Origin of the sequence: Streptomyces sp. NPDC047022 (assembly GCF_040644155.1) — a bacterium.
GTDB lineage: Bacteria > Actinomycetota > Actinomycetes > Streptomycetales > Streptomycetaceae > Streptomyces.
Genome location: NZ_JBEYVV010000037.1, coordinates 1 through 53000 on the forward strand (window position 1 = coordinate 1; position 53000 = coordinate 53000).

Annotated in this window: 57 protein-coding genes and 3 pseudogenes; 26 read left to right on the forward strand and 34 right to left on the reverse strand. The window is 70.3% G+C overall.

Annotated features, from left to right (window positions below; translation table 11 throughout):
• Positions 1 to 104: 104 nt before the first annotated feature.
• The 4 genes and pseudogenes from ABZ845_RS27470 to ABZ845_RS27485 all read right to left on the reverse strand — a co-directional run bounded on the left by ABZ845_RS27470 (position 105) and on the right by ABZ845_RS27485 (position 2407).
• On the reverse strand, positions 105 to 734 hold the full coding sequence (locus tag ABZ845_RS27470; RefSeq protein WP_360984568.1) for a hypothetical protein: 630 nt from the start codon (positions 732 to 734) through the stop codon (positions 105 to 107).
• Positions 735 to 1083: 349 nt separating this feature from the next.
• Positions 1084 to 1227 (reverse strand): hypothetical protein, encoded by a 144-nt coding sequence (locus ABZ845_RS27475; RefSeq protein ID WP_360984571.1) that lies wholly within the window; start codon positions 1225 to 1227, stop codon positions 1084 to 1086.
• A pseudogene (locus ABZ845_RS27480) lies at positions 1227 to 1466 on the reverse strand (hypothetical protein); the annotation flags it as partial. The pseudogene ABZ845_RS27480 and the gene ABZ845_RS27475, both read right to left, overlap by 1 nt.
• A gap of 179 nt (positions 1467 to 1645) precedes the next feature.
• On the reverse strand, positions 1646 to 2407 hold the full coding sequence (locus ABZ845_RS27485; protein WP_360984574.1) for a phosphoglyceromutase: 762 nt from the start codon (positions 2405 to 2407) through the stop codon (positions 1646 to 1648).
• A gap of 175 nt (positions 2408 to 2582) precedes the next feature.
• Here ABZ845_RS27485 and ABZ845_RS27490 point away from each other — a divergent pair, with 175 nt between their 5' ends.
• Positions 2583 to 3899 carry an MFS transporter gene (locus ABZ845_RS27490; RefSeq protein WP_360984739.1) on the forward strand — a complete coding sequence of 439 codons (1317 nt, stop codon included), beginning with the start codon at positions 2583 to 2585 and terminating at the stop codon, positions 3897 to 3899.
• Between the two features lie 42 nt (positions 3900 to 3941).
• Here ABZ845_RS27490 and ABZ845_RS27495 read toward each other — a convergent pair whose 3' ends face one another.
• Complete coding sequence (locus ABZ845_RS27495) at positions 3942 to 4430, reverse strand: cupin domain-containing protein (RefSeq protein WP_360984577.1); 489 nt, start codon at positions 4428 to 4430, stop codon at positions 3942 to 3944.
• A 152-nt stretch (positions 4431 to 4582) separates the two neighbouring features.
• Positions 4583 to 4954, reverse strand: a complete 372-nt coding sequence (locus ABZ845_RS27500; protein WP_360984580.1) for a DUF4267 domain-containing protein — start codon at positions 4952 to 4954, stop codon at positions 4583 to 4585.
• An 86-nt stretch (positions 4955 to 5040) separates the two neighbouring features.
• Between ABZ845_RS27500 and ABZ845_RS27505 the strand changes: the two are divergent.
• Positions 5041 to 5169, forward strand: a pseudogene (locus ABZ845_RS27505) (TetR family transcriptional regulator); the annotation flags it as partial.
• Positions 5170 to 5261: 92 nt separating this feature from the next.
• On the opposite strand, the gene ABZ845_RS27510 reads toward ABZ845_RS27505, so the two are convergent.
• Both ABZ845_RS27510 and mshA read right to left on the reverse strand, forming a co-directional pair.
• Complete coding sequence (locus ABZ845_RS27510) at positions 5262 to 5762, reverse strand: YbjN domain-containing protein (RefSeq protein ID WP_360984583.1); 501 nt, start codon at positions 5760 to 5762, stop codon at positions 5262 to 5264.
• 22 nt (positions 5763 to 5784) lie between these two features.
• Positions 5785 to 7125, reverse strand: a complete 1341-nt coding sequence (mshA, locus tag ABZ845_RS27515; protein WP_360984586.1) for a D-inositol-3-phosphate glycosyltransferase — start codon at positions 7123 to 7125, stop codon at positions 5785 to 5787.
• A gap of 269 nt (positions 7126 to 7394) precedes the next feature.
• Between mshA and ABZ845_RS27520 the strand changes: the two genes are divergently transcribed.
• The 3 genes from ABZ845_RS27520 (at position 7395) to ABZ845_RS27530 (ending at position 11297) form a co-directional block, all read left to right on the forward strand.
• Entirely contained in the window at positions 7395 to 8213 is an 819-nt protein-coding gene (locus tag ABZ845_RS27520) for a class I SAM-dependent methyltransferase (protein ID WP_360984589.1), read from the forward strand.
• A 321-nt stretch (positions 8214 to 8534) separates the two neighbouring features.
• A complete protein-coding gene (locus ABZ845_RS27525; RefSeq protein WP_360984592.1) occupies positions 8535 to 9617 on the forward strand; it encodes an NlpC/P60 family protein in 1083 nt (360 codons plus the stop codon).
• Positions 9618 to 9950: 333 nt separating this feature from the next.
• Positions 9951 to 11297 carry a SpoIIE family protein phosphatase gene (locus tag ABZ845_RS27530; RefSeq protein ID WP_360984594.1) on the forward strand — a complete coding sequence of 449 codons (1347 nt, stop codon included), beginning with the start codon at positions 9951 to 9953 and terminating at the stop codon, positions 11295 to 11297.
• Between the two features lie 137 nt (positions 11298 to 11434).
• Here the strand turns inward: ABZ845_RS27530 and ABZ845_RS27535 are convergent, their stop codons facing one another.
• The 5 genes from ABZ845_RS27535 to ABZ845_RS27555 form a co-directional block, all read right to left on the reverse strand.
• On the reverse strand, positions 11435 to 11779 hold the full coding sequence (locus tag ABZ845_RS27535) for a DUF2516 family protein (RefSeq protein WP_360984597.1): 345 nt from the start codon (positions 11777 to 11779) through the stop codon (positions 11435 to 11437).
• Positions 11780 to 11930: 151 nt separating this feature from the next.
• Positions 11931 to 12578 (reverse strand): hypothetical protein, encoded by a 648-nt coding sequence (locus ABZ845_RS27540; protein WP_360984599.1) that lies wholly within the window; start codon positions 12576 to 12578, stop codon positions 11931 to 11933.
• A gap of 140 nt (positions 12579 to 12718) precedes the next feature.
• Entirely contained in the window at positions 12719 to 13216 is a 498-nt protein-coding gene (locus ABZ845_RS27545) for a helix-turn-helix transcriptional regulator (protein ID WP_360984602.1), read from the reverse strand.
• Positions 13217 to 13623: 407 nt separating this feature from the next.
• Positions 13624 to 14274, reverse strand: coding sequence for a response regulator transcription factor (locus ABZ845_RS27550; protein ID WP_101401131.1), 651 nt, complete (start codon positions 14272 to 14274; stop codon positions 13624 to 13626).
• The gene (locus tag ABZ845_RS27555; RefSeq protein ID WP_360984606.1) at positions 14262 to 15548 is read right to left on the reverse strand and encodes a sensor histidine kinase; all 1287 of its coding nucleotides are present in this window, start codon (positions 15546 to 15548) and stop codon (positions 14262 to 14264) included. Before ABZ845_RS27555 ends, ABZ845_RS27550 begins: the two co-directional genes overlap by 13 nt.
• Before the next feature lie 85 nt (positions 15549 to 15633).
• Between ABZ845_RS27555 and ABZ845_RS27560 the strand changes: the two genes are divergently transcribed.
• The 3 genes and pseudogenes from ABZ845_RS27560 to ABZ845_RS27570 all read left to right on the forward strand — a co-directional run.
• Positions 15634 to 16122, forward strand: coding sequence for a hypothetical protein (locus ABZ845_RS27560; RefSeq protein ID WP_360984610.1), 489 nt, complete (start codon positions 15634 to 15636; stop codon positions 16120 to 16122).
• Between the two features lie 56 nt (positions 16123 to 16178).
• Positions 16179 to 16841: a methyltransferase domain-containing protein gene (locus ABZ845_RS27565; protein ID WP_360984613.1), complete on the forward strand. Its 663-nt coding sequence runs from the start codon at positions 16179 to 16181 to the stop codon at positions 16839 to 16841.
• Between the two features lie 43 nt (positions 16842 to 16884).
• Positions 16885 to 17091 (forward strand): annotated as a pseudogene (locus ABZ845_RS27570) (histidine phosphatase family protein); the annotation flags it as partial.
• 42 nt (positions 17092 to 17133) lie between these two features.
• Here ABZ845_RS27570 and ABZ845_RS27575 read toward each other — a convergent pair.
• Entirely contained in the window at positions 17134 to 17886 is a 753-nt protein-coding gene (locus ABZ845_RS27575) for a class I SAM-dependent methyltransferase (RefSeq protein ID WP_360984616.1), read from the reverse strand.
• 143 nt (positions 17887 to 18029) lie between these two features.
• On the opposite strand from ABZ845_RS27575, the gene ABZ845_RS27580 reads away from it, so the two are divergent.
• Positions 18030 to 19118, forward strand: a complete 1089-nt coding sequence (locus tag ABZ845_RS27580; RefSeq protein WP_360984619.1) for a MerR family transcriptional regulator — start codon at positions 18030 to 18032, stop codon at positions 19116 to 19118.
• A 51-nt stretch (positions 19119 to 19169) separates the two neighbouring features.
• Here the strand turns inward: ABZ845_RS27580 and ABZ845_RS27585 are convergent, their stop codons facing one another.
• Together ABZ845_RS27585 and ABZ845_RS27590 are read right to left on the reverse strand one after the other, a co-directional pair.
• The gene (locus ABZ845_RS27585; protein WP_360984622.1) at positions 19170 to 20141 is read right to left on the reverse strand and encodes an asparaginase; all 972 of its coding nucleotides are present in this window, start codon (positions 20139 to 20141) and stop codon (positions 19170 to 19172) included.
• 15 nt (positions 20142 to 20156) lie between these two features.
• A complete protein-coding gene (locus ABZ845_RS27590) occupies positions 20157 to 20756 on the reverse strand; it encodes an AmfC protein (RefSeq protein ID WP_360984624.1) in 600 nt (199 codons plus the stop codon).
• A gap of 228 nt (positions 20757 to 20984) precedes the next feature.
• Here ABZ845_RS27590 and dtd point away from each other — a divergent pair, with 228 nt between their 5' ends.
• Entirely contained in the window at positions 20985 to 21410 is a 426-nt protein-coding gene (gene dtd, locus ABZ845_RS27595) for a D-aminoacyl-tRNA deacylase (protein ID WP_360984742.1), read from the forward strand.
• A 21-nt stretch (positions 21411 to 21431) separates the two neighbouring features.
• Here the strand turns inward: dtd and ABZ845_RS27600 are convergent, their stop codons facing one another.
• The 5 genes from ABZ845_RS27600 to ABZ845_RS27620 form a co-directional block, all read right to left on the reverse strand.
• The gene (locus ABZ845_RS27600; RefSeq protein ID WP_360984627.1) at positions 21432 to 22397 is read right to left on the reverse strand and encodes a folate-binding protein; all 966 of its coding nucleotides are present in this window, start codon (positions 22395 to 22397) and stop codon (positions 21432 to 21434) included.
• A 10-nt stretch (positions 22398 to 22407) separates the two neighbouring features.
• Positions 22408 to 22845 carry a Fur family transcriptional regulator gene (locus ABZ845_RS27605; RefSeq protein WP_360984630.1) on the reverse strand — a complete coding sequence of 146 codons (438 nt, stop codon included), beginning with the start codon at positions 22843 to 22845 and terminating at the stop codon, positions 22408 to 22410.
• Between the two features lie 89 nt (positions 22846 to 22934).
• Positions 22935 to 23510 carry an FABP family protein gene (locus ABZ845_RS27610; RefSeq protein WP_360984633.1) on the reverse strand — a complete coding sequence of 192 codons (576 nt, stop codon included), beginning with the start codon at positions 23508 to 23510 and terminating at the stop codon, positions 22935 to 22937.
• Positions 23511 to 23760: 250 nt separating this feature from the next.
• Entirely contained in the window at positions 23761 to 24048 is a 288-nt protein-coding gene (locus ABZ845_RS27615) for a DUF397 domain-containing protein (RefSeq protein ID WP_360984636.1), read from the reverse strand.
• Positions 24030 to 24872: a helix-turn-helix transcriptional regulator gene (locus ABZ845_RS27620; protein WP_360984639.1), complete on the reverse strand. Its 843-nt coding sequence runs from the start codon at positions 24870 to 24872 to the stop codon at positions 24030 to 24032. Before ABZ845_RS27620 ends, ABZ845_RS27615 begins: the two co-directional genes overlap by 19 nt.
• A 166-nt stretch (positions 24873 to 25038) precedes the next feature.
• On the opposite strand from ABZ845_RS27620, the gene ABZ845_RS27625 reads away from it, so the two are divergent.
• Positions 25039 to 25641 carry a hypothetical protein gene (locus ABZ845_RS27625; protein ID WP_360984642.1) on the forward strand — a complete coding sequence of 201 codons (603 nt, stop codon included), beginning with the start codon at positions 25039 to 25041 and terminating at the stop codon, positions 25639 to 25641.
• Between the two features lie 26 nt (positions 25642 to 25667).
• Here the strand turns inward: ABZ845_RS27625 and ABZ845_RS27630 are convergent, their stop codons facing one another.
• The 3 genes from ABZ845_RS27630 to ABZ845_RS27640 form a co-directional block, all read right to left on the reverse strand.
• Positions 25668 to 26543, reverse strand: a complete 876-nt coding sequence (locus ABZ845_RS27630) for a hypothetical protein (RefSeq protein WP_360984645.1) — start codon at positions 26541 to 26543, stop codon at positions 25668 to 25670.
• Positions 26540 to 27358: a hypothetical protein gene (locus ABZ845_RS27635; protein WP_360984648.1), complete on the reverse strand. Its 819-nt coding sequence runs from the start codon at positions 27356 to 27358 to the stop codon at positions 26540 to 26542. The genes ABZ845_RS27630 and ABZ845_RS27635 overlap by 4 nt, the downstream gene beginning before the upstream one ends.
• A 74-nt stretch (positions 27359 to 27432) precedes the next feature.
• On the reverse strand, positions 27433 to 28215 hold the full coding sequence (locus ABZ845_RS27640; protein WP_360984651.1) for a hypothetical protein: 783 nt from the start codon (positions 28213 to 28215) through the stop codon (positions 27433 to 27435).
• Between the two features lie 124 nt (positions 28216 to 28339).
• Here ABZ845_RS27640 and ABZ845_RS27645 point away from each other — a divergent pair, with 124 nt between their 5' ends.
• Positions 28340 to 28702, forward strand: a complete 363-nt coding sequence (locus ABZ845_RS27645; RefSeq protein ID WP_360984654.1) for a DsrE family protein — start codon at positions 28340 to 28342, stop codon at positions 28700 to 28702.
• 93 nt (positions 28703 to 28795) lie between these two features.
• Here the strand turns inward: ABZ845_RS27645 and ABZ845_RS27650 are convergent, their stop codons facing one another.
• From ABZ845_RS27650 to ABZ845_RS27690, 9 genes are all read right to left on the reverse strand, one after another.
• A complete protein-coding gene (locus ABZ845_RS27650; protein WP_360984657.1) occupies positions 28796 to 29176 on the reverse strand; it encodes a hypothetical protein in 381 nt (126 codons plus the stop codon).
• A 190-nt stretch (positions 29177 to 29366) separates the two neighbouring features.
• On the reverse strand, positions 29367 to 30764 hold the full coding sequence (locus ABZ845_RS27655) for a hypothetical protein (protein ID WP_360984660.1): 1398 nt from the start codon (positions 30762 to 30764) through the stop codon (positions 29367 to 29369).
• Between the two features lie 255 nt (positions 30765 to 31019).
• Positions 31020 to 31277, reverse strand: coding sequence for a DUF3099 domain-containing protein (locus ABZ845_RS27660; protein ID WP_360984663.1), 258 nt, complete (start codon positions 31275 to 31277; stop codon positions 31020 to 31022).
• Positions 31278 to 31384: 107 nt separating this feature from the next.
• Positions 31385 to 31672: a DUF1416 domain-containing protein gene (locus ABZ845_RS27665; RefSeq protein ID WP_360984666.1), complete on the reverse strand. Its 288-nt coding sequence runs from the start codon at positions 31670 to 31672 to the stop codon at positions 31385 to 31387.
• Between the two features lie 41 nt (positions 31673 to 31713).
• Positions 31714 to 32553 carry a sulfurtransferase gene (locus ABZ845_RS27670; RefSeq protein WP_360984669.1) on the reverse strand — a complete coding sequence of 280 codons (840 nt, stop codon included), beginning with the start codon at positions 32551 to 32553 and terminating at the stop codon, positions 31714 to 31716.
• A gap of 429 nt (positions 32554 to 32982) precedes the next feature.
• Positions 32983 to 33720 carry a DUF2993 domain-containing protein gene (locus ABZ845_RS27675; RefSeq protein WP_360984672.1) on the reverse strand — a complete coding sequence of 246 codons (738 nt, stop codon included), beginning with the start codon at positions 33718 to 33720 and terminating at the stop codon, positions 32983 to 32985.
• A gap of 308 nt (positions 33721 to 34028) precedes the next feature.
• The gene (locus ABZ845_RS27680; RefSeq protein ID WP_360984675.1) at positions 34029 to 35111 is read right to left on the reverse strand and encodes a hypothetical protein; all 1083 of its coding nucleotides are present in this window, start codon (positions 35109 to 35111) and stop codon (positions 34029 to 34031) included.
• A gap of 8 nt (positions 35112 to 35119) precedes the next feature.
• Positions 35120 to 35374, reverse strand: coding sequence for a MoaD/ThiS family protein (locus ABZ845_RS27685; RefSeq protein WP_360984678.1), 255 nt, complete (start codon positions 35372 to 35374; stop codon positions 35120 to 35122).
• Positions 35375 to 35420: 46 nt separating this feature from the next.
• Positions 35421 to 36323 carry an alpha/beta fold hydrolase gene (locus ABZ845_RS27690; RefSeq protein ID WP_360984680.1) on the reverse strand — a complete coding sequence of 301 codons (903 nt, stop codon included), beginning with the start codon at positions 36321 to 36323 and terminating at the stop codon, positions 35421 to 35423.
• A 245-nt stretch (positions 36324 to 36568) separates the two neighbouring features.
• On the opposite strand from ABZ845_RS27690, the gene ABZ845_RS27695 reads away from it, so the two are divergent.
• The 14 genes from ABZ845_RS27695 to pstB all read left to right on the forward strand — a co-directional run bounded on the left by ABZ845_RS27695 (position 36569) and on the right by pstB (position 52173).
• Positions 36569 to 37351, forward strand: a complete 783-nt coding sequence (locus ABZ845_RS27695; RefSeq protein ID WP_360984683.1) for a response regulator transcription factor — start codon at positions 36569 to 36571, stop codon at positions 37349 to 37351.
• Between the two features lie 62 nt (positions 37352 to 37413).
• Positions 37414 to 38436 carry a LacI family DNA-binding transcriptional regulator gene (locus ABZ845_RS27700; RefSeq protein ID WP_360984686.1) on the forward strand — a complete coding sequence of 341 codons (1023 nt, stop codon included), beginning with the start codon at positions 37414 to 37416 and terminating at the stop codon, positions 38434 to 38436.
• A gap of 363 nt (positions 38437 to 38799) precedes the next feature.
• The gene (locus ABZ845_RS27705) at positions 38800 to 39780 is read left to right on the forward strand and encodes a trypsin-like peptidase domain-containing protein (RefSeq protein ID WP_360984689.1); all 981 of its coding nucleotides are present in this window, start codon (positions 38800 to 38802) and stop codon (positions 39778 to 39780) included.
• A gap of 48 nt (positions 39781 to 39828) precedes the next feature.
• Positions 39829 to 40092, forward strand: coding sequence for a hypothetical protein (locus ABZ845_RS27710; RefSeq protein WP_360984692.1), 264 nt, complete (start codon positions 39829 to 39831; stop codon positions 40090 to 40092).
• A 131-nt stretch (positions 40093 to 40223) separates the two neighbouring features.
• A complete protein-coding gene (locus ABZ845_RS27715) occupies positions 40224 to 40955 on the forward strand; it encodes a response regulator transcription factor (RefSeq protein WP_360984695.1) in 732 nt (243 codons plus the stop codon).
• Positions 40952 to 42418 (forward strand): HAMP domain-containing sensor histidine kinase, encoded by a 1467-nt coding sequence (locus ABZ845_RS27720; protein WP_360984698.1) that lies wholly within the window; start codon positions 40952 to 40954, stop codon positions 42416 to 42418. Before ABZ845_RS27715 ends, ABZ845_RS27720 begins: the two co-directional genes overlap by 4 nt.
• A gap of 189 nt (positions 42419 to 42607) precedes the next feature.
• Positions 42608 to 43552, forward strand: a complete 945-nt coding sequence (gene mshD / locus ABZ845_RS27725; protein WP_360984701.1) for a mycothiol synthase — start codon at positions 42608 to 42610, stop codon at positions 43550 to 43552.
• 333 nt (positions 43553 to 43885) lie between these two features.
• The gene (locus tag ABZ845_RS27730) at positions 43886 to 46168 is read left to right on the forward strand and encodes an RNA degradosome polyphosphate kinase (RefSeq protein ID WP_360984704.1); all 2283 of its coding nucleotides are present in this window, start codon (positions 43886 to 43888) and stop codon (positions 46166 to 46168) included.
• Complete coding sequence (locus ABZ845_RS27735) at positions 46149 to 47330, forward strand: CHAD domain-containing protein (protein ID WP_360984707.1); 1182 nt, start codon at positions 46149 to 46151, stop codon at positions 47328 to 47330. The genes ABZ845_RS27730 and ABZ845_RS27735 overlap by 20 nt, the downstream gene beginning before the upstream one ends.
• Before the next feature lie 33 nt (positions 47331 to 47363).
• Positions 47364 to 47777, forward strand: a complete 414-nt coding sequence (locus tag ABZ845_RS27740; protein ID WP_360984710.1) for an NUDIX hydrolase — start codon at positions 47364 to 47366, stop codon at positions 47775 to 47777.
• A 265-nt stretch (positions 47778 to 48042) separates the two neighbouring features.
• Positions 48043 to 49176 carry a phosphate ABC transporter substrate-binding protein PstS gene (gene pstS / locus ABZ845_RS27745; protein WP_360984713.1) on the forward strand — a complete coding sequence of 378 codons (1134 nt, stop codon included), beginning with the start codon at positions 48043 to 48045 and terminating at the stop codon, positions 49174 to 49176.
• A gap of 105 nt (positions 49177 to 49281) precedes the next feature.
• Positions 49282 to 50295, forward strand: a complete 1014-nt coding sequence (pstC, locus tag ABZ845_RS27750; RefSeq protein ID WP_360984716.1) for a phosphate ABC transporter permease subunit PstC — start codon at positions 49282 to 49284, stop codon at positions 50293 to 50295.
• Entirely contained in the window at positions 50292 to 51356 is a 1065-nt protein-coding gene (gene pstA / locus ABZ845_RS27755) for a phosphate ABC transporter permease PstA (protein ID WP_360984719.1), read from the forward strand. Before pstC ends, pstA begins: the two co-directional genes overlap by 4 nt.
• Before the next feature lie 40 nt (positions 51357 to 51396).
• Positions 51397 to 52173 carry a phosphate ABC transporter ATP-binding protein PstB gene (pstB, locus tag ABZ845_RS27760; protein ID WP_360984722.1) on the forward strand — a complete coding sequence of 259 codons (777 nt, stop codon included), beginning with the start codon at positions 51397 to 51399 and terminating at the stop codon, positions 52171 to 52173.
• Positions 52174 to 52301: 128 nt separating this feature from the next.
• Here the strand turns inward: pstB and ABZ845_RS27765 are convergent, their stop codons facing one another.
• Complete coding sequence (locus ABZ845_RS27765) at positions 52302 to 52505, reverse strand: DUF5988 family protein (RefSeq protein WP_360984724.1); 204 nt, start codon at positions 52503 to 52505, stop codon at positions 52302 to 52304.
• Positions 52506 to 53000 lie beyond the last annotated feature (495 nt).

Consider the following 53000-nt stretch of genomic DNA (forward strand, 5'->3'; position numbering starts at 1 on the left):
AGCCGCAATCTGGCACAACTTCCAGACCGGCCAGGCGGTCAGCCGCTCACTGACCGCCTTCGATCACTGACCGTATTTGGACAGACTCGTCTAGAGGCCGTGTTTTAGGACGTGCGGGCGGCCGTCTCCTGCTCGGCGGCCGCTTGCAGAACACCCCACCGGGGCCGCGGCTGCCCGAGGCCGAGCCAGCGCCGCCGGCCCTCCCAGCGCACCCCCGCCGCAGAGACCCGTACTTCGCGGGCGAGCGCGGCATCGTCCAGATGCCCGACGAGCCGGGCCCGCCGCTTGATCCGCACGCCGACTGCCTGCTCGATCCACGCCTGCATCCGAACTTGCTCCAGGCGGTTGAGGTCTTTCGCGGCGCTCGGCACAGGAAACCGGCTGATGGGGGCGCTCAGCGCCGCCAGCCGAGACGTGCGCAGCCTGCCACGAGGGCCGCACCAGAACAGAGTGTTCCCTTCGACCCCCACCACGTCGGCGAGGGCGATCCGTCGCGTCCACAGGTAGTTGCGCAGCAGCACCGCCTCCTCGTCCGCATACACGAGCGCCCGCTCGATCCGCACCGCCAGACCGATGCCCAAAGCCACTGCACAGGCAACGCCGAGCGTCGTGGCAAGCGCGCTGACCGGCGCCGTGGCAAAGAACACGGTAGGAGCCACGCCGACCCACAGAAAGCCAGCCACGGCCGTTCCGTGGCGGGTTCCTGGCGCCCGCTCGATCCACAAGGGGCTCATGGTCGCTCCTGTCCGCTCGGTCGTTCGAAAAGCGGGGACAGCCTAAGCACGAAGTGGAGCGGCCATGCCCCAGGGGGAGTTCCAGAACACGGCCTAGCCGCCGACCGCCCCAGCCACGACATGTTCTGACCTCATGCACTTCGTGCCTGCCTCTTGGGCGGGAGCGGGCGGCCGGCGGTGCCGAGCGGGGCGGAGACATGAGCGCGGGCGCCGCCGGCCGCCCGCGCCCGCCCGGAGGAGCGAAGCGACGACGGGTGCTTGCAACCAGTAGAGAAAGTTGTAACTCACTGACTGGGACCAGAACGTCAGGCATCAGCTGGGATCCGACAGACTGGGGCCTGTGGACTGATCAGCTCCCGAGCCGAACCGTGGACGCCGGAAGGCCGACCGTGGACCAGTACGTCGCCGGGTGCTTGGCCCGGGCGTAGGCGGCCCCGCCGACGAGTGCGGCGACAGGACCACCTACTTCGAGGAGCGTCGACAGATCCGACATCAGGCAGCGGCCCCTGTGGCGGCCGGGAAGGCGGCCGGGGTGACGGCGGCGGCCCGGTAGGCGATGCCGTGGCGCTGCCGGCCGTTGAAGACGGACTCCCACGGCCGTGCGACGAGGCCCGGCAATGAGACGGGTGCCCCGAGGGCCAGTCCCTCGGAGATGCCGCCTTCCGGGATGGTGACCTTGATGAGCGAGGACTCGCCGTCCTCGATGTAGACGACGCCGATGGTCATCAGCGCTGCGGCCCTCCGCGATGCGGGAGGGCAGGCAGAGCTGAAGCAGCGGCCGGAACCACACTCCGCCGGACCTGTCGCCTGACGACCCGGTCAAGCGGCTCACGGCCCAGAGACGGCCCCAGCACAGCACGAAGGCCCCTACCAGCGGCTGAACCGCAGGTAGGGGCCTTGTTCGTGCGGTGTTACTTCTTCTTGCCCTGGTTCTTGACCGCCTCGATCGCCGCCGCGGCTGCCTCCGGGTCGAGGTACCTGCCGCCCGGGGTGAGCGGCTTGAAGTCGGCGTCGAGTTCGTAGAAGAGCGGGATGCCCGTGGGGATGTTCAGGCCCGCGATGTCGGCGTCCGAGATGCCGTCCAGGTGCTTGACCAGGGCGCGCAGGCTGTTGCCGTGGGCCGCGACCAGGACCGTGCGGCCGGTCAGCAGGTCCGGGACGATGCCGTCGTACCAGTACGGGAGCATGCGGGAGACGACGTCCTTCAGGCACTCCGTCCTCGGACGCAGCTCCGGCGGGATCGACGCGTAGCGCGGGTCGCCCGACTGGGAGAACTCCGAGCCGTCCTCGAGCGGCGGGGGCGGGGTGTCGTAGGACCGGCGCCACAGCATGAACTGCTCCTCGCCGAACTCGGCGAGCGTCTGGGCCTTGTCCTTGCCCTGCAGCGCGCCGTAGTGGCGCTCGTTCAGGCGCCAGGAGCGGTGGACCGGGATCCAGTGGCGGTCGGCGGCCTCCAGCGCGAGCTGCGCGGTGCGGATCGCGCGCTTCTGGAGCGAGGTGTGGACCACGTCGGGCAGCAGGCCGGCGTCCTCGAGCAGCTCACCGCCGCGGACCGCCTCCTTCTCGCCCTTCTCGTTCAGGTTGACGTCCACCCAGCCGGTGAACAGGTTCTTCGCGTTCCACTCGCTCTCGCCATGGCGGAGGAGGATCAGCTTGTACGGTGCGTCGGCCATGGCCCCGAGCGTAATCGAACCTCGTGGCCGCTTGCGCGCCCGCCCAGCCCACGGACAGACGTCTCCACTGCCGATGGACAGTTGACGCCTTCTGCTAATTGGGTGGCTCTCCCGGACCCCACACCCGTAAGTTGTGCTCACCGTCCGTACCACTTACATCCACGGGGGTTCCGCCATCTCTCTCACCTCTCTCAGACGTGCCGCCCGCGAGACCGTCTCCGGGCTCCCCCGTGAGTTCTGGTGGCTGTGGACCAGCACGCTCGTCAACCGCCTGGGCGGGTTCGTCGCCATCTTCATGGAGCTCTACCTGACCCTCGGCCGCGGCTACTCGGCCTCGTACGCCGGTCTCGTCGCCTCCCTGCACGGACTCGGCGGAGTGGTCTCCTCCCTCGGCGCGGGCGTGATGACCGACCGGCTCGGGCGACGGCCGACCCTGCTCATCGCCCAGTCGTCGACCGCCGTCTCCGTGGCCCTGCTCGGCTTCATGCACGACCCGGTCGCGATCGCGGCCGTCGCCCTCCTCGTGGGCATGGCGAGCAACGCCTCCCGTCCCGCCGTGCAGGCGATGATGGCCGACATCGTCCGGCCCGAGGACCGTATCCGCGCCTTCTCCCTGAACTACTGGGCGATCAACCTCGGCTTCGCCGTCTCCTCCATCGCCGCCGGATTCATCGCCGAGTTCAGCTATCTCGCCGGATTCCTGATCGAGGCGGGGATGACGATGGTCTGCGCCCTCGTGGTCTTCGCCAAGCTGCCCGAGTCCCGGCCGGTGCGGACCGAGAAGGAAGGAGCGGCGGAGGAGAGCGTGGGGCTCGGCACCGTGGTGCGCGACGGCCGCTTCATGGGCGTGGTCGGCCTGTCCTTCCTGATCGCGCTCGTCTTCCAGCAGGGAGGCGTGGGACTGCCGCTCGCCATGGGCAGGGCCGGGTTCGCGCCCTCGGACTACGGCATGGCCATCGCCGTCAACGGCGTGCTGATCGTCGCGCTGCAGATTCCCCTCACGCGTCTCATCGAGCGCCGCGATCCGCGCCGGCTGCTGGTCGTCTCGTCGCTGCTCGCGGGGTTCGGCTTCGGGCTGACCGCCTTCGCGGGCTCTGTCGGCGTCTTCGCGCTCACGGTCTGCGTGTGGACCCTCGCGGAGATCATCAACTCGCCCACCCAGACCGGCCTCGTCGTCCGCCTCTCCCCCGTGCACGGCCGGGGCCGCTACCAGGGCATGTACACCCTGTCATGGGCGGTGGCGAGCCTGGTCGCCCCGGTGATGTCCGGTGTCGTCATCGACCGGTTCGGGGCGGAGTGGCTGTGGGCGATGTGCGCGGCCGTCGGCGTGGGCGCCGCGATCGGCTACGGGTCGCTGATGCGCCGCCTTCCGAAGGAGCAGGCTCCCGGGGAGGGCACGGCCTCGGAGGACGACGCGGCGAAGGCTCGCATCGACGCGGCGGCCGACGCGGAAGCCGGGGCGGAAATCGGCACGGAAGTCCGTACGGCCTGAGGGAGCGCCCCTTCCTGGGGCGCCCCCTCACAGTGGCCGGCCTCAGCGGCGCTCCCACACCTCACTCGTCAGGAAGTACGTGTCGTACAGCTCCTGGACCTCCAGCAGCGACTCCGGCGGCACCTTTCCCAGTCCGACGCGCTCCAGGTGGCGGAAGTACTCGAAGCGTTCGACGCCCGGGGTGATGACGATCAGGATGTCGGCGTCCTGGTCGGGCGAGGCGGCGAAGGCGTGCGGCAGGCCCGGCGGCACCACGACCAGGTCGCCGGCCTCCGCGGTGACCACCCGGTCGCCGGACAGCAGCTGGGCCGAGCCGCCGAGCACGTAGAACATCTCGGCCGAGCCGTCGTGACGGTGGGGCCGCACCCCGTCCGCGCCCCCCTCAAGGGTGACGCGCTGCGTGGACAGCGCCCCGCCGGTCGCGCTGCTGTCGGCCAGCAGCCTTACGGTCGTGGGGGCCCGGCCGACCAGCTCGGCGTCGGCGGAGCGGACGATCACGGACGAATCGAAGTCCGGAACGATGAGCGACATCTTGGATTTCCCCGTTCGCTGTTCGAGGCTCGCTTCATGGTGCGTCGGTAAGCAGTGCGCCGTGCGTCGAAGTGCGCTTCGGAAGTGCTCGGCGCTGGCGTGCGGCTTGCTCCCGCACGGCTCGCATGCGGCTTGCGAGCGGCTCGTGCGGGTCAGACGGCGAAGAGCAGGGCGGCCGAGGCCAGGACCGCCACCGCTGTGGCGAAGTGGATACCGAAGGCGGCGGCTCGCGTGCCGCCGTTGCGCAGCACGATCACCGTGTCGCCGAGCGGCGCCAGGGCGGTGGCCAGCATGAACCAAGCCTCCGCGCTCGCCCCGGCGAAGGCCAGAAGTGCGAGGCCCACTATGCCGGAGACGGCGTCGCGCACGCCCTTGATCTCCAGATACGCGGCGTCGCCGTCCTGCTTGGCGGGCACCCCGTAGCCGCTGGCGGCGGCCCTGGGCTGCACGAGGAAGCGGGCACCGACGAACAGGACGAGCAGGTCGAGCAGAAGAGCAAGTCCGTAGGCCGTGGTGTGTAGCACGTCAATCTCCTTGCTAGCGCTGCTAGTTGGTAGAGCAACGCTAACATAGCGTCGACAGAAGCACTAGCATTGCTAGAATTTCGAGCATGTCGATCCACACGCGCCGCGAGCGCGAACGAGCGGAACGGGAGCGGCTCGTCGTCACGGCCGCACGGGAACTCGCGGAGGCCGAGGGCTGGGACGCCGTCACCACGCGTCGCCTAGCCGTCGAGGTCTGATGCGCAGCGGCCGGCTCCTCGCTGAACAGCACGAGCGCCGTCCGGCCCTGCTGATCGACCGCTTCAGCCCGCGGGAGAAGTGACCTGGGTCAGCTTCCGGAGCGCCGGGTCAGATGGCTGAACGCCTCCAGGTTGCGGGTCGACTCACCGCGTGACACCCGCCATTCGTACTCCTTGCGGATGGCGGACGCGAAACCCAGTTCCAGAAGGGTGTTGAAACTGCCGTCCGCCGCCTCGAGGACAGAGCCGAGCAGCCGGTCCAGCTCGTCCGCGGTGACCGCGGCCAGCGGCAGTCTGCCCGTCAGATAGATGTCGCCGAGCGGGTCGACGGCGTAACTCACGCCGTACAGCTTCAGATTGCGCTCCAGCAGCCAGCGGTGCACCGCTGGCTCGTTCTCGTCCGGGTGCCGGATCACGAAGGCGTTGAGGGAGAGGGAGTGCCTGCCGACGATCAGTGACAGGGTCGTCGACAGTTTGCGCGTCCCGGGGAGCTTCACGACGTACGAGCCCGCCTGGGGACTCTCCCACTCCAGTTCGGCGTCCTCGAGGACTCCTTCGATGACCTGCGCCGCCCGCTGTTCGTCAGACATGCTCGGAGCGTACGTGACCGGATCAGCCGTTATGGGCGCGCACCCGGCGGCGGTGGGCCTGCATGGCGGCGGTGTAGACCCCGGCCGTGGCCGAGGCCGCGGCGTCCCAGCCGAAGCACTCGGCGTGCCGGGCCGCGGCGTCCCCCATGCGGACGGCCAGCCCGGGATCGTCGGCGAACATGCGCAGTACGCGCGCGTAGGCGGCGGGATCGTGTCCCTGGACCAGGAATCCCGTCCGTCCGTCCTCGACGGCGACGGGCAGGCCGCCCACCGCCGCCGCCAGCACCGGTGTGCCGGTCGCCTGCGCCTCGATCGCCACCAGCCCGAAGGACTCGCTGTACGAGGGCATGACCAGCACGGACGCGGCTCGGAACCAGTCCGCGAGCCTTTCCTGGTCCACGGGCGGCCTGAAACGCACGACATCCGCTATGCCCAGCCGGGCGGCGAGCTTCTGCAGGCCCTCCGGCTTGGCGAGACCGCTGCCGCTGGGGCCGCCCACCACGGGCACCACGATGCGGGAGCGCAGTTCGGGCCGGTCCTCGAGGAGGACGGCCACGGCGCGCAGCAGCACGTCGGGGGCCTTGAGGGGCTGTATGCGTCCCGCGAAGACAGGGATCAGCGCGTCCTGCGGGAGGCCGAGCCGGGCCCGGGCGGCGGCCCGCCCATCGGCGGGCCGGAAGCGTTCCAGGTTCACTCCGGGGTGGACGACGGCCACCTTGTCGCGGTCGGCCTCGTAGTGCCGTACGAGTTCGTCGGCCTCTTCGGCGGTGTTGGCGATGAGACGGTCGGCGGCGTCCACGATCTGGGTCTCGCCGATGACCCGGGCGGCCGGCTCGGGGGTGTCGCCCTCGGCGAGGGACGCGTTCTTGACCTTGGCCATGGTGTGCATCGCGTGCACCAGAGGGGCGCCCCAGCGCTGGGCGGCGAGCCAGCCGACATGGCCGGAGAGCCAGTAGTGGGAGTGGACGAGGTCGTAGTACCCGGGGCGGTGACCGGCCCAGGCCTGCATCACCCCGTGTGTGAAGGCGCAGAGCTGGGCCGGGAGGTCTTCCTTGGCCAGGCCCTCGTAGGGCCCGGCGTCGACATGCCGGACGAGGACGCCGGGGGCGAGCTCGACGGCGGGCGGGAGGGCGGCCGTGGTGGACCGGGTGAAGATCTCGACCTCGATGTTGATCGCGGCGAGGCGCTGGGCCAGCTCCACGATGTAGACGTTCATGCCGCCGGCGTCGCCCGTGCCGGGCTGGTCGAGCGGTGAGGTGTGCACGGAGAGCATGGCGACTCGGCGCGGTTTGCGGTGCGGCAGCCGAAGCCGTGAGGGGGCCGCCGGTGAGCGACGCCCGAGCCTGCTGACGTACTGGCTCACGTGGAGTTCCTCCTCGTTGCGGGCATGGCTTGAGGGACGGCCTGCCACGCCCTCCAAGAAGGCGAACGCCGCATGGGGGCACTCCATTTCCCTTGCGGGCGGCTTTGCTCAATCATTACCTGACCTCGATCAACCGTTCGAGAATGACTCCCTCCGGTCGCGCCCCGCCGGCGCCTTCCCCGGGGGGGCCCGCGAAGTTATCCACAGGGTGCGGTGGTGTTGTCCACAGGCCGGCCCGCCAGCCCTCCCGGCCGCTTACTCTCGTACGCATGTCAACCCGCGCCGCGTCCCGCCCCGTGGGTACGGTGACGCGCGGGACCACCAATCCGAACCGGCTGCGCCGGATGGACCGCTGGATCGCCGCGGTCCATGGCGCCGAGCTGCGCCGCGCCGTGGACCCGGTGGCCGTCGACCTCGGGTACGGGGCCGCCCCGTGGACCGCGGTCGAGCTGCTGTGCAGGCTGCGCACCGCGGCACCCCGATCCCGCGTGGTCGGCGTCGAGATAGAGCCCGCCCGGGTCTCCGCGGCGCAGCCGTACACCCGCGAGGGACTGGTCTTCCGGCACGGCGGCTTCGAGGTTCCCGTACCGGGGCGCCCGTCGCTGATACGCGCCGCGAACGTACTGCGGCAGTACGAGGAGGACCAGGTCGCCGCGGTCTGGGAGCGGCTGTGCGCCCGGCTCGCCCCCGCCGACCCGGCGTCCGGCTCCCGGGGCGGACTGCTCGTCGAAGGCACCTGCGACGAGGTCGGCCGCCGCCATGTGTGGGTCGCGCTCGGTCCCGAGGGCCCGCGCACCGTTACTTTCGCCACCCGCCTCGGCTCGCTGGACCGCCCGTCCGACCTGGCCGAGCGGCTGCCGAAGGCTCTCATACACCGCAACGTCCCGGGCGAACCCGTGCACGCCTTCCTGCGCGACTTCGACCGCGCCTGGGCAGCCGCCGCGCCCTACGCCTCGTACGGCGCGCGCCAGCGCTGGATACGCACGGTCCGCGATCTGACGGCCGTCTGGCCGGTCACCGACGGACCGGCGCGCTGGCGCCAGGGTGAAGTCACCGTGACCTGGGGTGCGTTGGCGCCCCGCAGCTGAAGCGCCCGGACTGCCGGACCCGCCAAACCCACCAAACCCGCCGGACCTGGGGCCTCGTGCACCCGTGCACCCGTGCACCCGTGCACCCGTGCACCCGTGCACCCGTGCACCCGCAGGGAACGGTCTTCGGGGGTTCTTCGTCAGATGCGCGGGAGATCACCGTACGAAAAACGGCCGGGGAGGGAGATCGTCGTACGGGTGCGGCAGGAGAGGGAGATTTTCGCGCGCTGGAGTCCTGCCACTGTCACTTTGCCCGTCCGCGTGGCACGATCCCCAGGCGTCTACACGTTACTGACAGTAAATCAGATTTAGGGGCGAGATATGGGATCCGGGAAACGGACCCTGACCACGGCGGCCATCGCCCTGGTCTGCACAGTCACTGTGCTGGGCGCACCGGGAGCGGCGTACGCGAGCCCGGGTCGGCCCGCACCGAAACCCGCACCCGCCGGGGATCCCGGCGCGACGGGTACGGACCGCCTCGAGGCCGTACGCGAGAAGCTCGACCAGCTCTACCACGACGCGGCGGTCGCCACCGACGAGTACAACGCGGCCGAGGAGAAGACCCAGCAGCAGTCGGCGCAGATCGTGGGACTGGCCCGGGAGATCGTCAAGGGCCAGGAGAAACTGGCCTGGTTGAAGAACCGCGCGGGCGCCGCGGCTCGGGCGCAGTACCGCGGCGGGGGCCTGCCGCCGGAGGTCCGCCTCTGGCTGAGCGACAACCCGCAGCAGTTCCTCGACAGCGCCGGCACCGCCCTCCAGGGCGAGCGGGCGACCGAGGAAATGATGGCCGAGATGACGCGCACGCAGAACGACTTGAAGCAGTACGCGAGCGACGCCTCCGCCGAGTGGACCGCACTCGAGGCGAACCGGAAGACCAAGGCCGCGGCCAAGCAGAAGATCGAGAAGCAGATCGACGCCGCGGAGAAGCTCCAGTCGCAGCTGAAGAAGCAGGAGCTGGAACGGCTTCGGAATCTGGAGGACGAGGCCGCCTACAAGGCACAGACGGCCTGGCTCGGCTCGGGGATACTGAAGGACATCAACGGCAAGGCGTCCGAAAAGGACAAAAGGGCCGTCCAGTTCGCCACCGACCAGATCGGAAAGCCGTATGTGTGGGGCGCCGTGGGCCCCAAGTCCTACGACTGCTCGGGGCTGACGTCCCAGGCCTGGGCGGCGGCCGGCGCCCCCATCCCGCGCACCTCGCAGGAGCAGTGGAAGCAGCTCAAGCACGTCGCCATCAAGGACATGCGACCTGGCGACCTGATCATCTACTTCCCCGACGCCAGCCATGTCGCGATGTACGTCGGCGACGGCGCGATCGTGCACTCCCCGCGCCCCGGCCGCACCGTGACGATCGCCGGCGCCGGCTCGATGCCGATCCTGGGGGTCGTACGGCCCGACGCGTGAGCCGGACGCGTGAACCGGGCGAGGCACCGGGACCGCGGGTCAGGACGGGGAACCGGTCCGGGATCCGGAAACGGATGGCCCCAGTGACCCGGCCCACGTGACCGGGCGCACGCCACGTGGGGCGGAAAACCCCGCCCCACGTGACTTACGTCATCCCGGCCGGAGACCGCCGTGTCCAACTGCGTTACGGATGCGGCATATGACAGAGGCCGGTTGCCCGGTACCGGCGCACAGGGCATTCCGCTGCGCCCTCGGCAACCGCTATGGTCCCCGTCGGTGGGTCGAGGTCCCTCGCCCCACCGTGCCCTCGGGGGGAGGGAAGGAACGAAGACGATGCCCGTACCCGTACCGCGGCAGAGGGCGATCCCGGCCGCGGAAAGTGGTCAGGCTCGAACCGAGTCCCCGCCCGGGACACAGACCGGTCAGATGCCGGACGCCCGTAACAGAACGAACAAGACCCCGTCGGACACGCTCACCCTGCTGGTGATCGAGGACGATCCGGCGGCTTCGCCGATCGTGCCCGAGCTGCTCGACGCGGCGGGCCGCCCCATCAGGCTGCGCACCGCCCGCAACCTCACGGAGGCGGAGCGGCTGCTCACCGACGACGTCCACTGCATCCTTCTGGACCTCGCGCTGCCCGCCCCCGGCCGGGCCGCGGCCGAGGACGACGAGCTCGCCGTGCTGCGGCATGTGCTGCGGCTCGCGCCCCGCCATGCCGTTCTCGCGCTCACCGCCTCCGGTGACGCCGAGCGCGGCGCCGAGGCCGTGCGTGTCGGCGCCCAGGACTACCTCTTCCGTGAGGAGCTGGACGGACAGCTGCTGAGCCGCGCGATCCGGTATGCGGTCGAGCGCAAGCGCTCCGACACGGCCGAGCGGCGGCTGACCGAGTCCCGGCTGCGGGCCCAGGAGAACGCCCGCCTGGAGCGCGGTCTGCTGCCCAACCCCCTGCTGGACGGCTCCTCGCTGCGCTTCGCTGCCCGGTACCGCCCGGGCCGCTCCCGCGCGCTGCTCGGCGGTGACTTCTACGACACGGTCCGTACACCCGACGGCACGGTGCACGCGATGATCGGCGACGTCTGCGGTCACGGCCCGGACGAGGCGGCGCTCGGCGTGGAGCTGCGCATCGCCTGGCGCGCCCTGACTCTGGCGGGCCTGTGCGGTGACGAGCTGCTCTCGACGCTCCAGCAGGTCCTGGAGCACGAGCGGGCCAACGACGAGATCTTCGCGACGCTGTGCACGGTGGACATCGCGCCGGACGGGCGACGGGCCGGGCTGTGCCTGGCCGGGCACCCGGCCCCGCTGATCGCCCGCCGTGGGCTCCCCCGGTCCCCCGGCTCCGCCTTGGCGGCGGGGACGCCTCCCCTGGCCGAGCTGCTGCCGCATGACAACAACGGCCCCGCGCTGGGTCTCCTGCCGCACGCGCGCTGGCCGCGCACGCAGATCGAGCTGGGGCCCGCCTGGAGCCTGATGCTCTACACCGACGGTCTGATCGAGGGCCGGATCGGCGAGGGACGGGAGCGCCTCGGCCAGGACGGCATGCTGGAACTGGTCCGGCGGCGGCTGGCCGAGGGCCTGAACGGCGAGGAACTGCTGCGCGCCACGGTCAACGAGGTGCGCGACCTCAACGGCGGCGAGCTGGCGGACGACGTCGCGGTCGTCCTCCTCGACCGCGAGCCGTAACGAGCGGACCCGCCCCGTACCGGGCCGTCGGCGGCGCACATGGGAGACGGGCGGGCCGGGCGGGCACCGCCCGTCGTCGTACGGGCCTGTCCACCGCCCGCCGTCGTACGGGCGCGTCCGCCGTCGTACGGGCCCGTCTACCGTCCGCCGTTGTACGGGCCGTAAGGACCGTCGCTGCTGCTGCCGCCACGGCGGCGACGGCCCCAGCCGCCGCCCGAGACCTGCTTGAGGGCGGGCCGGACGTCCACGAAGAAGACGATGCTGGCGACGAGGCCCGCGAGCTGCAGGAAGAGCATCGGCACCAACAGGTTCACCGCGACCGCGATGCCCAGGATGATCAGCCAGAAACCCTTGTTCTGCTTGTCGGCCGCCCGGTACGCGTCGTCCCGGTACAGCACGGCCATGGCCAGTGCCACCACGGCGAGCACCAGCATGGCGAGGTAAAGCAGCGACATGACGCCGCCGAATGCCGTCATCAGCACAAAGCCCACCACCCGGGTCTAGTCCTCTACGGCCACCGTACCCGTGCCCGGCCGCCGTGTATCCATACCAACGGGCCGGACACTCCAGGAGTGCCCGACCCGTTCGATGCCGTTTCATACCCGTTCGGTCGTGCCGTTCGGGGTACCCCGCTTACTTGGCGGGCGGCGTGGTCTTCTTCGCCACGGGCTTCTTGGGAGCCGGGGCCTTCTTCGCCACGGGCTTCCTGGCCGGGCCGGGCTCGGCCTCGGCCTCGGCCGGCTTCGGCTCGTCGCCGACCACGACAGGCTCCGGCTTGCCCTCGACGGCGACGGCGAGCTCCTCGATCTCCTCGGCGGCCTCGCCGCGCCAGGTCCTCACGGTCTGCTCGCCGTGCTCGGCGACCTTCTCGTAGGTCTCGCGGGCCTTCACCACGTACTCGGCGGCGACACCCACGCCCCGCAGGGCCAGGTCCTGAGCGGTCTCGCCGAGCTTCTTGAGGTCGGCGTCGAGGTTGCTGCCGAACTTCTTCAGGTCCGAGTCGAGTCCGTTGATGAACTCGTTGACCTTCGTCTGGAGGGTCTCCTGCGTCTCCTTGACGCGGGCACTGGCCTCCTTGGCGCGGGCAGCGGCCTTCTCCTGGACCGCCTTCGGGTCGGTGTTGCGCACGGCCTCGATACGGGCCGGGGCCTCGGCGCGCAGCTGCTCCACCAGACCGGGCACCTTCCGGGCCTGCTGAAGGGCCAAGTCAGCGGTGCCGGCGGCGAAGTAGAGCGGGGTCGGGTCGCTGAGGGTCTTGCGCAGATCGTCGGTGATGGCCATGGGAAATGGTCCTCCCGGTTCGGCTTTCGCCTGAGGGTTCTGAGGGTTCTGAGGGTTTTGGGTGGTCCACGGAACGCCGTCCGGCCGTCCCGCCTGCCTCGCTCGTTTCTCGGCGGCTTCGGTCATCCCGGTGCTCCCGGTCAGCCTGCGCCCCGCCGCGGACCGGTATCGCCGCCGTCGCCGGCCGTGCGGGGACCGGGGTCCGCGGTGCCCTGGATGCCGTCCGCCTCCTGAGCCGCCGCGGCGGCCTCCGTCGCCTCCGTGGTGTCCTTGTCCGCCCGGGTGATCTCGAAGCCGTTCTCCTTGCGGAAGGACTCGTAGATCTGGAGCAGCACCTGCTTCTGCCGCTCGGTGAGCGTGGGATCGGCGAGGATGACGGCACGTGTCTCCACCTCGTCCCGGTCCCGCTCGGCGTCGAGGATGCCGGCGCGCACGTACAGCGTCTCGGCGGAGATCCGCAGCGCCTTGGCGACCTGCTGCAGCACCTCCGCGCTCGGCTTGCGCAGCCCGCGCTCGATCTGGCTCAGATACGGATTGGACACCCCGGCGGCGTCGGCGAGCTGCCTGAGCGACAGCTGGGCGTTGCGCCGCTGCTCGCGCAGATACTCACCGAGATTGCCGACGTTGAGCGATGCCATGCCCCCACTCTGCCAACCTTCGCTAACTTTTGCAAGCGCCCGCTTGCAAAAGTGCGCCACGCGAGTCAGCGGCCCAGTGCCAAGAGGACCGGTGTCCGTTCCCTGTCTATCTGCGATTTCCCACCGGGTCTGCGCCGTGAAGTGAACGGGTCCCGGACGACCTGGGCAGCGACTGGCCCTACCCAGGCCACCTGCCCGCGAGGGCAGCGCCCACCGCTCCGGCTGCCGGATGGCCTAGAGAGATCACGGCGGTGTTTTCGACAGGGTGTTTCGGAGCCACCGGGGCAATGAGAATGAGAGCCACCCGCGGGACCGCTTTCCACGTGGCTCGGTGTCCGCGAGACGTCGTTTGTTGAGTTGCCGGTCTGTTGGGCCGAACGGCGGTAGGGGTCCGGGCGGCGGGTCGGTCAGGTCGGGGAAGCGCCGAGGAATCTCAGGACGGCGAGAACGCGCCGGTGGTCGGCGTCGGCTGCGGGCAGGTCGAGTTTGGCGAGGATGTTGTTGATGTGCTTGGCCACTGCGCTGTCGCTGACGACCAGGGCCTCGGCGATCCCGGTGTTGGAGCGTCCCTCGGCCATCAGGGCGAGTACCTCCCGTTCACGTGGCGTCAGCCGATCGAGCGGGTCGCTGCGGCGGCGCACGAGCAGCTGGGCGACCACCTGTGGATCCAGTGCCGTGCCCCCGGCTGCAACCCGCCGAACGGAAGCCACGAACTCCTCCACGTCGGCGACGCGTTGCTTGAGCAGGTAGCCGACGCCGCTGGTGTTGGCCGTCAGCAGGTCGGCCGCATACCGCTCCTCGACGTACTGCGAGAGCAGTACCACCGCGGTCTGCGGCCATTGCTTACGGATCACCAGCGCGGCGCGCACGCCTTCGTCGGTGAAGCCGGGTGGCATGCGGACATCGACCAGGGCCAGCCCGGGCCGGTGTTCCTCGACGGCCGCAAGCAGGGCTTCGGCGTCGCCGACTTCGGCGGCGATCTCGAAGCCGGCCATTTCCAGGACCTTGACGAGCCCGACGCGCAGCAGCAGTGAGTCCTCGGCGATCACGGCTCGCATGGCAGCTCCACGGCGATGGTGGTCGGGCCCCCGACCGGGCTGCTGATGTGGAGGGTGCCGTCGACGGAACCGACCCGTTTGGCCAGCCCGCTCAGTCCGCTGCCGGTGGAGGTGTCGGCGCCGCCGATCCCGTCGTCGGTGATGTTCACGCGCAGCATTCTCCCGATCTGTTCGACAGTGACGTCCACGCGGGTGGCGCGGGCGTGCTTGGTGACGTTGGTGAGCGCCTCGGAGACCACGAAGTAGGCGATCGACTCCACGGTGGGCGCCGCTCGCTCCTCGAGGTCGACTCGCAGCCGTACCGGGATCGGTACCCGGGCGGCCAGCCCGGACAGCGCCGCGTCCAGCCCGCGGTCTTCGAGGACGGCCGGGTGCAGGCCGCGCACCAGGTCGTTGAGTTCGGCGATGGCCTCCTTCGCCTCGCGGTGCGCCTCGTCGATCACGGTGCGGGCCTCGTCCGGCAGGTTGGTGAGGGTGGCCTTGGCCAGGCCCAGGTTGACCGCGAGGGAGACCAGGCGCTGCTGGGTGCCGTCGTGCAGGTCGCGTTCGATGCGGCGGCGTTCGGTATCGACGGCGTCGATCAGGTCGGTGCGGCTCTCGGACAGGTGCTCGACACGCTGCTGAAGCTGCTGGGAGCGGCTGGTCCCGAGCAGCGCGAGCGCGATCCGGGTCTCGGCGCGGGTCACCGGCCCGGTCAGCCAGGGTGCGGCGCACAGCAGCAGCACGCCGGCCGCGGTGTAGTACACCGCTTGGGTCGCGTAGTCGACATAGTCCAGGCGAACCTGGACCGGCAACATCCTGGCCCACCCGTTGACGGTGACGCCGGCAAGGCCCGCGACCCACGCAGCGAGCACCCCCAGCTCCACCACAGCCAGGAGCGGACCGACAAGCAGGTGGTATCCGGCCTGCCGCCAGGTCTGGGCCACGGACAGCCACCGCAGAGCGCGCCTCAGCCACCCTTGGTCGCGCGCGGCCGGCAGCCGGAGGATCTCCACTCCCAGCAGCACCCGGTACCGGCGTCGCTGCACAGCGGTGAGCGCAAGCACACCGAGCAAGATCAGCACAAACGGGAGCGGGAGCCACGGCCACGCCCTCAAATTCGCGACACTCGCCATCCAGCTCCACAACGGCACCAGCGCAAGGTGCAGCGGAATCCCGGCCGACAAGAAACCGGTGTCCCGCCGGACCCGAACAACTCTGCGCCGCAGCGCCCGGGGAATCGTCATGGCTCGACGGTAAAACGCCAGGTGAGGGCTATGCCATGCTCCATGCATCCGGATCGATGGTGAAGCTGGCACCACCCTGAGAACGGCACCCGGCATTACTGACTGTGATCGCTGTGCGGCTCAGGCTGAAGGCGTGCAGGAAATCATCGAACTGTTCCCGGAGCCGGACGCCGAGCGCGGCATACGCAGGCCGCACGGCCCGCGCACGGGATCGCTCCCCAGCCCGCAGCGCCGTCGTCCGGACCGCCTTCCAGGCCGACGGCGGGGTCTTGTCCTGGCCGGCTGCGGGGTGGCGCTGCTGCCGTGGCTCGTCGTGTTGGCCACCAGCCTGCCGACCACCTTCCGTGCCTCGCACTGGTCCGCCGCCTGGGTGGGTCTGGACGCGCTGGAGGCGGTCGGCCTGATCACCACAGGTCTGCTGGCCACCCACGGGGATCGGCGACTGGCACCGGCCGCCGCCGCGACGGCCGCCCTGCTCACCGTCGACGCCTGGTTCGACACGATGACCGCGGCCAGCGGGAGCGAACTGCGCGCGGCGCTGGTCATGGCGTTGTTCGCAGAACTTCCGCTCGCAGCGGTATGCGTCCGCCTGGCGGTTCGAGCGCTGCCCCGCACCCCATGAAACCCGCCACACCGACCCGGGCTGCAACCACGGATACCACAGAACTGGAGAACACCATGGGCTCTGCTGTCCTGACCGCACCGCGCCTGCGCTGGGCCTGCGCCCTCAGTGCCGCTGCCGCCGCAGGCGCCTGGTGGTTCGGCGACAAGGCGCCGTACCCCTACGGCCAACGCAGCCTGCTGGACCTGCCGTTGCCGTTCCTCACATCCGCCCGGCTCGACGCGGTGCTCACCCCGAGCCCGGGCGAGCGGATCCTCGAAGTGGGGCCCGGCACCGGACTGCAGTCGCTGCACATCGCACCGCAACTCGGGCCCCACGGGCAGCTCGACATCCTCGACATCCAACCCGAGATGCTCCGCCACGTGATGCACCGCGCGGGGCAGCGCGCAATACCCAACATCGTGCCCACCCATGCGGATGCCCGCGAGCTGCCCTTCGACGACGACACCTTCGACGCCATGTATCTGGTGACCGCACTGGGCGAGATCCCGGAACCACAACGGGTGCTCGATGAGGCAGTTCGGGTGCTCACCCCCGCAGGACGGCTGGTCGTGGGCGAGTTCTTCGACCGGCACTGGATCCCCTTCGGCCCTCTGCACCGTCTCGCCGACGCGTCCGGCCTGCATCTGAGCACCAGGAGCGGCTCGACCCTCGCCTATCTGGCACGGTTTCAACCCTGCGCCCGATCGCAGCGCTCACTTCGAGGACCTGAGAGCTGATCGGTAGCCCAGCCCAGGTGTTCCGCCTCGGCGGAATCATCCCGTGCACAACTTCCTCATCAGCTGGCTGGTGCGCGCAGCCCTCGACGCACCCCAGTGGCGTTGGATGGGCCTCAACCACGGCAACGCGGCGCTGACGGTCATCCGCTACGCGCCCGGCAGGCCGTCCTCCGTGCTCTTCTACAACGACATGAGGCACCTGCCCGCGGAACTGCGATGGACCGGCTTCTCGCCCGAACTCCGCGTCTGACGGCGACGCCGGTGCGGAGGGAGTGGTCCTTTTCGCTCTCCGTCAGTTCCGGCCGCGCGCAGCGCCGTATGCCCGCCGTGCGACGAAGACGAACTCCCTGCCCGGGCGGTCAGGAGCGTCTCGCACGTCCTCCACCACGTACCCCTGCGCTGCCAGTTCGGTCTCGACCTCCTGGCGCTCGCGAAAGCGCACCGTGGACTCCGACGTCAGCACCTGACCGTCCGCGGCGAACACATAGGTCCAGCGGAACGTCACCAGCGGGCCGCTCACCTCGGTCGTCTCGACCCAGCTCCGCACCGCACCGACTCCGGGGATCTCCGTCTCGCCGTACGAGGCCTCACGGTTCCACTCCGCCCAGGCTCGCCCGGCCGGATCCCTGGTCTCGAACACCAGATGTCCGCCGGGGCGCAGCGCTTCGTGGACGCCGCGCAGGGTCTTCCGCCACGTCCGCGGATCGGTGACGGCCTGGGCGACATTCGCGGTCATGGTCGCCAGGTCCACCCGCAGCGGCGGGAGCGACGTCGCGTCGCCGTGGATCCAGCGCACGCGTTCGCTCCCCGGCTTGCCCCGGGCCACGTCGATGGACGCCTGGGCGGGTTCGACGCCGACGACCTCGATAGCACGGTCGGCCAGCAGCAGCGCGAAGACGCCGGTCCCGCAACCGATGTCCAGCACCTGGCGCGCCCCGAACTCCTCCTGCGCCATCCGGACGTAGGCGTCGAGATCGCCGCGATCAGGGTCGAGCGGGTCATAGATCGCGGCTAGACGCGGGTCCCCGAAACACTCGTCGGCCATGCGAACGAGCTTATGGGCGGCCTGGGTTGATCGGTGAGACGTCTTTGCGACTCCCGCAGCGTCCTCGGTTGACCTTCACCTTGGGGGAGCGCCCAGCATCGGTGGTGCCGGGTGACGTTCCCGGCACGAGGAGGAGAGTGGGCATGGGGTTGCTGACCATCGGGACGTTCGCGAAGGCATCCCGGCTGTCGCCGAAGGCGCTGCGTCTGTACGACGAGCTGGGCCTGCTGACCCCCGCACGCGTCGACCCGGTGACCGGCTACCGCCTCTACGCACCGCAGCAGCTGGAGCAGGCCCGACTGGTCGCCTGGCTGCGGCGCCTGGGGATGCCCCTCGCCCGCATCCAGCGGGTCTGCACGCTGGACGCGGGCCGGGCGGCCCAGGAGATCCGCGCGTTCTGGGCCCAGGTCGAGGCCGACACCGCCGCACGGCGGGACCTGGCCGCCTTCCTCGTCGACCACCTGTCCCGTAAGGAGACCGACCCCGCCATGTCCCAGACCGCCGCACCTCTCGGAATCCGGTACGCCGCCCTCTCCGACACCGGCCTGGTCCGCGAGAGCAACCAGGACACCGCCTACGCCGGGTCCCGTCTGCTCGCCGTCGCCGACGGCTACGGCAGGCGCGGCGCCACCGCGAGCGCCGCCGCCGTCGACGCGCTCAAGCACCTCGACTCCGACGGCGTCCCGGCGGGCGATCTCCTCAATGTCCTCGAAGACGCCGTCGACCAGGCCAGGCAGGCCGTGCACGGGGTCGCGGGGAGCGGTTCCTCCCCCGAGGATGCCGGCACGACGCTCACCGCGATGCTCTGGACCGGGTCGCGGCTGGCCCTCGTGCACATCGGCGACACCCGGGCCTACCTCCTGCGCGACGGGGAGCTGTTCCAGATCACCCGCGACCACACCGTGGTGCAGTCGATGGTCGACGAGGGACGCATCAGCCCGGAGGAGGCCGCCTCCCACCCCCAACGGTCGCTGCTGGTACGGGCCCTGGCCCAAGGAGTCGACTCCACGGCCGACATGCGGCTGCACGACGCACGGCCGGGAGACCGGTACCTGCTCTGCTCCGACGGTCTGTCCACCGTCGTGCCGGCCGACGAGATCCGGCGGGTGGTCCTGGAGGGCCAGGAACCCGGACAGGCCGTCCGCGAACTCCTCGCCCTCGCGGGCGGCTTCGGTGGCCCCGACAACGTCAGCTGTGTGGTCGCCGACGTCGTGGAACTCGGGAACTCGTAGACCCGGGCCGGGGGCGGGGAGCCAGGCGGCACACGAGCTGGTGCCACGGCATCAGAACGCCGCCCTGATCTCGCCCACCTCGCGGCCCCCGCCCAGCAGTGGGACCTTGGCGAGGCGTGGGAGCACCGGGGAGTCGGCGCCCAGCAGGGTCAGGGCGCGGGACAGGACCGGGCCCAGGGCCCTGCTCGCGCCGTCGTCCACCTTGAAGGCCAGGGCGCGGCCGTCCGGGAGGGCCACCGCCTGGACCGCTTCCGCGCCCACCTTCGACAGGGCGCCGGGTATCCCGCGCATCAGCCAGGTGTCCGGGCGACGGGTGCCGGCGACGTACTCCGGATGCGCGCGCATCGCGTCGGCCACGCGGCGTTCCGGCGTGCCCGGCGCCGCCAGCACGTAGGAGCGGAACGCGCGGGCGAGTCCGGTGAGGCTGATCGCCATCAGCGGGGCCCCGCAGCCGTCCGTGCCGACCGCCGCCACCGGCTCCCCGGCGCTCTCCTCCACCACCGACCGGATCAGCTGTTGCAGCGGGTGCAGGGGGTCGAGGTAGGAGTCCAGCGGCCAGCGCCGCAGCGCGCATGCCGCCAGCATCGCCGTGTGCTTGCCGGAGCAGTTCATCGCGATCCGCTCGCGTGGGGCGCCGGACGCCAGGCGGGCCTCCGCCTCCGCGGGGTCCAGCGGCAGGTCCGGAGGGCACTGGAGGCGCTGCTCCGTCAGACCGTGCGCGGCCAGCATCGCGCGCACCAGATCGAGGTGAAACGGTTCGCCCGAATGGCTCGCGGCGGCGATCGCCAGCCGCTCACCCGCCAGGTCCAGGCCCGCCCGCAGCACGGCCGCGGCCTGCATGGGCTTGTTGGACGAGCGCGGGAAGACCGGCGCCGTGACATCCCCCAGCGCGAGTTCCACCGTCCCGTCCGCGGCCAGCAGCACCAGGCTTCCGCGGTGCCGACCCTCCACGAACCCGGAGCGCACCACCTCCGCGAGCACCGGAGGTACGGGGGGCTGAGCGGTCCGGGCAAGGGGCGTCATCGGGGTGCCTCCGCGTCACATGAGCAGGTCCTCCACTTGCGCTTCCCCCTCACGGTACCGGCGTGCGATCTCTGCGCTGCAGTCGTCGGCCGTGCGCTGGAGCTGCTGCCGCCGCCGCGAGACCTGCCGCTCGTACCGTACGAGCCGGCCCATACCGTCGCCCAACTCGTCGTCCGTACGCGCCTGGAGGTCCGACAGCTCCACCTCGTCGAGCATCTCGGCCGCCAGCTTCCGGTACTCCTCGCCCTGCGGGGTACCGACCGTCACATGGCGGGCGGAGGAGCGGTGCGTGGCGGGCGCGTCCCTGAGGATCTCGGGGAGCCGCTTCACGATCCCCTCGGGAACCCGGCCGCCGCGGCGGGCCAGCTCCGCACGCAGAATGTCGATCCGGCCCTGGATCAGCCGCCGTACATAGCTCAGGTCGGCCTCGTCGCGCTGGGCATCACGGCTCAGGGCGCGCAGTTCGGTCAGCAGCAGCGCGGACAGGTCGTACTCGGGCAGGTCCCCCAGCGACGGGCTGCCGGTGCGCTGTACGGGCGCCCGGCACTCCCCGGAGCTTCCCGCACGGGTGGGTACCGGGGCCCCGGGCCGCTGCCCGGCACTCGCTGTGCTCATGTACATACCGTCCCCTCGACCGGCGCGGCACCCCCCACGGATGCACCGCAACAGACGCATCGTGCCACCGGCATGCCCCCTATGTGACCGAGTGCCCCCGATCTGCCCCGGATGGAGGGGGTTAATGGTCGATAAGAATGCCCTAGTAAGAGATACTAAGCACCCCCGGGGACGGATCACGGGCACGTGGGCGCCACGGCAGGGCGGCGGCACGGCATGATGGCGGTCATGCGTGCGGTGGTGCAGAGAGTGGACGGCGCGAGCGTCGTCGTAGAGGGCGAGACGGTCGGCGAGATCAGCGGCGAGGGGCTGTGTGTGCTCGTCGGGGTCACCCATGAGGACACCAAGGAGAAGGCGGCCCAACTCGCCCGCAAGCTCTGGTCGATCCGCATGCTGAGCGACGAGAAGTCGTGCTCCGACATCGACGCGCCGCTGCTGGTGATCAGCCAGTTCACGCTCTACGGCGACGCACGCAAGGGCCGCCGCCCCACCTGGAACGCCGCCGCCCCCGGCGATGTCGCCGAGCCCCTCGTGGACGAGGTGGTCGCCCAGCTCCGTTCGCTGGGCGCGACGGTGGCGACGGGCCGGTTCGGCGCGCGGATGCGCGTGTCGCTGACGAACGACGGCCCGTTCACCGTGCTCCTGGAGATCTGAGGATCCCCGGGGCTCCTCGCCCTACGGCTCTACGATCACTTCCTGTGCCGCCGCCGTCGAGTCCGCGACCAGGCGGGCATCGACCGGGACGTTCCGCTTGACCAGCGCGAGGGCGACCGGGCCCAGCTCGTGGTGGCGTACCGAGGTGGTCACGAATCCGATCTTGCGTCCGTCCGGGCCGTCGTCCGCGAGGCGCAGTTCGCTGCCGTGCGGCGGGAGGTGCACCTCGCTGCCGTCGAGGTGGAGGAAGACCAGGCGGCGCGGCGGCTTGCCCAGGTTCTGCACCCGGGCGACGGTCTCCTGTCCCCGGTAGCAGCCCTTCTGGAGGTGCACGGCCGTACCGATCCAGCCCAGCTCGTGCGGGATGGTGCGGTGGTCGGTCTCGAAGCCGAGGCGGGGGCGGTGGTGCTCGACGCGCAGCGCCTCGTAGGCCAGCAGGCCGGCCGCGGGGCCGTTGCCTTCCGCGTACGACTCCAGGTCCTCGCGCGGCAGGAAGAGATCACGGCCGTAGGGGGTCTCGCGGACCACGACGCCCTCGGGGGCCTCGGCGATCGAACCGGCCGGCAGGTGCACGACGGCGATGTCGTCCGTGCGGTCGGCGACCTCGACGCGGTAGAAGAACTTCATCGACTCCAGGTACGCGATCAGCGCGTCCTTGGTGCCGGGCTCGACATGCGCCCACACCGTCTCACCGTCGTCGACCAGATACAGCGCGTGCTCGATGTGCCCGTGCGCGGAGAGGATGAGCGCCTCGGCGGCCTGGTGCGGGGGCAGGTCGCTGACGTGCTGGGTGAGGAGCAGATGCAGCCAGCTCAGGCGATCCTCGCCGCTGACGGCGATGACGCCGCGGTGCGAGAGGTCCACGAATCCGGTGCCGTCGGCCAGGGCACGCTGCTCGCGGAACAGGTCGCCGTAGTGGGCGGCGACGTCTTCGTCCACGCCTTCGCCGGGGACGGCGCCGGGCAGGGACAGCAGAGGACTCTTCATGGGGCCCACCCTACGACGTGGTAGTTGAACTCTTGAGCGAGCAGTCCTCGCACCGGCCGAAGATCGCGAAGTGCTTCATGTCCGTGTCGAAACCGAAGGTCTCGCGGAGCTTGGCGGTGAACTCGGCGGCCACGTCGAGGTCGGCCTCGATGACGTTGTGGCAGTCGCGGCAGACCAGGTGGATGTGGTGGTGCCGGTCGGCGAGGTGGTACGTCGGCGCCCCGTGCCCGAGGTGGGCATGGCTGACCAGCCCGAGCTCCTCGAGGAGCTCCAAGGTCCGGTAGACCGTGGAGATGTTGACCCCCGAGGCCGTCTTCCTCACCTCGGCGAGGATGTCGTCCGGGGTCGCGTGCTCCAGCGTGTCCACGGCTTCGAGCACGAGTTGCCGCTGCGGGGTCAGCCGGTAGCCACGCTGCCGCAGATCGCTCTTCCAGTCGGTGCTCACCACAGGGCCAAGTGTAGGACCGGCGCCCGGGGTCGGGGTTTGGCTGTGCCGACCCCGCCGTCCCGGGCCACGCGGCGTGGGAAGGGCCGGTTCTACTTGAAGAAGGCGATCCCGTCGTCCGGCAGGTCGTCGGGCAGGGCCTTCGCCCAGCGTTCGACGTCCTCCGGGGTGACGACCTTCTTCAGGTGGGCCGACATGTAGGGGCGCAGCGGCACCTCGGGGGTCTGCTTCTCGCCGACCCACATCAGGTCGCTGTTCACATACCCGTACAGCCGCTTGCCGCCGGTGTACGGGCCCGAGGCCGCCGTACGGGCGACGGCGTCCGTCGCGATGTCGATCTGCGGCTTCTTCTCGGCCAGCTCGCCGTACCAGACCTCGACCACCCCGTCGTCGCGGACCATGGTGACCTCGACCTTGCGGTTCGCGTCGATCCGCCAGAAGCCGGACTCGGACTCCAGCGGCCTGATCTTGTTCCCGTCGCCGTCCAGCGCCCAGGAGTGGGAGTGGTACTCCAGGAAGTCCCGGCCGTCGTGGGTGAAGGAGACCTCCTGACCGAAATTGCACTTCTCGGAGCCGGGGAACTCGTGCACGCCCGCGCCGGCCCAGTTGCCGAGCAGGAAGGCGAGCGGGACGAGGTCCTTGTGGAGGTCGGACGGGATCTCGATCATGAGCAGCTTTTCGTCGTATGCGTCGGGAGTACGGGTACAGGGGTCAGCGCTGGCCCTGGTACAGCTTCTTCACGGTCAGCCCGGCGAAGGCGAGAACGCCGACGCAGACCAGGACCAGCAGGGTTTCGAAGAAGATCTCCACGGGTTGCTCCTTGGTGAGCGAGGGTGGGTACACAGAGCCACGTCTCAGCTTACGCGGCGTGCACTCAGGCCTCACGGCGAGGTGCGCCGGTCGGGGGCCCGGCCCGGTTCAGCCCTGGAGCCCGCCCTGCCGGACCGCGTCCACGAAGCCCGCCCACGCGGCGGCCTCGAAGACCAGGGCGCCACGCTCGGGGGCCTTGCTGTCACGGACGGGGACGACGGAGGGGAGGTTTTGGGCTACCTCGAGGCACTGGCCGCCGTCGGTGTTGCTGTAGCTGCTCTTGCGCCAGTCAGCGGTACGGAGGAGGTCGTCGGAGACTTCGAGGCACTGGCCGCCGTCCTGGTTGCTGTAGCTGCTCTTGCGCCACGAGATGCTGCTCAGATCGATGGATCGCATGGCGCTTCCTCCAGCAAACGTCCGATGAGCTGACGCGATTTGTGCGGGGATAGAGCCAAATCGCGAACCCGATCGTACAGGAGCTGGAGTCGGTCAACGGCTGCTGTTTCCTTGACCAGTTCGCCGGAATATCCGGTCTCGATCCAAGCAACGGTCTGACCATTGGGGCCGCGGAGAAACATGGTGTCCGCGTTTGTCAGACCATGGAGTCCGGCGGACCACGGCAGTACATGGATAGTGATGTTGGGGCGCTGGCTTACGGCGCACAGATGCTCCAGTTGCGCCCGCCATGCTTCGGGAGATCCAAGCGGAGTGCGTAGCACCATCTCGGAGAGGATCGTGCGGAACTGCGGTGCCGCGTCCGCAAGTAGCAGCGCGCGGCGGCCCATCCGTGCCTCGACCTGGACATCCAACTCCGTCCCGGTAAGGCCGCTGGAGGCGAGCAGTTCGCGGGCATACTCCGGTGTTTGCAGAACACCAGGAAGGTTGGCTACGGCGTAATGCCACAAGCTGGTCGCCTCAGCCTCCAGCGACATGTATCGCCGGTACCGCTCTTTGAACTGCGACGGGTCCGCCACCGCGAGCTCCCACAGCACCAGCAACATCCCCGCCGTGCCGAAGTACTGGTCGAGCGCCTGGACCACCTCCGGGCCGCCCAGCGTGTGGCCGTTCTCCATCTTGCCGAACAGGGACGCGTCCCAGCCCAGGCGGTCAGCCAGGTCTTTTAAGCTCACGCCCTTCTCGGTCCTCAGCAAGCGCAATTCCTCCGCGAACCGCTGCCGCGGCTCCTGGCTTCGGCCTGTCACCGCCCGCCTCTGCGGCATCGCACCCCTCCATGGAATTTGTGGAATTAGCGTCGCCCACCGCGGAAGAACCGCTCGTCATCGGCGTGCCGACCCCGTCCCCGGGCCATGCTCGTAGCAGCCTCACTACGCAGAGTAGTACAACTGCCGTATTTCGTATAGAGGTTGGACGAAAGGAACGAATGCCATGGAGCCTGGAAGCCTCGTCTACGACACCGCCACGGGCAGGGTGGGCGAGTACCGGGACCGGACGGGGCCGTACGCGATGCTGCGTCCCGTGGGCGGAGGGCGGGAGTGGCAGGCCGACCCCGCGGCGCTGCGGCCCGCCACCGACCGGGAGCGGCTCAGGGCGGAGGTGCGGGCGGTGAACGGGCGGGCCCTGGCCCTGCCACCCGACCCCGCCGACCTCGGCCGGCCGCCCATGCCCCTGCTCGGCTGTGCCGAGTGCGCCGAACTCGGCGACCGGCGGGAGGCCGCGCGGGCCGGCGACGACCTCAGCACGGTGACGGACGCGAACGTCCTGCTGCGCCAGCACCAGCGGCAGGAGCACCTCTCATCGGCGCGCCGCGTCTTCCGGTACGTGCCGTACGTGATCGCGCAGGACGAGCACGCCGCGCCGGAGTACGCGGCGCGGTGCGTGTCGGGGGACGAGGAGGACTGCGGGGCCGAGTCGGGGGTGTGCGTGCATCCGGCGGACGTCGAGGAGTGGCAGCGCAAGCACACCCAGGAGACCCGGCACACGCGCTACCGCCGGGTCTTCACCGACTACGCGGTGCTGACCCCCGCGTAGGGTTCCACGAGCCCCTCGATGCCGTCCTAGCCGAGCAGTTCGCTCTGCAGGGCGACCGTCTGCTGGAAGGGCACGGCCGGGGCAGCGCCCTTACGGGACTGGAGGACGACCGCGAGGGTGTCCCCCGCGGCCAGATACGCCTCGCGGACCTGTTCATCGCCGTACGGCTTGCTCTCCGCGTACGCCAGGCGGCTCACCTTCCCGCCGATCGCGGCCGGGAATTCGTCGTCCAGCTTGATGTCCCCGGCCTCACGCACGGCGTAGTGCGGGATTCCGTACGAGACCAGCTCGCTGTACATCATCCGGTTCACGACCGTCTCGGTGTCGAACTGCAACAGGTAGATCCGCGTGTGCGTGCCGTCCTCGGTGGTCCAACCGCGCGCGGCGATGTGCCGCAGGCCGTACTGGGTCAGCAACTGTCCGACCTCGGCGCGATCGCCGCCGGTCGCGAACTCCGCCAGGAAGGTCTTCGCCGGAAGCCAGCCGTCCGTGCCCCGCAGCGCCGCGTCGGCCCGCGCGCCGTGGGGGGCGGGCAGAAGCAGGGCCCGCTGATCGGCGTAGTGCGTCCCCGTCTTGTTCTCCTTGGCGAGCGGCCCCGGGCTGCCGGACGGCAACGGGGGCTTCGTCAGCTCCGGGTAGTCCCAGCGGCCGTCGGAGGCGGTGGCGAGTCCGGGTAGGTCGGTGCGCTCCATCCGGGTGATCCCGAACGCGGTCGCGCCGCCGGTCGCCGCGAAGACGGCGACGACGGCGGTCCAGCGCAGTAGGGCACGCAGGACACGGCGGTCCTTCTTCCCCGGGGGGAGCTCCGCCGGGGCCGGGGGTGCGGCGAGCGGAGCTGCCTCCGGCGTCGGCTGCTCCTCGGGCACCGGCCGATCCTCGGGCCGCTCCGTCTGTTCGGTCATACGGCCTCTCCCGGGTCCGCGATGTGGTCGAGCTGGGTGCGCAGCAGCCTCGCGGCGCCCTTGGTGTCCAGCGGCTTGGCCGCCGACACGGTGGCGGTGACGAGCACATCGCCCTGGTACGCGGTGCAGAACATCGAGTCGAGCTTCTCGTCGGCGTCCTTCGGCGCGAGGAAGCAGTGCGCGTCCTTGTAGCCCTGGATCTCCGGACCCTTGCGGACCATGTCCAGGGAGCCCAGCAAGGCGCTCCTGGAGTCCGAGGCGTTCCGCACGGCCGCGTTGTTCTCCAGTTGCAGCAGCGTGATGTCCATGGTGAACGCGTTGCGGTCGAGCCCCGTCGCGCCCTCGTGCATACCGCTGAGGTAGCTGCGCATCGCCAGGCCCTTGATGTGCTGCTTGTCGATCTGCTGCTCCAACCGCAGCCGCTGGGTGCGGGGCAGGTCCTGGAAGGACGCCTTGGCGTTGTCGGCGGCCTCGCGCCCGCTCAGCGCGGCATCCGAGCCGTACTGTTCGATGTCGGGACCGCGGGTGAGTCCGTCGGTGCCGTACGGCACGAGCATGCCCGCGAGCGCCGACGCGGGCGCCTTCTTCGCGCCGCTCTCCTTCGCCTCCGGGGGAGCCTTCCAGACGGGCGCGCCCGCGTCGTGGTCGGCGCCGTTCACGGTGACGACGGTGTACCCGACCCCGGCGACCAGGGCCGCGGCCAGCAGGACGGTGCCCGCGACGGCGGCGAGGCGGCCACGGCGGAGCGGCGCCTCCGGGGTTTCTGGAGCATCGGGGACCCCGGGGGCCTCGAGGGCCTCCGGCTGGTCAGCCACCGTGTTCTCCGTCGTGTGCTCTGCCGTGTTCTCTGCCGTGTTCTCTTCAGTCGCGCTGTTCGCGCCCGTGTCGCTCACAGCCGCTCCATCTGCTTCTGCGCCAAGTCCCTGATCACGTCCTTGGAGATCGGCTTCGAGTCGTAGACCCAGATCTCCATGGCGATGTCCCCGCGCCAGGCGTGCGCCTCGGCGTAGTACAGCCCGTCGTTCGACTTCGAATGGGCGTACGCCATGCCGTCCTTCGCGCCAGGGATGGGCGCACCCTGGGTGTCGTTCTTCTGTTCCGCCCACTGGTTGGCGTCAGCGGCCGTGCCGACCGCCTCGAGTTCCTCTTCCTGGCGGTACTGCACGAGCCGGATCTCGACGTAGCGGCTGTCGCCCACGCGCCAGGAGGTGGCGGCGGCCCGACGGAACTCAGTGCCGAGTTGCTCCCAGAACTCGGCGGACGGGCTGTTGAAGTCCTCCGAGTACTCCGCGAGGCTGATCCAGCCGTCGTGGTCCGTCTTGACGGGCACGTCCCGTGCGCCGCTCGGCCGCTGGAGCAGCAGTCTGCGCAGATCGCCGTCCGTCTTGACCCGGCGGTCCAGTGCGGCCGACAGCGGTTCGGGGCCCTTGCCCTTCGCCTGCGCCAGGACGGGCTGCGAGAGCGAGGGGAGCGCCGTCGGCTTGCGGCCGGCCTGGATGACGTAGCCGGTGCAGGTGCCGGCGATGACGCCGGTCACGGCCGCGACGGCGATCAGCGGCAGCGTGCGTCTTCGCCGGCTTCCCCGGCGTACGGGCGCCGGGCTCGTGATGGACACATCGGCGTCGAACAGGCCCGGAGCAGGGGCCGGTTCGGACGCGTCCGCGGTTTCCATGACTTCCAAGACTTTCCCCCATGCACCATGGATGGCGGACGTCGCGTCCGCGCGCACAGGAGACCCATGAGCAACACGGGCGGTTGCGCCCGGCGTTGGTCACGATTCGGACTACCATTCGGACATGGCGAAAAAGCTCGTGATCAAGGTGACGGCCGGGGCGGACGCCCCCGAGCGCTGCTCACAGGCGTTCACCGTGGCGGCGGTGGCCGTCGCCAGCGGGGTCGATGTCTCGCTGTGGCTGACCGGGGAGTCGTCCTGGTTCGCACTGCCGGGCCGCGCCGCCGAGTTCGAGCTGCCGCACGCGGCCCCGCTGCCCGACCTGATCGACTCGATCCTGGCCGGGGGCCGGCTGACCCTGTGCACGCAGTGCGCGGCCCGCCGGGACATCACGGAGAAGGACGTCATCGAGGGCGTACGGATCGCGGGCGCGCAGGTGTTCGTCCAGGAGACGCTCGCCGACGACACGCAGGCGCTTGTGTACTAGGGCCTCTCGTTTGGATCAGGCCGGATCAGGGAGCGTGGCTACGCGGAAGGGGTGCCCCTCCCAACAGCGGAAGGGCACCCCGGGACGCTCCGATCAGTAGCGGTCCCAACCTCCGTGGCCCCAGCCTCCGTATCTGTGGCCCCAGCCGCCGTGGCCCCAACCACCGCCGCCGTGGCCCCAACCGCCGTGGCCCCAACCGCCACCACCGTGACCCCAGCCACCGTGGCCCCAACCGCCACCACCGTGACCCCAACCGCCGTGGCCCCAGCCACCGTGGCCCCAACCACCGCCGCCGTGGCCCCAACCGCCGTGGCGGTCGCCTCGCCCGTAGTCGTCGCCGTCGCGGTCACCACGGTCGTGCGTGGCATGAGCCACCACCGCGTGCGTGTTGGTTGCGGCGCTGGCGCCAGTGGCGCCGCCCAGCAGGGCGACGGCCGCTACACCCAGCGCTGCGGCAAGACGGGAAACCCGCATTCCGTGCTCCTTTCACGGCAGGTGCCTGATGCGCCTGCCTGGTCGGACACACGAATGTTTACAGTCGAAATGCCTCGTTGAACGGCAATTCCGACCAAAGACAACCTTTTTGGTGACTCGCACCGAGTCGGGAACCGGCGTCCGGTGTGCCGGCGTCACGCGCGCGCACGCGAACCGGAGGCCCGCTTTGTCAGCCGACACAGCCGGTGACGGGTGCGGGGCTGAGGAGGCAGTTGGTGGGAGCGTTCCCGGTGAAGGTGGTGCCGGCGTCGACGGCGTTGATGGCCACGTCCGTGTACACGCCGCCCGGTGCGGGCGCGGGAGGGGCGGTGTTGTTGTTGACGCTGGAGGCGTTGCTGAAGGAGAAGGTGCCGCCGGTGTTGAAGATGCCGCCGGCCACGGAGCCTGTTCCGGTGATCCGGTTGCGGTCGATGTGGGAGTCGTCCACTGCCACGGTCGTGGGGCCCAGGATGTTGTTGATGTAGAGGCCGCCGCCTTGGGAGTACCGGCCGGAGGTGAGGTTCCCGGTGACGCTGGTGCCGTTCTGCAGGGTCAGGGTGCCCCCCGATGCCGCGATGCCTGCGCCTTGGCCGCCGGCACCGATGATGCGGTTCCCGGTGACCTGGGTGCTGTCCAGGGTGGTTACGGCGCTCTCCACGACGACGCCGCCCCCGACAGCGGCGCCGGAGGCGTTGGTGGTGAATCCGCTGAGGGTGTTGCCGCTGATGGTGGAGCCGGTGACGTTGAGGGTCGTGTTCTGGGCGGCGATGGCTCCGCCACCGTTCTTGCTCCGGGGGACCTGGTTGTCGGTGATGGAGCTGTCGGTGATGGTGATCGTGCTGGCGCCGCCGGCGTTGCCGATCGCGCCACCGTACCTGAGGCCGGTGTTGTCCCTGACAGCGCACTTGTTGAGGGTCAGTGACTGGGTGAAGTTGTTGAGGCTGATGGCACCGCCGAAACCGGACCGGTTTCCGGAGAGCGTCACCGAATTCAGCGTGATCGGGTTGTTCGATTCGCCGTAGATGCCGCCGCCTCCTCCCAACGGCATGGTTTGGGCCGCGCCGTTGTCGTTGATCAAGCCACCGGTGATGGAGACCGTGTTGGTGCTGCCCTCGACCGCCAGCCCTCCGCCGTTCTGGGCCCGGTTGCCCTGGAAGTTCACGTCGGTCGTGGTGAGGCCGGTCATGGTTCCGCTGAGCAGGACGCCGCCTCCGTCCTGGCCGCTCGGCGCGAAGCCGTTCATGACGGTCAGGGTGTCCATGGTCAGTGATCCGCCGCTGGCGACTTCGAAGATGCGGAACTGAGTGCCGGCATTGGGGTCGCGTCGGATGGTGGCGTGATTGCCCTGGATCACCAGCGGCTGCGTGATCGTCGGCAACTGGCCGTCGGCATCGGTCAGTGTGTAGACGCAGTACGACGTCAGCGACAGGGTGTCGCCCGTGCCCGCGTTGGAGTTGTTGATCGCCGTGATCAGCGCCGCCGTATTGCATGCCACGGGCGTCACCGCGTGCGCCGGAACCGCGGACGCTCCCGCGAACAGCACCCCCGCCACCGCCGCCACACCGACCCGCACACGTCGCCTGCCCATAGCGCTCCCTCGACTGACTCGTACACGGCCCACCCGGTCCGCCGACAAGAGACGGCCGCACCAACCTAACCGGGACACACCATCAGCAGAGATGACATTCCGACACGCGCCAGACAGTCATACGGTCGGCTTACAGCCGGCGCCGAACCCCGGCGCAGACCGCGGAATCGTCCGTGACGAGGCCGAGGCGGTGCCAGGGCACGAGGGCAACATCGAGACGCGGGCCGGGCCACGGACTTCCCCCTGCGCGGGGTCTCAGTGCCGCTTCTTGCCGTCCAGTTCGTCCCACCACTCGTCGGACTTCGGGTCCCCGGACGGGTCGTCCCACCAGCGGTCGTCGGGGCCCCGCCGGTTGGCGATGATCGCGGCGACCGGAGGGATGACCATGGCCACAACGCACAGGCCCACCGCCGCGGGCACCGACCAGAGGCGCACGACGGCCCAGGCCAGGACGAACAGGCCGATGCACGTGCCCATCATGGCGAAGTAGATGTGGCGCCGTCGCGCGTACATGACTCCAGAGTAGGTCCGGACACGGCAAAGGGCCGCACCCCAGGTGTCCAACCCGGTGGGTGCGGCCCTTCGGTCCAGCGGGATGCCGGTCAGACGGCTTGGACCGCTCAGATGGCGATCGCGACCTCCGCGAGGCCGCCCGTCTGGGCGACGACCGTACGGTCCGCGGTGCCGCCCGGCACCAGCGCGCGCACGGTCCAGGTGCCCTCGGCGGCGTAGAAGCGGAACTGTCCGGTCGCCGAGGTCGGGACCTCGGCGGTGAACTCGCCGGTCGAGTCCAGCAGGCGCACGTATCCGACGACGGGCTCACCGTCGCGGGTCACCTGGCCCTGGATCGTGGTCTCACCGGGCTTGATCGTCGAGGCGTCGGGGCCGCCGGCCTTCGCTCCACACATGGCTCTTCCTTCGGGGTAGGTGGGTCGGTCGGGGTCCGGGACTACTTCGCGGCGCCGAGCTCGATCGGCACGCCGACGAGGGAGCCGTACTCGGTCCAGGAGCCGTCGTAGTTCTTGACGTTCGGGACCTGAAGCAGCTCGTGCAGGACGAACCAGGTCAGCGCGGAGCGCTCACCGATGCGGCAGTACGCGATGGTGTCCTTGGCCAGGTCGACGTTCTCCTGGGCGTACAGCTCCTTGAGCTCGTCGTCCGACTTGAAGGTGCCGTCGTCGTTGGCGTTCTTCGACCAGGGGATGTTGCGCGCGGTCGGGACGTGGCCGGGACGCTGCGACTGCTCCTGCGGCAGGTGCGCCGGGGCGAGGAGCTTGCCGGAGAACTCGTCGGGCGAGCGGACGTCGACCAGGTTCTGCGTGCCGATCGCGGCCACGACGTCGTCGCGGAAGGCGCGGATGGCCTTGTTCTGCGGCTTGGCCTTGTAGTTGGTGGCGGCGCGCTCGGCCACCTCCTCGACCAGCTCGCGGGCGTCCAGCTCCCACTTCTTGCGTCCGCCGTCGAGGAGCTTGACGTTCTCGTGGCCGTAGAGCTTGAAGTACCAGTAGGCGTAGGAGGCGAACCAGTTGTTGTTGCCGCCGTAGAGGATCACCAGCGTGTCGTTGGCGATGCCCTTCGAAGACAGGAGGTTCTCGAAGCCGGCCTGGTCGATGAAGTCGCGGCGGACCGGGTCCTGGAGGTCCTTGGTCCAGTCGATCCGGATCGCGTTCTTGATGTGGTTCTTCTCGTAGGCGGAGGTGTCCTCGTCGACCTCGACAATGGCGATGCCGGGGTTGTCCAGGTTCTCCTCGACCCAGTCGGCGTCTACCAGGACGTCGCTGCGGCTCATGCTTTTTCTCCTCCGGGGCAGATACGGCGGGGTGACCAGTCAGAAGGGGTGCGCGTGGTGCGCGGGTGCGGCTTGGCGGTGGCGTCGGCGGCGCACGGACGGCCCTGTTTCAGAACGCAGGACCGGACATCGGGGATACGGGAGTCCGCTCTCCCGCTCAGGAAGTGCGACAGAGCATGGCGGCGACGCGGCACAGGTCTACTGCCCGCCGCTTCGTGAGATCCGCCTGTCGCTGCATGGGTCGATCGTAGGGACGGACCGCCGGGCGTGTCACCGGGGTGTCGCATACTGAGATGCGATCGTCCGGGATGTGGGACGCGTTGGCCCTGCCGACCGCCGTCCCGCCGGTGCCCGACGCCCGGGTCGATCGTCTTATCTACGGTACGGACGGGGGTGTCTCGCCCCTCGGACACCCCTGGCCCTGGCCGCTCAACCGGCCAGCTTGACGTCCGAACCCTTCACGGTGATCTCGACGCCGTTCTTGGCCGCCTGCACCTTGTCGAGCTTGATACCGCCGGGCAGCCGGTCGATGGCCTGCTGGAAATCCGTGATCGCCCGGATCCGGCGCTCGGCCAGATCGATGCCGGCGAGCTTGGGCAGCCCGTCGGCGTGCACCTTGACCGCGTTGTTCTCCACGGTCACCGAGCTGAGCACGGAGACCGGGTTCGGCAGCGTCCTGCCGAGGAACGACACCTCGATCGCGACCTTGATCTTGCCGTTGCCGCCGTCCGAGAGCCCGACCACCTTGGCCTTGACGCCGGGCCCGACCGCGGTCGGCTCGGGCTTGGCCGTCTTGAGCAGCTCGTCATAGGAAATGAGCGCGGTGCCGGTGGCGCTGCTCGCGGTGGCGGAGCTGTAGTCGCCGGAGAACGACACGCCCTTCATGTCCGCGTTGAGGTTGTCTATTCGGACCATGTCGCTGCCCTTGCCCGTGGGTGCCTCGTAGTCCTTGATCCCGACCTCGACGTCGTCCAGCTCGCCACCGGCCATCTGGGTGAGGAAGGGGAAACCCTTTATGGACACGTCGGGGGTGGCCGCCAGGCTCTCGGTGGTCTTCAGCTTGTCTGCCGCCTGGTTCTCGGCGAAGTGGACGGCGACGCGGTCCACGATCACGAACAGGATTCCGAGTACTACGACAGTGATCAGCAGAATCCGTAGTGCGCGCATGCTTGGTGTCCCCCCACCTCGGCGGTCATCGGCGGCGACGGATGCCGTTGGGGCCGGGGGGCCGAACGGGTGTCCGTCGTGCGTGACTGTAACCCTCACGGGGGTGGGTACCGGAAATTGTCGATCTTCTGTGACACGGGGGCCTGCGGCGGCGGTGTGGGATTTCGCGCCGTTCCCCGCGCCCCTTGAGAGGCCGTCGTTCGACTGCGGCGGCGGTGTGGGTTTTCGCGCAGTTCCCCGCGCCCCTTAAGGGGGGTGGCGTCGTGGTTGAGTTTGCCGTTGCCCGTGCTCCTGAGAGTGTGCTCCGGTCAGGTCAAGGCTCGTCCCAGTAGGTAGATCAGGGGGGCCGCGGCTGTCAGGGGGAGGGCCACGCCCGCTGTGAAGTGGACGAAGCGGGACGGGTAGTCGTAGGAGGCGGCCCGGTGGCCGATCAGCGCGCCCACGCCCGCGGCCAGGCCCAGGAAGGCGCCGGAGGTGCCGAGGCCCGTGGCGGTGCCCATCGCGATGCCGGCTCCCGCCGACGCCAGAAGGGCCACGACCACGGAGGCCGCGGTCGGCAGCGGCAGCGCCCGCGCCAGGACCGCCACGCCGACCGCGATGGCGCCCACCGTCACGGCGTGCGGCTCGGCCGCGAGGTGCCCGGCGGCGACGATCGACAGCGCGGCCGAGGCGACGGTCGCCATCAGGCCGTACATCCGTGTGTCAGGGTCGGCGTGCGACCGCAGCTGCAGGACGAGGGAGAGCAGTACCCACACGCCGAGGGTGCCGAGAATCGCGGCCGGCGCGTGCGCGCGGCCGGCCACGAGCAGGGTGACGTCCGCGGTGACCGCCCCCAGGAACGCCAGTGCGATGCCCTGCCGGGCGGGCCACATCCCGTTCAGCCGGAACCAGCCCGCGGCCGTCAGACCCTGAAGGATCACCAGCGGTACGACCAGGGCGTAGATCCCGAGCGCGGCGGCCCCGGCCAGCAGCGCCCCGAGCGCGGCAGTGAGCGCCGCCGGCTGGAGCCCGGGCTCGATGATCGGCGAGCGGCCCTCGAGACGTGCCCGCTGGTTGGCGGGCAGCCGGGTGACGTCGACGGCGGGCGCGGGCGGGGCGGACGTAGATGTGCCGGAGTGGGCGGTCATGGCGGCGGGGCCGTTCTGGTAGCCGTTCGGGTGCGCCATGCCCCCGGACGCGGGGGACGCGTAGCCGTGGGACTCGTACACCGGGGTCTCCGGCGGCAGCGGCTGCCCGGTCGTCGCCCCGTACGCCTGGCCGTCCCACTGCTGGGGATGGGCGTACGGCTGCTGGGGTTGCTGCTGGTGCTGTTGTTGCGGGTACGCGGCGTTCGGGTCGTACCAACCCTGCTGCCCGTAGGCGTCGTAGCCCTCGTACGGCTGGTTGCTCATCGCTTCGCTCATCCTCCTGCGAACGGCGGGAGCACCTCGACCGTGCCGCCCTCGGCCAGTCGTACCGTCTCGTGCTCACGGGTCCCGACGGGGTCACCGTCGACCAGGAAGGAGCAGCGCAGCAGGACCCGGGCGAGTTCGCCGGGGTGGCGCTCGCGGGCCGCGTCGAGGGCATCCGCGAGGGTGACCGCGTCGTACGGCTCCTCGGCGGTGCCGGCCGCGGCCTTGGCGGCGGCCCAGTAGCGCACCGTGCCCTTAGCCATCTGCAGCCATCTGCTTCCTCACTCGGTCGTGGTGAACACGGTCAGGCTAGCCCGCCCGCGCGGCCACCCACTCCCCGATCCGGGCCAGCAGCTCATCGTCGCTGGCGTTCTCGGCGTGGCCCATGCCGGGCTCCAGCCACAGTTCGGCGTGGCCGGGGGCGGCGTCGGCCAGCATCCGGGGGTGATCCAGGGGGAAGTAAGCGTCCTGGTCGCCGTGCACGATCAGCAGCGGGGTCGGCGCGATCAAGGGGACCGACTCCACCGGGGAGGCGGGGACCGGGTCCCAGTCGCGGTGGTGGATCCGGGTGCGCAATCCGTAGCGGCTCAGCAGACGGCCCTCGGGCCGGGTCACCAGCCAGTGCAGCCGCCGCATGGGGGCCGTGCCCCGGTAGTACCAGCGGGCGGGAGCGCTGACGGCCACCGCCGCGTCCGTGTGCGCGCCCCGAGGGGGCCGCGCCGCGTGCCGCAGCACCACGGAGCCGCCCATCGAGAAGCCCACGGTGGCCACGCGCCGGTGGCCGAGCTCGCGCGCCCAGCGCACCGCCGCCGCCAGGTCGTACACCTCGCGGTCGCCGACCGTCGACCGGCCGCCCGACGCGCCGTGCCCACGGAAGGAGAACGTGATCACCGCGCCGAACCGGGCGAGGTCGCCCGCCACCCGGCGGACCTGAGGCTTGTCCAGATCGCCCGTGAAACCGTGCGCGATCACGATCGCGAGATCTTCCCGGTCGGCTGAGCCGTGGGAGCCGTTGAAGCCGTTGGAGCCGTGGGAGCCATTGGAACCGGTGGAGCCGCAAACGTCGTATACGAGGCATCCTGGGTCGTATGAGGCGTCGATCGCCACGTCATCGGCTGTGCGCAGGAACGTCCGCGAAGGCCCGCGACGCGCCGTCTCGGTATGCGGACGATTCATGGATGGTGCCGTATGACCTGCCGGGCCCGTGCTCATGTGGGCTATTCTGCTGTGCAGAGGACTCGGGCAGCGTAGCCCCCGGGTCCTTTTGTGCTTTCGGAAGCGTTGTATACGAAGCGGGAAACCGCAGGTGTACGGGCCGCCGAGACACAGCGGGTCCCCGGGGCGCGGGATTCGCACCGTACGAGGCAGTGCCCCCATCGCTGGGACCGAGGAGGAACTGACGTTATGGGCGAGCGAACCGTGCACGGACAGGTGACGACTCAGGCAGGGGGGCCGCGATGAGTTCTCTGCTGCTGCTGACCAATGCCCTCCAGCCGTCCACGGAGGTGCTTCCCGCTCTCGGCCTGCTGCTGCACAACGTGCGCGTGGCCCCGGCGGAGGGCCCCGCTCTCGTCGACACGCCGGGCGCCGACGTCATCCTGGTCGACGGCCGCCGCGACCTCCCGCAGGTGCGCAGCCTGTGCCAGTTGCTGCGGTCCACCGGGCCCGGCTGTCCGCTGATCCTCGTCGTCACCGAGGGCGGCCTCGCGGCCGTGACCGCGGACTGGGGCATCGACGACGTCCTGCTGGACACCGCGGGCCCCGCCGAGGTGGAGGCCCGGCTGCGGCTGGCGATGGGCCGCCAGCAGATCGTCAGCGACGATTCCCCGATGGAGATCCGCAACGGCGATCTGTCCGTGGACGAGGCGACGTACAGCGCCAAGCTCAAGGGCCGTGTGCTCGATCTCACCTTCAAGGAGTTCGAGCTCCTGAAGTACCTCGCCCAGCACCCGGGCCGCGTCTTCACCCGCGCCCAGCTGCTCCAGGAGGTCTGGGGCTACGACTACTTCGGCGGCACGCGCACGGTCGACGTCCATGTACGACGCCTGCGCGCCAAGCTGGGCCCCGAGCACGAGTCCCTCATCGGCACCGTCCGGAACGTGGGCTACCGCTTCGTGACGCCGGAGAAGACGGACCGCTCGTCCGAGGACCCGAAGGCGGCGAAGGCGGGGCATCCGAAGGCGGAGGACGCGGACGGGAGGCCGGCCGTATCGGCGGCCGAGGTGTCCGCAGAGGCATAGGTACATCACAGTTACGGGCAAGCGCCCTGCCCAGAAGGGGTCCATCCGCGTAGACTCCGCGCGTGGCCAAGGTGACTCGGGACGATGTGGCGCGACTGGCGGGTACTTCCACCGCCGTCGTCAGCTATGTCATCAACAACGGACCCCGGCCGGTCGCCCCGGCCACGCGCGAGCGTGTACTCGCCGCGATCAAGGAACTGGGGTACCGGCCCGACCGGGTCGCCCAGGCCATGGCGTCGCGGCGCACGGACCTCATAGGCATGATCGTGCCGGACGCGCGTCAGCCCTTCTTCGGGGAGATGACGCACGCGGTCGAGCAGGCGGCCGCCGAGCGCGGAAAGATGGTGCTGGTCGGCAACACCGACTATGTCGCCGAGCGCGAGGTCCACTATCTGCGGGCGTTCCTCGGTATGCGCGTCTCGGGGCTGATCCTGGTCAGCCACGCGCTCAACGACCACGCCGCCGCCGAGATCGACGCGTGGGACGCCCGGGTGGTGCTGCTGCACGAGCGCCCCGAGGCGCTCGATGACGTGGCGGTCGTGACCGACGACCTCGGCGGTGCCCAGCTCGCCGTCCGGCACCTCCTCGAGCACGGCTACGAGTACGTCGCGTGTCTGGGCGGCACCGCGGAAACCCCTGCGGTCGGCGACCCGGTCTCCGATCACGTCGAGGGCTGGAAGCGCGCGATGCAGGAGGCCCAGATCCCGACGGAGGGCCGTCTCTTCGAGGCGCCCTACAACCGCTACGACGCGTATCAGGTGGGTCTTGAGCTGCTGTCCGGGCCGAACCGTCCGCCGGCGATCTTCTGCTCCACCGACGACCAGGCCATCGGCGTGCTGCGCGCCGCGCGGGAGCTGCGCATCGATGTGCCCGGGGAGCTGGCGGTCGCGGGCTTCGACGACGTGAAGGAGGCGGCGCTCACCGATCCGCCGCTGACCACGGTCGCCACCGACCGGTCGGGGATGGCCCGTGCGGCGGTCGACCTCGTGCTCGATGACGGGTTGCGGGTCGCGGGGTCGCGGCGGGAGCGGTTGCGGCAGTTTCCGTCGCGGCTTGTCGTCCGACGGTCTTGTGGGTGTGCGTAGCGCTCCGCGTTGTGCCGTGCGGCGCGGGGGTGGGTTTTGCGCAGTTCCCCGCGCCCCTGTACCGCCACTCCAGGTCGTTCTTGGTCCGCGGCGCCGTCGTGGCTGGTCGCGCAGTTCCTCGCGCCCCTGATAGAGCCGCTTCAGGTCGTTCTTCGCCCGCGGCGCGGGGGTGGGTTTTGCGCAGTTCCCCGCGCCCCTGTACCGCCTCTCCAGGTCGTTCTTGGTCCGCGGCGCCGTCGTGGCTGGTCGCGCGGTTCCTCGCGCCCCTGGGCGGGTGGTTTTTATATCGGGCATACGCGGTTCTGTCGGGCTTCTCAGGCGCGGCTCATTCTGTTCTCATGATCGCGGGACACTCTTCTTTACATGACCGACGAGAGCTACCCCCAGCAGCACGCGACCTCTCCAGTGAACCCCGAGTGGCCGCCCCCGCCGGTGTACCAGCCGGGGCAGCCGGTCCACGCGGCGCCCGCGCCCAGGCGGCGTGCCAAGGGTCCGCTCGCCCTGCTCGCCGCGGTGGCGATCGTCTCCGCGGCGATCGGCGGCGGTACGGCCTACGGCATACAGGAGCTGACCGGCAAGCCCGCGGTCACCTCCAGCTCCACCAGCACCACCGTGGTCCCCTCCAGCAAGAAGGGCACGGTGGCCGGGGTGGCCGCGGCGGTCAGCCCGAGCATCGTGGAGATCAGTGCCTCCTCCGAGTCCGGCCAGTCGACCGGTTCTGGTGTGATCATCACAAGCAACGGCCAGATCGTCACCAACAACCACGTCGTCGCGGGGGCCTCCTCCGTCAAGGCGACGACGAGCGACGGCAAGACCTACGCCGCGCGGGTCGTCGGCACCGACAGCAAGAAGGACCTGGCCCTGGTCCAGCTGCAGGGCGCCTCCGGGCTCAAGGCCGCGACCCTCGGCAACTCCGACGGGATCCAGGTCGGCGACCAGGTCGTGGCGATCGGCTCCCCCGAGGGCCTGTCCGGCACGGTCACCAGCGGGATCGTCTCCGCCCTCGACCGCGATGTCACCGTCTCCACCGAGGAGAGCCAGGGGCAGGGCCAGGGCAACGGCAGGTGGCCGTTCGAGTTCGGCGGACGCCAGTTCAACGGCGACACCGGCTCCTCCACCACCACGTACAAGGCCATCCAGACGGACGCGTCCCTGAACCCGGGCAACTCCGGCGGCGCCCTGATCGACATGAACGGAAACATCATCGGCATCAACTCGGCGATGTACTCGGCCACTTCCGACTCGACCTCGTCGAACGCCGGAAGCGTCGGTCTCGGCTTCGCCATCCCGGTCAACACCGTCAAGTCCGACCTGGCGACACTCCGCTCCGGCTCCCAGAGCTGAGCGACGTCCAGCCGGTCCACAGGCAAGGCGACAGGTAAGGAGTGCGACATGATCAAGCAGGTTCTCCACGAGGCGACCGCTCCCGTCGGCCCCGCCAGGGTCGCCCTGGCCCTCGCCGTGGCGTACGAACTCCACGGACCGTCGGCACCGGCACCCCACGCGTACGAGATTCTGGCCCTCCAGACCCGCCGGACCCTGGCGCCCCGCGCCACCGAGGTCCCGTGCCCGCAGATGATGGGCCTGCGCGTCAGCGCCGCGCGCACCCACCGCCGCAAGGTGCCGCTGAACCGCCTCACCGGCGTACTGGGCTGAGCCGTCACCGTACGGGGGGCCCGGCGGCAAAAAGTCCGGGTCGGCCCTTTCCGTCCCCGCCGGGAAACGTGCGACGCTGAATGCGTTCAGTTCAGCTCCGCCACCCTCGCACCTCAAGGAACTCCACACCCATGAGCCCCGCTGAAGGCGACCGTGAACCCCAGCGCATCCTGATCGTCGACGACGAGCCGGCGGTGCGCGAAGCACTCCAGCGCAGCCTCGCCTTCGAGGGCTACGAGACCGAGGTCGCCGTGGACGGCGCCGACGCGCTGGAGAAGGCGACCGCGTACCAGCCCGACCTGGTGGTCCTGGACATCCAGATGCCGCGCATGGACGGCCTCACCGCCGCCCGCCGGATGCGCGGAGCGGGGACCACCACCCCCATCCTGATGCTCACGGCGCGTGACACGGTCGGCGACCGGGTCACCGGTCTGGACGCCGGAGCCGACGACTACCTGGTCAAGCCGTTCGAGCTGGACGAGCTGTTCGCCCGTATCCGGGCCCTGTTGCGGCGCAGCTCCTACGTCGCCACGGCGGTCGGAGCGCCGGAGACCGAGGCGCTGACCTTCGCCGACCTGCGCATGGACCTGACCACGCGCGAGGTCACCCGGGGCGGCCGGCCGGTGGAGCTGACCCGCACCGAGTTCACGCTCCTGGAGATGTTCCTGGCCCACCCGCGCCAGGTGCTGACCCGAGAGCAGATCCTGAAGGCCGTGTGGGGCTTCGACTTCGAACCGTCCTCGAACTCCCTCGACGTGTACGTGATGTACCTCCGCCGCAAGACGGAGGCGAACGGCGAGCCGCGCCTTGTGCACACGGTCCGCGGTGTGGGCTATGTGCTGCGGCAGGGCGGCGCCGAGTGATCAGACGGTTCCGCTCCCTTCCGCTCCGTTCCCGGCTGGCCCTCCTGGTCGCCGCGGCGGTGGCGTTCGGGGTGGCGGCGGTATCGGTGAGCTGCTGGTTCGTCGTGCAGGGGAAGCTGTACGACCAGGTGGACAACAACCTGAAGAACGGCAGCGGGCGGGTGCGGTCGGGAGGCCTCGCGGGCGTCCTGAGCAACTGCACGACCACGCCCTCCCAGTCCACGACGGACGAGCGGGGCCCCCAGCGCCCGACCTACTACACCCAGGTGATCAACACGAACGGTGAGGTCTGCGTGTACCCGAGCTCGGCCGGTCTGGTGAAGGTCACGGGCAGCGACACGGAGATCGCCAGGAACCCGGTCAGGGGCATCCTTCACAACAGCGTCGACAGCAAGGGCACCCCGGTGCGGGTGCTGACGACGCCGCTGATCACCACCGACGGGCCGACCGGCGCCCAGCTCATCCCCGACGCGGCCCTGATGACGGCTTTCCCGCTCAAGGACACGGACAAGACGCTCAAGGACCTGGCCGTCGTCCTGCTCACCGTCTCCGCCTTCGGGGTCGTGGGGGCCGGGGCGGTGGGCCTCGCCGTGGCCCGCGCCGGTCTGCGGCCCGTGGACAAGCTGACGGAGGCGGTCGAGCACATCGCCCGTACGGAGGACCTGACCACCCGCATCCCGGTGGAGGAGCGCAGCGAGGACGAGATCGCCCGGCTTTCCCGCTCCTTCAACTCGATGACCTCGGCGCTGGCCAGCTCCCGTGAGCTCCAGCAGCAGCTCATCGCCGACGCGGGCCATGAACTTCGTACGCCGCTCACCTCCCTGCGTACGAACATCGAGCTCCTCAGCCGCAGCGAGGAGACCGGCCGGCCGCTGCCCCCGGAGGACCGCAGGGCGCTGCTCGCCTCGGTGAAGGCGCAGATGACGGAGCTGGCCTCGCTCATCGGCGACCTCCAGGAGCTGTCGCGCCCGGAGAAGGGACAGCACACCGGCAAGGCGCAGGTGGTGGAGTGGCAGGACATCGTCGAGACCGCGCTGAGCCGGGCCCGGCTGCGCGGCCCGGAGCTGTCGATCACGGCGGACCTCAAACCGTGGTACGTACGGGCGGAGCCGTCCACGCTGGAGCGCGCGATGGTGAACATCCTGGACAACGCGGTGAAGTTCAGCCCGGAGGGCGGCACGATCGAGGTCGCCCTGACCGACGGTGTCCTGACGGTCCGAGACCATGGTCCGGGCATCGCCGCCGAGGAGCTTCCGCATGTCTTCGACCGCTTCTGGCGCTCCCCGGGCGCCAGGGCCCTGCCCGGCTCCGGTCTGGGCCTGTCGATCGTGGCCCGTACGGTCCAGCAGGCGGGCGGCGAGGTGTCGCTGACCCCGGCGAGCGGCGGGGGCACGGTGGCGACGGTACGACTGCCCGGGGCGCCGGTCCCGCCGCCGGGGGAGACGGCGGTCGAGGGCGCCTGAAGAACGGCCGGCGAGCGGCCGACGGGCGGCCGACCGGCGACTGACGGGCGACTGACGGGCGGCCGGTGAGCCGGTACGGCCGCCTGATCCGATGTCAATGGCCGTAGCGGTTCCGGGGGTTCGCGGGCGCACGCGGACGTGTCGCCCGTACCTCCCCCTCTTTCCCGTCCTCCCTTTACTCTCGTACTCATGACCAGCGACGACACCGCCCGCACGGCAGGGACCCGCTCCATCGAGACCGTCACCACGCTCTCCCCCGACCAGGCCGAGGCCGTGCTCGCGCTGCTGGCCGAGGCCGCCCGGGTCGACGGCCAGCAGGCCGTGTCCGAGCAGGGGCGGCTCCAGCTGCGCGGCGGCGAGCGCGAGGGCGTGACCCATCTGCTGCTGATGGTCGGCGACATCCTCGCCGGGTACGCGCAGCTGGAGGACACCGACCCGGTGGAGGCACCGGCCGCCGAGCTGGTCGTGCACCCCTCGCTGCGCGGGCACGGGCACGGCCGGGCCCTCGGCTCCGCGCTGCTGGCCGCCTCCGGCAAGCGGCTGCGTGTGTGGGCGCACGGCGGTCACTCCGCGGCCCGGCACCTCGCCCAGGTCCTCGGCCTCACCCTCTTCCGCGAACTGCGCCAGCTGCGCCGCCCCTTGACCGACCTCGACCTGCCCGAGCCGAAGCTGCCCGACGGCGTCACCGTGCGCGCCTTCGTGCCCGGCCAGGACGACGCGGCATGGCTCGCCGTCAACGCGGAGGCGTTCGCCCACCACCCCGAGCAGGGCTCGCTCACCCAGCGCGACCTCGACGACCGCAAGGCCGAGCCATGGTTCGACCCGCAGGGCTTCTTCCTCGCGGAGCGCTCGGGCGAGGGCGCGGAGGTTGCCCGCCTCATCGGCTTCCACTGGACGAAGGTCCACGCGCGGGAGCAGATCGGCGAGGTGTACGTCCTCGGCGTCCGCCCGGGTGTCCAGGGCGGGGGCCTCGGCCGGGCCCTCACCACGATCGGCCTGCGGCACCTGGCCGCCCAGGGCCTGCCCACCGCCATGCTGTACGTCGACGCGGACAACAAGGCCGCGCTCACCGTGTACGAGCGCCTCGGCTTCCTCACCCACGAGACGGATCTGATGTACCGCACGGAGACGTGAGGGGCGAGGTGTGAGGGGCCCGTCGGCACGAGGGTCCCGGCCCCCGGCCGTACGAGAACCCGGCACAGGTGCCACACCCGCTCCCTCCAGCGGTCTCGGGGGCCTTCGCGCGGCCTGTGGACGCCCGCGAGCCCGTCCCCGCTATCCCGCACGTCATGTCCCCGTAACCATTGATTCAGACGGACTTGCGACGCTCGGGCAATGCATATCGCTGCGCCAGAACCCGCACCGCCCCCGGACATCGGGGCCGGCGCGGAGCGCGGGCGTCCCTTCGCCGCCCGGACCGGTCCTTCCGACGCGCCCGTGACCCGGTCCGCGCGGAAGAATGGGTTTATGAGCCAGCAGAACGCCCAGGCAGCGGCCCACCCGTCCCCCAGCGCCTCCCGCGACCAGGACTCCTCCGGTCCCGCGAACACGCAGAGTCAGCAGCCCTCCGTGGGATCCATAGCGGCGCACCGCCCGCACACCGTCGCCGCGACGGTCTCCGAGCTGGAACCGGACCTCGACGCCGACCTCGACGCGTACGTGGAGGAGGCCGAGAACGCCCAGCTGCCGCAGGGACGCTTCCTCGACCGGGAACGCAGCTGGCTCCAGTTCAACGAACGCGTGCTCGAACTGGCCGAGGACCCGAACACGCCCCTGCTGGAGCGGGCCAAGTTCCTGGCGATCTTCGCCAGCAACCTGGACGAGTTCTTCATGGTCCGGGTGGCGGGCCTGAAGCGCCGTATCGCCACCGGTGTCGCCACCCGGTCGGCCTCCGGGATGCAGCCCCGCGAAGTGCTGGAGATGATCTGGGCCCGCTCCCGTGAGCTCATGGCCCGGCACGCGGCGTGCTTCCACGAGGACGTGGCCCCCGCGCTCGTGGAGGAGGGCGTCCACCTGGTCCGCTGGAACGAGCTGACCGAGAAGGAGCAGGCCCGCCTCTTCACGCTCTTCCGCCACCAGATCTTCCCGGTGCTCACCCCGCTGGCCGTGGACCCCGCGCACCCCTTCCCGTACATCTCGGGGCTCTCCCTGAACCTCGCGGTCGTCGTCCGCAACCCGGTCTCCGGCCACCGGCACTTCGCACGCGTCAAGGTCCCGCCGCTGCTCTCCCGCTTCCTGGAGGCCTCCCCGCAGCGCTACGTCCCCATCGAGGACGTCATCGCCGCGCATCTGGAGGAGCTGTTCCCGGGCATGGAGGTGCTGGAGCACCACACCTTCCGGATCACCCGCAACGAGGACCTCGAGGTCGAGGAGGACGACGCCGAGAACCTGCTCCAGGCCCTGGAGAAGGAACTCATGCGGCGCCGCTTCGGGCCGCCGGTGCGTCTGGAGGTCGAGGAGTCCATCGACCGCTACGTCCTCGACCTGCTCGTACGGGAGCTGAAGATCTCCGAGGCCGAGGTCTACCCGCTGCCCGGCCCCCTGGACCTCACCGGCCTCTTCGGCATCGCGAACCTGGACCGGCCCGAGCTGAAGTACCCGAAGTTCGTCGCCGGCACCCACCGCGACCTCGCGGAGGTCGAGTCGGCGTCCGCGCCCGACATCTTCGCGGCGCTGCGGGAGCGGGACGTCCTGCTGCACCACCCGTACGACTCGTTCTCCACCTCGGTGCAGGCGTTCCTGGAGCAGGCCGCGGGCGACCCGGACGTGCTCGCCATCAAGCAGACGCTGTACCGGACCTCCGAGACCTCCCCGATCGTCGACGCGCTGATCGACGCGGCCGAGTCCGGCAAGCAGGTCCTCGTGCTGGTCGAGATCAAGGCCCGCTTCGACGAGCAGGCCAACATCAAGTGGGCCCGCAAACTGGAGGAGGCCGGCTGCCATGTCGTCTACGGGCTCGTCGGGCTGAAGACGCACTGCAAGCTGTCGCTCGTCGTACGCCAGGAAGGCGAGACGCTGCGCCGCTACAGCCATGTCGGCACCGGCAACTACCACCCGAAGACCGCCCGCCTCTACGAGGACCTCGGGCTGCTGACCGCGGACCAGCAGGTCGGCGCCGATCTGTCCGACCTGTTCAACCGGCTGTCGGGCTACTCGCGCCGCGAGACCTACCGCAGACTGCTGGTCGCCCCCAAGTCCCTGCGCGACGGCCTGATCTCACGGATCGACAAGGAGATCCAGCACCACCAGGCCGGCCGGCCCGCGTACGTCCGCATCAAGGTCAACTCGATGGTGGACGAGGCGGTCGTCGACGCCCTCTACCGGGCGTCGCAGGCGGGCGTCCCGGTGGACGTGTGGGTGCGCGGCATCTGCGCGCTGCGCCCCGGTGTCGCGGGCCTGTCGGAGAACATACGCGTACGGTCCATTCTCGGCCGCTTCCTGGAACACTCCCGCGTCTTCGCCTTCGGCAACGGTGGCGAGCCCGAGGTGTGGATCGGCAGCGCCGACATGATGCACCGCAACCTCGACCGCCGTATCGAAGCACTTGTCCGAGTGATCGACCCCGCCCACCGGGCGGCACTCAACCGGCTCCTCGAGACCGGATTGTCCGACACCACCTCTTCCTGGCACCTGGGCCCCGACGGGGAGTGGACCCGGCACGCCACCGACGCGGACGGCCAGCCCCTGCGGAACATCCAGGAGATGCTCATAGACGCGCGGAGGCGCCGGCGTGGCACAGCAACACCTTGATCCCCCCACCGACCCCACGGCCGGTATCTCCCAGAGGCTCTCGGCTCCTCCCGCGCCCGCGCTGGTGCGGGGGGAACGCCCTGGGCCGGGAGGCACCGCCCTCGGTGACGCTCTCGCGGACTATCTGCGCGCCCAGGCCACGGAGTTCCTCCGTTCGCTGCGGCACCACCGGGAGAACGGCGCCGGCGGGGGGTCCGCCGTGCGGGGGGAACCGAAGGCGGGGGAACCGGGGCAGGGCGGCCCTGAGGAACCGGGCGACGCGGCGCTGGCACTGCGCCGCTCGGCCCGCCGCATCAGCGGCACGCTGCACACCTTCCGCCCCCTCCTGGACGCCGAGTGGTCCGAGGGCATCCGGCCCGAACTCGCCTGGCTCTCGGGCACGCTGGCGCGCGAGCACGCGTACTCGGCGCGACTCGAGCGGCTGCTGACGGCGCTTCACCGGCTGTCGGGTTCCACGGTGTTCCCCGCGCAGACGGCGGGCGCGGCGGCGGACGGCAGCGGGCCCGGGCCGCGCACGCAGTCCGCCGTCCAGGAGCGCGGCAATCTGACCGTCGGCGCGGCGAAGGCGGGCGCCCTGCTGGAGCGCCAGCTGACCCTGGCCCGGACGCGGGCCCACTCCGCGGCCCTGGGGGCCCTCGGTTCGAGCCGATTCCACGCGGTGGCGGACAGCGTCGCCGTGCTCGCCAGCGAGGTGCCGCTCACGCCCGCCGCCGCGGGCACCGATCTGTGCCCCCTGGCCGCGGCGGCGGAGGAGCGGCTGTCCGACGCGGTGTCCGCGCTGCCCCTGATCACCGCGGGCCATCCGTACAACGCGGAGGCCCTGATCCACGGGCTGTCCCCGGACCCGGCCCCGCACCCGCAGGACGGCCCCTGGCATCAGGTCCGGCTGCTGCTGCGGCTGCACCGCTACGCCCGCGAGGTGCTCCACGGCGAGGAGGAGGCCGTGGACGTACGGCTGCTGGCGGCGGGCGGGGCCCTGAACCGGCACCGGGACGCCTCCGAGGCGGCCGCCGCGGCGGCCTCGGCGGCCCGCACCCCGCGTATCGCGCCCGCGACGGCGTACGCGCTGGGCGTGCTGCACGCCGACCAGCGCCATGAGGTGGAGGCCGCCCGCTTCGCCTTCCAGCAGGCATGGCAGAGGCAGACGGTGGGGGCGCCGTAACGGCGGCGAGCAGGAGAGGAGCCGGAGCACCCGATGACCGACGACACCATCCGCGCGGGGGGCTGTGTCCTGTGGCGTCGCTCCCCCATCGACGGCCGTCCGGAGATCTGCCTGGTCCATCGGCCGAAATACGACGACTGGTCGCATCCGAAGGGCAAGCTCAAGCGCGGCGAGGACCCGCTGGCGGGCGCCCTGCGGGAGGTCCGGGAGGAGACGGGGTACCGCGCGGTTCCCGGTGCCCCTCTGCCCACCGCCCACTACGTGGCGAACGGCCGCCCCAAGCAGGTCGACTACTGGGCGGCCGAGGCGGTGGAGGGCTTCTTCGTCCCGAACCGCGAGGTCGACCGCATCCTGTGGCTCTCGCCGGCCGCGGCGAGGAACCGCCTGACGCAGGCGCGGGACCGGGACCTGGTCGACGCGCTCCTCAGTTCCCTCAACCTGACATGAGAGGACCGTTTCCGTCGCATTGAGTTACGAAGAATTGCGTCCGTTTCCGGAACCCGCCCGTGTCCTTGATGTAAGCGTTCCGTGACCTAACCACACCGTCCTCAGGGGTTCACCCGCCGTTCACTTACGGCCATCGGCGGCTTCACCTGTTCTGCCTAATTTTTGGCTTACCTGATCCCGGACGCGACCTGGATGTCGCGTCCTGATCACCACTACTTCGCACGCCGCCAACCAGGACGGCGGCTTCTGGAAGGAACTCCCGAAAGTGAAGCTTCAGCGCATGAACCGGCGGGCCCTCACCCTCGGTGCTCTCGCCTTTTCCGGCGCCCTGGCCCTCACGGCGTGCGGCTCTGATGACACGGGCGCCAAGAACGGCAGCAGCAGCGCGCCGTCGGCGTCCAACGCCAGCGCGATCAAGTGCGACGACGCCAAGGGTCAGCTGCAGGCCTCCGGCTCCTCCGCGCAGAAGAACGCGATCGACGCCTGGGTGAAGCAGTTCGCCGCGGCCTGCAAGAGCGTTCAGATCAACTACAACCCGACCGGTTCGGGCGCCGGTGTCACCGCGTTCCTCGGTGGCCAGACCGCGTTCGCCGGCTCCGACTCGGCGCTCAAGCCCGAGCAGATCGCCGCGTCCAGCAAGGTCTGCACCGGCGGCGGCCAGGCCATCGACCTGCCCATGGTCGGCGGCCCCATCGCGGTCGGCTTCAACGTCCCGGGTGTCGACAGCCTGGTCCTCGACCCGTCCACGATCGCCAAGATCTTCGACGGCAAGATCGCCAAGTGGAACGACCCGGCGATCGCCGCCCTGAACAAGGGTGCCAAGCTCCCCGACCTCAAGATCCAGGCGTTCCACCGCTCGGACGAGTCCGGCACCACGGACAACTTCACCAAGTACCTGATCGCCACCGCCAAGAGCGACTGGCCCTACTCGGGCGGCAAGGCCTGGCAGGCCAAGGGCGGCCAGTCGGCGCAGGGCTCCGCGGGCCTCGCCCAGCAGGTCAAGCAGACCGCCGGTGCGATCTCCTACTTCGAGCTCTCCTACGCCGCTGACGGCATCAAGACGGTCGACCTCAAGACCGGCGCCGCCACCCCGGTGAAGGCCAGCGTCGAGAACGCCACCAAGGCCATCGCGAGCGCCACGGTCGCCGGCACCGGCAAGGACCTGGCCCTGAAGCTGAACTACAAGCCGACCGAGGACGGTGCCTACCCGCTGACCCTCGTCACCTACGAGATCGTCTGCGACAAGGGCAACAAGGCCGACACCCTCCCGGCCGTCAAGTCCTTCCTCAACTACATCGCGTCCCAGGACGGTCAGAGCCTGCTGACCGACGCCAAGTACGCGCCGATCCCCGCCGAGATCAACTCCAAGGTTCGCGAGACCATCTCGAGCCTGAGCTGACCTGAGAGCGCGGCCCGCCCCCAGCTAGGGGGCGGGCCCGCGCCGTCCGGTGCACCGCCGCCTGGAGCCGCCACCCTTCTACGGCTCCGCAGACCGGAGATCCCGATGGACATAACGAAACAGAACACACAGGCGCCACCGCCACCCCCCACCCCACGAACTTCCGCGGGCGCGCACAAGCGCTCGAACCGCGGCGCCACCCGCGCCGGAGACCGCATCTTCCTCGGCCTCTCCCGCGGGTCCGGCATCTTCCTCCTGGTGATCATGGCCGCCATCGCGGTCTTCCTCACCATCCGCGCGGTCTCCGCGATCAGCGGTGATCACGGCAACTTCCTGACCACCTTCGAGTGGAACACCAACCTCACCCCGCCGGTCTTCGGCATCGCGGTCCTCGCCTTCGGCACGATCGTCTCCTCGATCATCGCCATGGCCCTCGCGGTACCCGTCGCGGTGGGCATCGCGCTGTTCCTGACGCACTACGCGCCGCGCAAGCTGTCCGGCCCCATCGCGTACGTCATCGACCTGCTCGCCGCCGTGCCGTCCATCGTGTACGGCCTGTGGGGCGCCCTGGTCCTCGTACCGCACATGCAGGGCCTCTTCGGCTGGCTGAACAAGTACTTCGGCTGGACCGGCATCTTCTCCTGGCAGGGCGGCGCACCGCGTTCGCTGCTCACCGTGGGCGTCCTGCTCGCGATCATGATCCTGCCGATCATCACCAACGTCAGCCGTGAGGTCTTCCGGCAGGCACCCCAGATGCACCAGGAGGCGGCCCTCGCCCTCGGCGCCACGCGCTGGGAGGTCATCCGGATGTCCGTGCTGCCCTTCGGCCGCTCCGGTGTGATCTCCGCGTCGATGCTCGGCCTCGGCCGCGCGCTCGGCGAGACGATGGCCGTCGCCACGGTCCTCTCGCCGACCTTCGACATCCAGGCCAGCATCCTGGACCCGGGCGGCGGCACCTTCGCCCAGAACATCGCCAGCAAGTTCGGCGAGGCCACCGACTCCGGCCGTGACGCGCTCATCGCCTCCGGTCTGGTCCTCTTCGTCATCACCCTGCTGGTCAACGGCGCGGCCCGCGTGATCATCGCCCGCCGCAAGGAGTACTCGGGGGCCAACGCATGAGCACCGCAGCCGTCACCGAAAAGCGTCACAGCACCCTGCGCGGTGCCAGCCTGCCGAAGTGGACGCCGTGGGCGATCGCCGCGGGCTCCATCGCCCTGGGCGTGGGCATCGGCGTGGTCGCCGGGCTCGACAGCAAGATCCAGTGGGGCCTGATCGCGGCACTGCTGTTCGTCCTCGGCTCCTACGGCATCGCCGCCCGCGTCGAGGGCCGCCGTCAGGCCAAGGACCGGATCGCCACCAGCCTCGTGTGGGTCGCGTTCATCCTCGCCCTGATCCCGCTGGTGTCCCTTCTCTGGGTGACCGTCCAGCGCGGTGTGAAGGTCTTCGACTTCTACTTCCTGTCCCACTCGATGGGCGTGGTCGCCGACACCGAGACCGGCGGCGGCATCTACCACGCGATCATCGGCACCCTGGAGCAGGTCGGCATCGCCGCCCTCATCGCGGTGCCGGTCGGTGTGCTCACCGCCGTGTACCTGGTCGAGTACGGGCGCGGCCGGCTCTCCCGCGCCATCACCTTCTTCGTCGACGTCATGACGGGTATCCCGTCGATCGTCGCGGGCCTGTTCGTCCTCAGCTTCTGGATCCTCATCCTCGACATGGGCTACTCCGGCTTCGCCGGTTCGCTCGCCCTGGCGATCCTGATGATGCCCGTGGTGGTCCGCTCCACGGAGGAGATGCTCAAGCTCGTCCCGAACGAGCTGCGCGAGGCCTCCCTCGCCCTGGGCGTCCCGAAGTGGCGCACCATCCTCAAGGTGGTCCTGCCGACGTCGATCGGCGGTATCACCACCGGTGTGATGCTCGCGATCGCGCGTATCACCGGTGAGACCGCGCCCATGCTGCTGCTGGTGTGGGGCACGACCTTCATCAACAACAACCCGTTCAAGGACCCGCAGGCCTCGCTGCCGCTGTACATCTACCAGCAGTACGCGAACAGCGCCGGTTCCGGCGCGGCCTACGACCGGGCCTGGGCGGCGGCACTCGCCCTCATCGGCTTCGTGATGATCCTCAACCTGGTGGCCCGCGGCATCGCCCGCTGGAAGGCCCCGAAGACCGGTCGCTGACGCGGCCCGTTCAGCGACTGACGGAAGTGAAGAAGTAGTCATGGCCAAACGAATCGACGTAAGCGGACTCACCGCCTACTACAGCGCCCACAAGGCGATCGAGGACATCTCGATGACCGTCGAGCCGCGCTCGGTGACGGCGTTCATCGGGCCCTCCGGCTGCGGCAAGTCGACATTCCTGCGGACCCTCAACCGTATGCACGAGGTCACGCCCGGCGGCCGGGTCGAGGGCAAGGTGCTCCTGGACGACGAGGACCTGTACGGCGCCGGGATCGACCCGGTGTCCGTCCGCCGTGAGGTGGGCATGGTCTTCCAGCGCCCCAACCCCTTCCCGACGATGTCGATCTTCGACAACGTGGCTGCGGGTCTGCGCCTGAACGGCAACTACAAGAAGTCCGAGCTGAGCGACATCGTGGAGCGCTCGCTCAAGGGCGCGAACCTCTGGAACGAGGTCAAGGACCGTCTGAACAAGCCGGGCTCCGGCCTGTCCGGCGGCCAGCAGCAGCGTCTGTGCATCGCCCGCGCCATCGCGGTCGAGCCCAAGGTCCTGCTGATGGACGAGCCCTGCTCCGCCCTGGACCCGATCTCCACCCTCGCCATCGAGGACCTGATCGGTGAGCTGAAGGAGCGCTTCACGATCGTCATCGTGACGCACAACATGCAGCAGGCGGCGCGTGTCTCGGACCGTACGGCGTTCTTCAACCTGGCGGCCGTGGGCCAGCCCGGCAGGCTGATCGAGATCGACGACACGGAGCGGATCTTCTCCAACCCGTCGGTCCAGGCGACCGAGGACTACATCTCGGGCCGCTTCGGCTGATCCGGCGGTTCGATGAGGACCCCTCGCGGTGCTGCATGGCGGTGCCACCGCGAGGACGAAAAGGGCCCGCCCCTGGCTCCCGGGGGCGGGCCCGTTCGTGTTCTGCCTCGTCTACCTCGTGCTCGTGGTCATTCGGCGACCTCGGTGCGCTCCCACCACTGGTACACGGTCACCCGCCCCTCCTTCCCGCTGTCCTCGTGGCGCGTCGTCATCTTGTAGTGCTCGTAGCCGCCGCGGTGGGGGATCTTCAGCTCTTGTCCCGGGGGGACGATCGGCACGGTTGTTCCGGCCAGGTCGGCCGGGCCGCCTTGGAGGAGTGCCTTGGTAGTCATAGGTCCAGTGTTGCCGCCCTGGGGGCGGACGCATCTCGAACGCGGGCGGTCCACTCGGGTGGAGGCGTAGTCACTTGCGTGCGCTGCGGGGCTTGGCGCGGTTCCCCGCGCCCCTGCGGGTGCGCTCCGCGCATCGGGTGCGCTGTCGGCCGCGGGTGCGCCGTGGTTCTCGCGCAGTTCCCCGCGCCCCCGCGGGTGCGCTCCGCGCATCGGGTGCGCTGTCGGCCGCGGGTGCGTCGTGGTTCTCGCGCAGTTCCCCGCGCCCCCGCGGGCGCGCTCCGCGCATCGGGTGCGCTGTCGGCCGCGGGTGCGCCGTGGTTCTCGCGCAGTTCCCCGCGCCCCTGCAGGCGCGCTCCGCGCGCATCGGATGCGTTGCCGGCCGCGGCGCCGTCGTGGCTTGTCGCGCAGTTCCCCGCGCCCCTGCAGGCGCGCTCCGCGCGCATCGGATGCGTTGCCGGCCGCGGCGCCGTCGTGGCTTGTCGCGCAGTTCCCCGC

What these genes read in the sequence shown, in the direction of transcription:
- ABZ845_RS27470 (WP_360984568.1), bottom strand. Translation starts at nt 734, where the DNA reads ATGAGCCCCTTGTGGATCGAGCGGGCGCCAGGAACCCGCCACGGAACG.
- dtd (WP_360984742.1), top strand. Translation starts at nt 20,985, where the DNA reads ATGCGTGCGGTGGTGCAGAGAGTGGACGGCGCGAGCGTCGTCGTAGAG.
- ABZ845_RS27530 (WP_360984594.1), top strand. Translation starts at nt 9,951, where the DNA reads ATGCCCGTACCCGTACCGCGGCAGAGGGCGATCCCGGCCGCGGAAAGT.
- ABZ845_RS27705 (WP_360984689.1), top strand. Translation starts at nt 38,800, where the DNA reads ATGACCGACGAGAGCTACCCCCAGCAGCACGCGACCTCTCCAGTGAAC.
- ABZ845_RS27510 (WP_360984583.1), bottom strand. Translation starts at nt 5,762, where the DNA reads ATGTCTGACGAACAGCGGGCGGCGCAGGTCATCGAAGGAGTCCTCGAG.
- pstB (WP_360984722.1), top strand. Translation starts at nt 51,397, where the DNA reads ATGGCCAAACGAATCGACGTAAGCGGACTCACCGCCTACTACAGCGCC.
- ABZ845_RS27590 (WP_360984624.1), bottom strand. Translation starts at nt 20,756, where the DNA reads ATGAGCACAGCGAGTGCCGGGCAGCGGCCCGGGGCCCCGGTACCCACC.
- ABZ845_RS27615 (WP_360984636.1), bottom strand. Translation starts at nt 24,048, where the DNA reads ATGCGATCCATCGATCTGAGCAGCATCTCGTGGCGCAAGAGCAGCTAC.
- ABZ845_RS27625 (WP_360984642.1), top strand. Translation starts at nt 25,039, where the DNA reads ATGGAGCCTGGAAGCCTCGTCTACGACACCGCCACGGGCAGGGTGGGC.
- ABZ845_RS27540 (WP_360984599.1), bottom strand. Translation starts at nt 12,578, where the DNA reads ATGGCCATCACCGACGATCTGCGCAAGACCCTCAGCGACCCGACCCCG.
- ABZ845_RS27610 (WP_360984633.1), bottom strand. Translation starts at nt 23,510, where the DNA reads ATGATCGAGATCCCGTCCGACCTCCACAAGGACCTCGTCCCGCTCGCC.
- ABZ845_RS27565 (WP_360984613.1), top strand. Translation starts at nt 16,179, where the DNA reads ATGGGCTCTGCTGTCCTGACCGCACCGCGCCTGCGCTGGGCCTGCGCC.
- ABZ845_RS27730 (WP_360984704.1), top strand. Translation starts at nt 43,886, where the DNA reads ATGAGCCAGCAGAACGCCCAGGCAGCGGCCCACCCGTCCCCCAGCGCC.
- ABZ845_RS27485 (WP_360984574.1), bottom strand. Translation starts at nt 2,407, where the DNA reads ATGGCCGACGCACCGTACAAGCTGATCCTCCTCCGCCATGGCGAGAGC.
- ABZ845_RS27525 (WP_360984592.1), top strand. Translation starts at nt 8,535, where the DNA reads ATGGGATCCGGGAAACGGACCCTGACCACGGCGGCCATCGCCCTGGTC.
- ABZ845_RS27650 (WP_360984657.1), bottom strand. Translation starts at nt 29,176, where the DNA reads ATGCGGGTTTCCCGTCTTGCCGCAGCGCTGGGTGTAGCGGCCGTCGCC.
- ABZ845_RS27660 (WP_360984663.1), bottom strand. Translation starts at nt 31,277, where the DNA reads ATGTACGCGCGACGGCGCCACATCTACTTCGCCATGATGGGCACGTGC.
- pstC (WP_360984716.1), top strand. Translation starts at nt 49,282, where the DNA reads ATGGACATAACGAAACAGAACACACAGGCGCCACCGCCACCCCCCACC.
- ABZ845_RS27545 (WP_360984602.1), bottom strand. Translation starts at nt 13,216, where the DNA reads ATGGCATCGCTCAACGTCGGCAATCTCGGTGAGTATCTGCGCGAGCAG.
- ABZ845_RS27765 (WP_360984724.1), bottom strand. Translation starts at nt 52,505, where the DNA reads ATGACTACCAAGGCACTCCTCCAAGGCGGCCCGGCCGACCTGGCCGGA.
- ABZ845_RS27680 (WP_360984675.1), bottom strand. Translation starts at nt 35,111, where the DNA reads ATGAGCAACCAGCCGTACGAGGGCTACGACGCCTACGGGCAGCAGGGT.
- mshD (WP_360984701.1), top strand. Translation starts at nt 42,608, where the DNA reads ATGACCAGCGACGACACCGCCCGCACGGCAGGGACCCGCTCCATCGAG.
- pstA (WP_360984719.1), top strand. Translation starts at nt 50,292, where the DNA reads ATGAGCACCGCAGCCGTCACCGAAAAGCGTCACAGCACCCTGCGCGGT.
- ABZ845_RS27675 (WP_360984672.1), bottom strand. Translation starts at nt 33,720, where the DNA reads ATGCGCGCACTACGGATTCTGCTGATCACTGTCGTAGTACTCGGAATC.
- ABZ845_RS27690 (WP_360984680.1), bottom strand. Translation starts at nt 36,323, where the DNA reads ATGAGCACGGGCCCGGCAGGTCATACGGCACCATCCATGAATCGTCCG.
- ABZ845_RS27740 (WP_360984710.1), top strand. Translation starts at nt 47,364, where the DNA reads ATGACCGACGACACCATCCGCGCGGGGGGCTGTGTCCTGTGGCGTCGC.
- ABZ845_RS27655 (WP_360984660.1), bottom strand. Translation starts at nt 30,764, where the DNA reads ATGGGCAGGCGACGTGTGCGGGTCGGTGTGGCGGCGGTGGCGGGGGTG.
- ABZ845_RS27640 (WP_360984651.1), bottom strand. Translation starts at nt 28,215, where the DNA reads ATGGAAACCGCGGACGCGTCCGAACCGGCCCCTGCTCCGGGCCTGTTC.
- ABZ845_RS27495 (WP_360984577.1), bottom strand. Translation starts at nt 4,430, where the DNA reads ATGTCGCTCATCGTTCCGGACTTCGATTCGTCCGTGATCGTCCGCTCC.
- ABZ845_RS27670 (WP_360984669.1), bottom strand. Translation starts at nt 32,553, where the DNA reads ATGAGCCGCAGCGACGTCCTGGTAGACGCCGACTGGGTCGAGGAGAAC.
- ABZ845_RS27555 (WP_360984606.1), bottom strand. Translation starts at nt 15,548, where the DNA reads ATGCATGGAGCATGGCATAGCCCTCACCTGGCGTTTTACCGTCGAGCC.
- ABZ845_RS27475 (WP_360984571.1), bottom strand. Translation starts at nt 1,227, where the DNA reads ATGTCGGATCTGTCGACGCTCCTCGAAGTAGGTGGTCCTGTCGCCGCA.
- ABZ845_RS27695 (WP_360984683.1), top strand. Translation starts at nt 36,569, where the DNA reads ATGAGTTCTCTGCTGCTGCTGACCAATGCCCTCCAGCCGTCCACGGAG.
- ABZ845_RS27580 (WP_360984619.1), top strand. Translation starts at nt 18,030, where the DNA reads ATGGGGTTGCTGACCATCGGGACGTTCGCGAAGGCATCCCGGCTGTCG.
- ABZ845_RS27600 (WP_360984627.1), bottom strand. Translation starts at nt 22,397, where the DNA reads ATGAAGAGTCCTCTGCTGTCCCTGCCCGGCGCCGTCCCCGGCGAAGGC.
- ABZ845_RS27645 (WP_360984654.1), top strand. Translation starts at nt 28,340, where the DNA reads ATGGCGAAAAAGCTCGTGATCAAGGTGACGGCCGGGGCGGACGCCCCC.
- ABZ845_RS27620 (WP_360984639.1), bottom strand. Translation starts at nt 24,872, where the DNA reads ATGCCGCAGAGGCGGGCGGTGACAGGCCGAAGCCAGGAGCCGCGGCAG.
- ABZ845_RS27575 (WP_360984616.1), bottom strand. Translation starts at nt 17,886, where the DNA reads ATGGCCGACGAGTGTTTCGGGGACCCGCGTCTAGCCGCGATCTATGAC.
- ABZ845_RS27710 (WP_360984692.1), top strand. Translation starts at nt 39,829, where the DNA reads ATGATCAAGCAGGTTCTCCACGAGGCGACCGCTCCCGTCGGCCCCGCC.
- ABZ845_RS27665 (WP_360984666.1), bottom strand. Translation starts at nt 31,672, where the DNA reads ATGTGTGGAGCGAAGGCCGGCGGCCCCGACGCCTCGACGATCAAGCCC.
- ABZ845_RS27550 (WP_101401131.1), bottom strand. Translation starts at nt 14,274, where the DNA reads ATGCGAGCCGTGATCGCCGAGGACTCACTGCTGCTGCGCGTCGGGCTC.
- ABZ845_RS27520 (WP_360984589.1), top strand. Translation starts at nt 7,395, where the DNA reads ATGTCAACCCGCGCCGCGTCCCGCCCCGTGGGTACGGTGACGCGCGGG.
- ABZ845_RS27630 (WP_360984645.1), bottom strand. Translation starts at nt 26,543, where the DNA reads ATGACCGAACAGACGGAGCGGCCCGAGGATCGGCCGGTGCCCGAGGAG.
- ABZ845_RS27585 (WP_360984622.1), bottom strand. Translation starts at nt 20,141, where the DNA reads ATGACGCCCCTTGCCCGGACCGCTCAGCCCCCCGTACCTCCGGTGCTC.
- ABZ845_RS27715 (WP_360984695.1), top strand. Translation starts at nt 40,224, where the DNA reads ATGAGCCCCGCTGAAGGCGACCGTGAACCCCAGCGCATCCTGATCGTC.
- ABZ845_RS27685 (WP_360984678.1), bottom strand. Translation starts at nt 35,374, where the DNA reads ATGGCTAAGGGCACGGTGCGCTACTGGGCCGCCGCCAAGGCCGCGGCC.